Source organism: Streptomyces sp. NPDC021562, from assembly GCF_040640875.1.
Lineage (GTDB): Bacteria > Actinomycetota > Actinomycetes > Streptomycetales > Streptomycetaceae > Streptomyces.
This window is the reverse complement of record NZ_JBFACN010000005.1, coordinates 228,885-284,336: the sequence shown is the minus strand read 5'-3', so window position 1 is coordinate 284,336 and position 55,452 is coordinate 228,885. Positions and strand designations below refer to the sequence as shown.

The window sequence follows — 55,452 nt, the reverse complement described above, 5'->3', positions numbered from 1 at the left end:
TACGCCATGGCCGCAAGGCCGCTTGTCGCGCGGCAGCCGAACGAACGGTTGCAGGCGCTCATCCAGGAGGCGGGGTGCTCGAACGCCGGGCTCGCCCGCCGGGTCAACATGTGCGGCGCCGAGCACGGGCTCGACCTGCGGTACGACAAGACGTCCGTGGCGCGCTGGCTGCGCGGCCAGCAGCCGCGGGGCCGGGCGCCCGCGATCATCGCCGAGGCGCTGGGGCGCAAGCTGGGCCGTACGGTCACGATCGACGAGATCGGCATGGCCAACGGCAAGAACCTCGCGTCGGGCGTCGGTCTCCAGTTCTCGCCGACCGTCCTGGGGGCCATCGAGCAGGTCTGCGAGCTGTGGCGCAGTGACGTGGGGCGCCGGGACTTCCTGTCCGGTTCCTCGGTGGCCGCGTCGGCGCTGGTGGAGCCGAGCCGGGACTGGCTGATCTCGGCGCCGGACGCGCAGGTGGCGCGGCAGGCCGGCCCGCGGGTCGGGCAGTCGGACGTCGCGGCCGTGCGGGCGATGACGCAGGCGCTGACCGACCTGGACCACCAGTTCGGCAGCGGGCACGTGCGCCCGGTCGTCGTGCACTACCTCAACAGCGTCGTGTCCGGGCTGCTGGCCGGCTCCTACCGGGAGTCGGTCGGGCGGGAGTTGTTCGCCGCGGTGGCCCGGCTCACCGAACTGGCCGGGTACATGGCCGTGGACACCGGCCAGCCCGGTCTCGCCCAGCGGTACTACATCCAGTCGCTGCGGCTCGCGCAGGCCGCCGGGGACCGCGGCTACGGCGGCTATGTGCTCGCCGCCTCCATGAGCCACCTCGCCGCGCAGCTCGGCAACCCCCGGGAGATCGCCCAGTTGGCGCGGGCGGCGCAGGAAGGGGCGCGCGGCCGGGTGACGCCGCGCGCGGAGGCGATGTTCCACGCGGCCGAGGCCCGCGGGCACGCGCTGCTCGGCGACGCGCGGGCCGCGCAACTGGCGTCCGGACGGGCGGTGTCCGCGATGGAGGCGGCCGATCCGTCCTCCGGTGACGACCCGGCGTGGATCGCGCACTTCGACGAGGCCTACCTGGCCGACGAGTTGGCGCACTGCCACCGTGACCTGGGGCAGGCCGAGGCGGCGGCGCGGTGCGCCCGGCAGTCGCTGGACGGGCACCCGCCGACCCGGGCGCGGCGCCGCGCCATCGGCTATGTGCTCCTCGCCACAGCGCAGGTGCAGCAGCGCGAGATCGAGCAGGCCTGTGCCACCGGGACGAAGGCGGTCGAACTGCTGGAGACGGTCCGGTCCAACCGGGGCGCCGAGTACCTGGAGGACTTCCAGCAGCGCCTGGAGCCGTTCCGGGACGAACCGGTGGTAAGGGAGTTCGGCGCCCGCCTGGATCTGCAGGCGGCCGCATGAATTCATGCCCCGCGCATGCGTGAACGTGGGGGAAACCACACGTTGCCGCTCAAGAGACGGCATATACAGCGCAGCGCGGGGCGGTTTCGTCACTCCTGTCACCGGGAACAAGATCGCGCCTTTGGCTGCGTGGCACCTGGTGGAGGGGACCCGGTAGCGTGAGCCGACGATTCACAAGGTCCCCCATTAGTAGGAGTCCCGGTGACGCAGAGTGGACAGGGCGAGCCCGCGCGCGAAGGCATCGTGCTGCCCTCCGACGGCGGCGAGCCCTTGCTGCCGGGCATGACGGGCGGTTCGGCCCGCCCGGTGCAGCCGCCCGCCGCGCCCCCGGCGCCGGCCACCGCGCCCTCCGAGGGCCAGGAGTGGGGTCAGCCGTGGGGGCCCGGCCACCAGCAGGGCGCGCCCCGGCCCCAGCAGGACTGGCCGCAGGCGGCGGGCCAGGAGTGGAACTCCCCGGGCCCCGGCCCGCTCCCGCCGGAGGGGGCGTCGTACGGCGGCGGCTACGAGCAGTCGTACGGCGGCTACGGCGCACCGTCCCCGCAGCAGCCGTCCTACGGCGGCGCCCCGCTGCCCCCGGCCGCGGGACAGGCCCCCTACGGCGCCCCGCTGCCGCCCGCCGACGAGGGCGCCACCCAGTACATACCCCCGGTGCCGGCGGACGAGGGCGCGACCCGGTTCATACCCCCGGTGCCGGCCGGGCCGGTGGACGAGGGCGCCACGCAGTACCTGCCGCCGGTGGCGGCGGGCCCCGAGGGAGCCACCCAGCTGATCCCGCCGGTCGGTCCCGGGGCGCTGCCGCCGGAGAACCCGCACGAGCGGACCGCCTACCTCGGCCGGAGCGCGCCCGCGGCGCACTCCGACGCCGACGCCACGCAGTACATCGCGCCCTACCCGGCCGGTGGCCCCCAGGACGCGCAGGGTGCCGATCGCCGGCCGCCCGCCGAGTTCGACAACCTCTTCCGCAGCGGGCCGGGCGGCGAGCCCCCCGCCGCGTCCACCGCCCAGCTGCCCCGCTTCCAGCAGGGGCCCCAGCCCGCTTACACCCCGCCCCAGCCCCCGCCGTCGTACGACCGCTACGACGACGCCGGTGACGGCCGGGGTGGCCGGAGCCGGTCGAAGGTGCCCCTGATCGCGGCGATCGGGGTCGCCATCGTTGCCCTCGGGGTCGGCGCCGGTGCCCTGCTCAGCGGGGGCGGCGGCTCGGCCGGCGACAACAAGACGGTCGCCGCGTCCGCGTCGGCCGGTGCGGACTCCTCGCAGGCCGCGGCCGACCCCGCGAAGGCCCAGGCCGTCGCCCTGGACAAGCTGCTCGCGGACAGCGGCAGCAGCCGGGCCAGCGTGATCAGCGCCGTCGCCAGTGTGAAGCAGTGCCAGAACCTCGGCGGCTCCGCCTCCGACCTGCGCGACGCGGCCAGGCAGCGCACCGAGCTGATCACCCGGCTGTCGAAGCTGTCCGTCGACAAGCTGGCGAACAACGCGGAGCTGACCGCCTCCCTCACCAAGGCCTGGCAGGCCTCCGCGAACGCCGACAACCACTACGCGGCCTGGGCCGACCAGGCGGGCGGCAAGCACGGCTGCCACAAGGGCCAGGCCCGCGCCACCGGCCAGACCGCGGCCGGCAACCGCGAGAGCGGCACCGCCAGCTCCCAGAAGGCGAAGGCGGCGGCGCTGTGGAACAGCATCGCGAGCAAGTACGGGCTGACCCAGCGGCAGCCGACCCAGCTGTGACCCGGGCGCCGGTCAGCTGAGGTCGGCGTTCTCCAGGGTCCGCGTCATGTCGAGGGCGGTCCTGTTGGCCGACTGCAGCAGGCCGCCCCTGACCGTCTGGACGTTGACGTCGGCGTTGGCCAGCCGGGAGAAGCCGGCGGCGGCCAGCTTCCCCTGGTAGGGCCAGGTCAGGGTCGGGGTGAGGCCGCCGGTGGAGACCTTCAGGCCGTTGTTGAGGGCGCGGCGCACGCTGTCGGAGGTCACCGCGCCGTCGCCGGCCTTCGCCAGGGCGGCGGCGAGCACCTTGAAGGCGATCCAGGTGGTCTGCACCCCGGCGTCGGCCGGGTCGATCCGGTTGTCGCCGAAGGCCTCCTTGCTGATGACCTTCTTCATCTCGTCCCAGCGCGGGTCCGAGGCGACCGGGTACCAGCCGGTGATGTACGACCCCTCGTACGGGCCGGACGCACCGCCGGTGGAGTTGACGACCGTCTGGTCGACGCTGCCGATCTCGGCGGCCGTCTTCACCTTCGGGTAGTCCTGGCGGGCCCGCTGGAAGCTGTCCATGAAGGTGGCCGTGCGCCCCCCGAGCTCGGGCACCACACAGCCCGTCTTCGCCGCTTCCGAGGACGCGCTCTCCAGCGCCTGCTTCGACTGCTCGTCGTACGCGGTGAGGTCCTCGGCCGCGAGCTGGTCGATCGCCTTGCCGTGGCCGCCCGCCCGCAGGCCCGAGTCGAGCAGCTGGGGCAGCTGGTCGCCGGCGATGCTGTCGGGGCGGACCAGGGTGACCGGGCCGCAGGACGTGGCCAGCGCCTCCCCGAGCCCGGCCAGCAGGGTGAGCTGCCCGCCGTTGACGGGGTAGGAGACGGGGCTGGTGAACTCCTCGTTCGAGGCCCCGTAGCCGCCTATGTAGGGGATGGCCGCGCCTTCCAGCGGGGGGAAGTAGGAGTCCCCGAACTGGCTGTAGGAGCCGACCACCGCGACCACGTTCTCGTCGACCGCGCGCTGCGCGCAGCTCGCGGCGCCCACGCTGGTGTTGTGGTCGTTGCAGGTGAGCAGCTTGAGCTGGTGGCCGCCGAGGCCGCCCTGGGAGTTGAGCCAGCGCACGACGGCGGACGCCATGGCGGGCATGCCGGGTTTGTTGGTGGCGCCGGTCTCCTGCGGCGCCCAGGTCATCACCTTGATCGCGTCGTCCGCCGGACCGGCGAGACCTGGGACGGTCCCGCAACCGGCGGCGAGTGACGCACAGGCCGCCAGGGCCACCGCGGACAGGACGGTGGCTCTGCGGGGCCGGTGGGGCGAAGGAGGAAAGGTGCTGCGCTTGTGCCGACTGCCGGTCATGCTCACGCACGATTCCCCCACATCGAGAACCCGGGAGTGACCATCGGTCAACGAAGGGTGACACGCAGGTGAATTACGGGGGCCGGTGAAGGTCTGGTGACGAGGAACGTACGATCGATGACCGTGCAAGGTTCGGAGAACTCTTCCCGTCGCGGCCGTCGCTCCTCCACCATGGGCGACATGCCACTCAATGACATGCCGTGGTGGCGCTGGCGCAGCAATGTGCGTTCCGCGCTGCACATGCTCTCCGACCCGGACTTCCAGCGGAACGTCTGGCTGGCCGGCCAGGACGGGTACGGCGATGTGACCGACGCGGTCTACCGGCTGGTCGAGGACACCTGGCTGGACAACTGGTCCGCCGAGAAGTACGTCGGGACGATATTCCGGGACTCGCAGGAGGCGGCGCTCGTCGACACCGCCGTGCTGCGGGTGCTGCGGATCATGCACCAGGTGGGGCCGGACGCGCCGGTCTCCGCCTACCTCGACCACCAGGGGTGGCCGGACGCGGTCCGGGCGGCCCGGGACGCGCACCTGCGCCTGGCGGCGAGCGACGGCGACGACCCGGACGCACCGCCGCGCAGCCTCGAAGTGCTGCGGATCATGACGCGGGCGGCGTAGTCCCGCGCGGCGGCCGGTGTCCCGGGGGGGCGGGACGGCGGTCCGCGTGGCGGACAGGCGGTGTCGGGCGCGGCGGGGCATGAGATTCTGTGGTGCATGACCGATCAGCCCACCCGAGCCCAGGCCGCCCCGGCCGACCAGTACGTCCTCACCCTCTCCTGCCCCGACAAGCAGGGCATCGTGCACGCCGTGTCGAGCTACCTGTTCATGACCGGCTGCAACATCGAGGACAGCCAGCAGTTCGGGGACCACGACACCGGTCTGTTCTTCATGCGCGTGCACTTCTCGGCCGAGGCACCGGTGACGGTCGACAAACTGCGGGCGAGCTTCGCGGCGATCGGCGACTCCTTCCACATGGACTGGCAGATCAACCGGGCCGACGAGCGGATGCGTGTCGTCCTCATGGTCAGCAAGTTCGGGCACTGCCTGAACGACCTGCTCTTCCGCGCCCGGACCGGCGCGCTGCCGGTCGACATCGCCGCGGTGGTGTCCAACCACACGGACTTCCAGGAACTGGTGGAGTCCTACCACGTCCCCTTCCACCACATCCCGGTGACGAAGGAGACCAAGGCCGACGCCGAGGCGCGACTGCTCGAACTGGTCCGTGAGCAGGGCGTCGAGCTGGTCGTGCTGGCCCGTTACATGCAGGTCCTCTCGGACGACCTGTGCAAGCAGCTGAGCGGCCGGATCATCAACATCCACCACTCGTTCCTGCCGAGCTTCAAGGGCGCGAAGCCGTACCACCAGGCGCACGCGCGAGGCGTGAAGCTGATCGGCGCGACCGCGCACTACGTGACCGCCGACCTCGACGAGGGGCCGATCATCGAGCAGGAGGTCGAGCGGGTCGGGCACGACGTCACCCCGGACCAGCTGGTCGCGATCGGCCGCGACGTGGAGTGCCAGGCGCTGGCGCGAGCGGTGAAGTGGCACGCGGAGCGGCGCATCCTGCTGAACGGCCGCCGTACGGTCGTCTTCGCCTAGCGGGCAGGGCGGTTCTCGTCGCAGGGCGGCTGCGGGAGGTTCGTGGTCGCCCGCGCAGTTCCCCGCGCCCCTGAAGGGGCGCTGCCGCAACGCGCCCTGAAGGGGCGCGGGGAACTGCGCGACCAGCCCCCACCCACCCGCGGACTACATGCGGCTCAGGCTCGCCGCCGCGAACAGGACGTCTCTGATCGCCGTGCGGTCGCCCAGCTGGCCGGCGGCCGCCTCCTCCGGCGGCACGTGTCCCGCGGCCAGCTGGCAGAACTCCACGTCGTCCAGGGCCACATGGGCCACCTCGAACTTCGCGGAGCCCACCGCCCCCGGCGAGTCCAGCGGGATCAGCCACTCGCCGCCGCCGCTGCCCTCGATCTCCAGCCGCAGGCTCCGGCCGGGCTGTCCGGCGGGGACCAGGTGGGGTGTCGGACCGGGCGCCGCCAGCCCCGCCTGCCTGCGGGCCGCCAGGACGAGGGGCAGCATCCGTGCCGCGAGGTCGATCATCCTGTGCAGGTGCCGAGGGGCGGGCGGCCCGTAGGGGTAGTCCACGGCGTCCGCGATGTCCCCCGCGTGCACCCAGCACTCGAACGCCCGGTCCAGCATCGCGTCGTGCAGCGGCAGTTCGAAGTCGCCGTACGACACCCCGAGGCGCCCGGCGCCGCCGCCGGTGAAGGAGACGGTCTGCACGAGACGGTGGCTCTGCTCCCGCCAGGGCACCCGCAGCGCCCGGGTCGGCGGGAAGTACGACGCCTGCCAGAAGGCCTCGGTACGGGCCGCGGGGCCGGTCGCGTCGGCGTCGCCCAGCGGGTCCTCCAGGCCCAGCGCGGTCGCCACCAGACCGTCCACGGACAGCAGGTGCGCGATGACCCCGGCGACGGTCGTACGGCGGCTCGTCGGGGTCGAACCGTCGAACCAGCGCAGCCGTACCGGCGCGTGCCACTCCGCGTCGCCGATGTCCTGGAGCAGAGCGTCCAGGCGGGCGGTCTCGGCGTCGTAGGGCGCCGCCCACGCGGGGATCGGGATCCGGGCCGGCCGACGCTCCAGGCAGGCCTCCAGGACGCGGGTGCGCAGCCCGGGGTCGAGGTCCAGGCTCTCCGGTTGGTGCAGCAGCCCGACCGCCTCCCGCAGCCGCCGCGCCTCGTCCGCGCAGGCCCCGCAGCTCCCGAGGTGGGCCTCGACGGCGAGCGCCTCCGCCGCCGAACACGCGGCCAGCGCCCACGCCCCGAGCAGCGACTTCAGGACGTCGTGCGACAACTCCAGCGGTACGGGCGGCGGTTCGGGCGCCTCGGGCAACGCCTGCCCACCGTCCTCGACGGACGGCCGAGGCAGCGGTATGCGCGGCACGCGCCCCCGTTCGCCCCCGCCGGCGGGGGTCGGGTCGGCGCCCTCGTCGGGGGCGGGGTCGTTCGGGGGATCGAAGGGGGCGCTCATGCGTCGGCTCCGTAGCCCGGCGGGGTGGTGGTGTCGTGGGCGGTGGAGAGGAGTTGCAGGCCGAGGCGGAGCCGGCGGCGGGCCTCGTCCTCGGTGACGCCGAGGTCCGCCGCGGTCCCCCGGTAGTCGCGGCGCTGGAAGTAGGCGAGGTCGAGGGCGGCCCGCAGCGGGGTCGGCATGGAGTGCACGATGTAGTCCGCGCGGGCGGCGACGGACGCCCGCCGCACCCTGCGCTCCAGCTCCTCCGCGGCCTCGGTGCCGCCGCCACCGTCGGCCGGGAGCGCGGCGGTCTCGGTGGCCCGCAGGCGCTGCACGGCCAGCCGGTGCGTCAGCGCGGCGACCCACGAGCGCAGCGGCCCCTGCCTGGGGTCGTAGGCGTCGGGATGCTCCCAGACGTGGACGAAGACCTCGCGGGTTATGGAGTCGGCGGCGCTCTCGTCGCCGAGGACACGGTGGGCGAGGCCGTGCACGAGCGAGGCGAAGCGGTCGTAGAGCTCACCGAGGGCGGCGGCCTCGCCCCGTGCGAGCCGCTGCTGCATCTTGCGGTCCCAGCGGGGTGGTGTCTCCCTCTTCGCCATGCGGCCCCCTCCCCGTGCCCGTGTCCAGCGTGTCCGCACCGTCTCCTCGAATGTAGTCGGCACGTCCGGCGACGCACGCCCCTTTGTGCCAATGCGCGCCCCGTGCCGGACCTGGAGTGGTAGAGGCCGCCCGAGCGTCCCTGTTTCCGATCCACCGGGATCGACCGCGATCGACCGGGACCAATCGAGATCAGTCGAGATCGAACAAGATCGATAGAGATCGATGTAGATCTACAGTGACCGAAACAAGACCTTTCCTGACCGTCCCTCGTTTGTCATCCGGGGTTTCGGGGAACGGCCGCTGGGCAGCCGCGCGAAAAGAAGCGTAGGAACTGGCTCCGTTTCCGGGCGGTTCCGGAGATCCGGCGAGCGGAGGGCTGAGCCGTGGCTTTCAAGGTGACCGGCGAGGAACAGGGCGAGTGGGCCGTGCTCGCGGTGTCGGGCGAACTGGACCTGGTGACCTCGCCGGTCCTGCGCCAGCGGGTGCACGACGTGGTGGCCGAGGGCCACCACAGTCTGGTCCTCGACCTGTCCGACGTCTTCTTCTGCGACTCCAGCGGGGTCGGTGTCCTCATCGCCGCCCGGCGCCTGATCCGTTCCTGCCGGGGCCGGCTGCGGCTGATCCTGCCGGCCCGGGGCGCGAGTGACGGTTCTCACGTCAACCGGGTCCTCGGCGCCCTCGGCGTCCGGCGGCTGTTCGACGTGTACGCCGACACCGACAGCGCGGTCTCCGACGAGGAGGACCCCCTGTCCGCCTAGGGCGCAACACGCCTTGGGGGCTGCCCGGACAGTGCCACACAGGTGTCCCGGAATTACCCCGGTCTTGGCACAACGGACGTTTTCCCGCTCCCCGGCCGTCGCCCGCGTCGTACGCTCGCTGCGAGGAGAACCCCCACGTCACGTAAGGCGGCCCGAACAGACATGGTCAGCACCGAGTACGAGCGACGGATCGCCGCCCGGTTCGCAACCTTCGACCAGGACGGCAACGGCTGGATCGACCGCGAGGACTTCAACTCGGCGGCCAAGGCGCTCCTCGCCGAGTTCGGCGTCCCGGCCCGCTCCGACAAGGGCCAGGCCCTGTACGCCGGCGCCGAGGCCTTCTGGCAGGGCATGGCCGGCATGGCGGACCGGGACGGCGACCAGCGCATCACCCGCGAGGAGTTCGTGAGCGGCGCGGTCAAGCGGCTGCACGACAACCCCGACCGGTTCGCCGAGATCGCCCGCCCCTTCCTGCACGCGGCCCTGGCGCTCGCCGACACCGCGGGCGACGGCACGGTGACCGTCCCCGACACCGAGCGCGTCCTGCGCGCCCTCGGCGTGCCCCCGGAGACCGCGCGGACGGTCGCCGCGGGCCTCGACACCGACGGCGACGGCAGGGTCGCGGAGGCGGGGATCGTCCCGGCGTTCGCCCGCTACTTCACGATTCCGGAGTGACGGCCGCCGCGGAGGAGCCCGAGAACCGCTCGCGCAGCCGGTACTTGAGCACCTTGCGCAGCGTCTCGTTGCGCGGCAGGGCGTCCACCACCTCCAGCCGCTCCGGCAGCTTGTGCACCGACAGCCCTTCCGCGCGCAGGTAGGCCACCACCTCCGGGAGCGTCAGCACGGCCGCGCCGGGCGGCTGCTCGACCACCGCGCACACCAGCTCCCCGCGTTCGGCGTCGGGCAGCCCCACCACCGCCGCGTCGCCCACCGCCGGATGCGCGGCGAGCAGGTCCTCGATCTCCTTCGCCGAGATGTTCTCGCCCTTGCGGATGATCACGTCCTTGAGCCGCCCGGTGAGGACCAGGTGACCGCTGTCGGTCACCTGCCCGAGGTCGCCGGTCCGCAGGAACCCGTCCTCGTCGAAGGCCGCCGCGGTCTGCGCGGGATCCAGGTACCCCTGGCACACCGCCTCCCCGCGCAGCCGCACCTCGCCGCCCTCGGCGATCCGTATCTCCATCCCGGCCGGCGGCCGCCCCTCGGTCGTCGCCAGGTTCTCCGCCGTGTCGTCCGGCGCCCCCATCGTGATCATCGGCACCTCGGTCATGCCGTAGCCGTGCGTCAGCTGCACCCCCATCTCCCGCACCACCGCGTAGTACACCTCCGGCGGCTTGGGCGCCCCGCCGCCCGCGAGCAGCCGCAGCGAGGGAATCACCCTGGTCCCCGGCCGTTTGCGCTGCTCGGCCAGGAACATCGAGTAGAACGCCGTCGACCCGCCCGCCACCGTCACCCCGTGCCTGCGGTACTCCGGCAGCGCGTCCGGCAGCGCGAACTGCTCGAACAGCACCGCAGGAAAGCCGTACAGCAGCAGCATCACCGTGTAGTCGGGGCCCGCGATGTGCGCGTACGGGAAGGCCATGGAGCCCACGTCGTCCGCCGTGAGCCGCAGGGCGTGCGCGAGGCAGGAGCCGCCCGCGACGAGCGAACGGTCCGTGTGCAGGACGCCCTTGGGGTCGGAGGTGGTGCCCGAGGTCCAGTAGATCCACCGGACCGAGGTGCCCTCCGCGGGCGGGGCGGGCAGCACGGCCGGGTCGCCGTCCGGCAGCCCGTCGGCGTCGTACACCTCGAAGACGCCCTTCGCGCCCAGCCGCCGGGCCAGCTCCGTGTGGTCGAAGCCGCGCCACACGCCCGGTACGGCGAAGAACTCGGCCCGGGACTCGCGCAGCGCGAAGCCGACCTCGCGGTCCCGGTAGAAGGGGATGACCGGGGACTGCACGGCGCCGAGCCTGGCCAGCGCGAAGGACAGCACGGCCGTCTCGATCCGGGTGGGCAGCTGCCAGGCGACGACCGTGCCGGGGCGCACGCCCATGCCGTACAGGCCGGCCGCGACGCGTTCGGCACGCGCGCGCAGTGCGCCGAAGGACAGCGTCCGGTCGCCCTGGAGGAACACCGGGCGTTCCGGGGTGAGTTCGGCGCGGCGGGCGGCCAGGTCCCAGAGGGTGCGGGAGGCGCTCAGCTCGTGTGCGATGGCGTTCGTGTCGTCCATGGCCGGACCCCTGTCCTGTCCCTCTCCAGCTGACGAGTCGTCAGATCGTAGGTCCTGGCGCCTTGCCGGTCCAGGGGTGCGGGGCTAGCCTGCAATATCTGACGAGCCATCAGCTCCGTGGGGGTGCCTGCCGGTGGATCTGTCGTACACGCCCGAGGAGGAGGACTTCCGGGCGCGCCTTCGGGAGTGGCTCGCCAAGGTGCTCCCTGGTCTGCCGCCGAAGCCGCGCCCCGAGGACTGGCCGGGCCGCCGCGCCTACGACCTCGGCTGGCAGCGCACGCTCCACGACGCCGGGTACGCCGACGTCCACTGGGACGCCTCCCCGACCGTCCGGCTGATCTTCCTGGAGGAGACCGAGAGGGCCGGCGCGCCCTACGTGGGCGCCAACTTCGTGGGCCTGCTGCACGCGGGCCCGACCATCGCGGCCGAGGGCACCGCGGAGCAGCGGGCCCGCTGGCTGGCGCCGATCCTGCGCGGCGACGAGGTGTGGTGCCAGGGCTTCAGCGAACCGGACGCCGGCTCCGACCTGGCCGCGCTGCGCACGCGCGCGCGGCGCGACGGCGACGACTACGTGGTGAGCGGATCCAAGATCTGGACCTCGCACGCGGAGGTCGCCGACTGGTGCGAGCTGCTGGTGCGGACGGACCCCGGGGCGCCGAAGCACCGGGGCATCAGCTGGCTGGCCCTGCCCATGGACGCCCCGGGCGTCACCGTACGGCCGCTGCGCACGCTCGCCGGTTCCGACGAGTTCGCCGAGGTGTTCCTCGACGAGGTGCGGGTCCCCGTCGCCAACCGGGTGGGCGCCGAGAACGACGGCTGGCGCGTCACCATGGTGACCCTCTCCTTCGAGCGCGGCACCGCCTTCGTCGGCGAGGTCGTCGCCTGCCGCCGGGTGCTCGGCGACCTCGCGCGCGCGGCGCGTGCGAACGGCAGCTGGGACGACCCGGTGCTGCGCCGCCGCCTCGGCCGGCTGAACGCCGAGTTCCGGGCGCTGTGGCGGCTCACCCAGTGGAACGTCAGCGAGGCGGAGGGCCGGGGCGTGCCCGGCGTCGGCGGCTCGGTCTTCAAGCTGCGCTACTCGCACGCGCGCCAGGAGCTGTACGACGCGGCGGCCGCCGTGCTCGGCCCCGACGCGCTCGACCTGGACCGGCCGTGGGTCCTCGACCGGCTCTCCTCCCTCTCGTACACCATCGCCGCCGGGACCTCGCAGATCCAGCGGAACATCGTGGCCGAGCGGATCCTCGGACTGCCGAAGGGGCGGTGAACGGACGTGCGTTTCCGGCTGACCGGTGAGCAGAGGTCGTTGCGGGACGGCATGCGGGCGCTGCTCGGACGCCGGTTCGACGGCGCGGCGCTGCGGGCGGCCGTGGCCGCGCCGGGCCTGGACCGGGAGCTGTGGCGGGAGCTGGGCGCGGCCGGGTTCTTCGCGCTGCGGCTGCCGGAGGCGGCGGGTGGGGTCGGACTGGGGCTGCCGGAGGCCGTGTTGGTGTTCGAGGAAGCCGGACGGGCGTTGCTGACCGGCCCGTTGCTGGCCACCCACCTCGCGGCCGCCGACGTGCCGGGCGCGGCCGAGGGGGCGACCGTGGTGGCCCGCGTGGACGGCGGCCTGGTGGAGTGGCTGGCCGAGGCCGACGTTGTGACGGGGGGCGCGGGGGACGTGCCGGCGGCCGTACCGCTGCGCTCCGTCGACCCGTTGACGCCCCTGCACCGGGTGCCCGGTGGCGGAGCCCCGGATCCGGTGGCCGTGCTGCTGACCGCCGCCGAGCAGCTCGGCACGGCGGTGCGCGCGTGCGAGCTCGCCGTGCAGCACGCTCGCACACGCGTGCAGTTCGGGCAGCCGATCGGGGCCTTCCAGGCGGTCAAGCACCTGTGCTCGGAGATGCTGGTGCGGGCCGAGACCGCGCGTGCGGCCGTCTACGCGGCCGCCGTGACCGCCGACCCGCTGGACATCGCGGCGGCCCGGCTGCTCGCCGACGAGGCCGCCGTGGCCGGCTCCCGGGACTGTCTCCAGGTGCACGGCGGGATGGGCTTCACCTGGGAGACGGAGGTGCACCTCCTCCTGAAGCGGGCCTGGGTGCGGTCCCAGCGTGGCGGGGGTGTCACGGAGAGTGAGGAGAAGCTCGCGGCCGACCTGCTCGGGTGACCGTGCGGCAGGGCTCTGGTCTGCGGAATCGACGCCCAGGCGGTCAGGATGTCGCGGATTGTGGCACGACGGGATCACGGAGCGTTGATACCGGGTTGTGTCCAACGCGTGACTCGTCACGGCCTGGAGTCGGGTGTCCGCTCCGGTACCTTCTGTGGGATGCGAGCGGTTCCGAGGACGAGCCATGCCCGCGGCGCCGTCGAGGCGGCCCCGCGGCTCGTGGCGCGTGCCGCTGTTCGCAGGGCGGTAAGGGCTTGCGCCCCCGCCTGTTCGACTCCCCGCCGCGAGCGTCGCACAGTATGCCGTAGGCGTACTCCTTCGCGCTGGAATATGCCCGAAGCGCTTGTTGGGGTGACTGTACGTCAACCATGCTGTCTCGTAAGGGAATCACGTTCCGTGACCCTTGCTCTGGCCGTTGTTCTGGCCATGCAGAAAATGGCTACGATCGTGGCCCTCGTCGCCCTCGTCGTCGCGGTCCTCGTCGTGGCGTTGGCTCGGCGCGGGTTCATGTGTCCGCCGGTTCGGATGGTGTGAGCGGTGCAGGTGCTTCAAGTGCAGCTGGAGATCCGGCCCGACCCCGCGGAGGTGGGGCGGGCCAGAAGGTGGGCCCGCTCGCGCCTCGCCGGGTCCGGTATAGCGGTGGACGAGCCGCTCGCCGAGACGTTGATCCTGCTCGTCTCCGAGCTGGTCACCAACGCCGTCGTGCACACCGGCCGGCCCGCCGTGCTGCGGCTCTCGCTGCCGGGCGCGGACCGCGCGGCCGAGGAGGACCCGGCCACCGTGCGGCTGGAGGTCGCCGACGACAGCACCCGCGCGCCCGTGCCGAGGTGCGTCGACGGTGACGCGACCGGGGGCCGCGGCCTCGCCCTCGTCGACGGACTCGCCGACCGCTGGGGCTGGAGCCGGGAAGGCGCCGGCAAGCGCATCTGGTGCGAACTCGACCGGTGCTCGGAACCCCGGCAGGGTGCGGCGGTGGCGTACGGGGGCGGTCTGGCCTCCTTCGAGGGGCTGGCGTTCGAGGCGGTGTGATCCCCGTGTGCGGTGATGCGCCGGGGGTTGCATCCGTGCGCGCCCATGGTGAATCGGACCGCGACGGGCAAACCCCGAACGGGTGTTGACGCCCCGTGACCATTTGAACACGCTTGAGGTCTGCGATTCGCCGCGAGGGGACGGCGAGGGGTCCGGCCGCGGACGTCCTCGTCGAGTGTGGGTCGAGACGGACGGTGGCGTGCGGGGCCGGGCTCGGGGCGGGCCCGCGCGCGTGACCGTCCGGATTCCGGGGGGATGGGGGAGGGTCGGTGTCACGCCGGTTCCCGGCGTGACACCGACTCGGACTCCCGCTCGGGCCGCGCCGGGCTTCAGAGGACGGCCACGGGTGCGACGGGGCTGCCCGTCGCACCCACGAACGGCTCGGGCGTCGCCGACAGCAGGAACGCGTACCGGCCGGTTTCTCCACAGGCTGTGGACAACTCTTCGAGATTCCAGTTCTGGCCCTGGAGCATGCCCATCTCGACCAGGTCCAGGGCGTGCACGGGCAGCCAGAGGTCCTCGATCTCGGGCGGGAAGATCTCGAAGGTGAGGGTGTCGTTGGCGACGGCCGCCACGTCGCGTGCGTGGAACCACTGCGGGGTCCGCACCGAAAGGCCCGGCGACGGGTAGCCGTACCCGTGCTTGTCCCCGGCGAGGTACACCTGCACCTGCCCGGTCCGCACCAGCACGATGTCACCGGCGCGGACCGACGTCCCGGCCAGCTCCTCGGCGGCGTCCAGATCCTCCGGGGTGACCGCGTGGCCGCCCGCCAGCCGCTCGACGCCCCGCGCGCGTGCCACGTCCAGCAGCACCCCGCGCGAGACGATGTGCCGCGCCTTGTCGATCCCCGCGAACCCGGCCCCGCCGTGCGCGGTCACGGTGTCCGCCGGGCGGCCGTTGTACAGCCGCCCCGAGTGCGAGACATGGGTGAGCGCGTCCCAGTGGGTGCCCGCCTGCAGCCCCATCGTCACGGCGTCGTCGCTGCACGCGACCGTCCCCGGCCCGAACAGCTCCTGGTTGATCTGCACCATCGCGTGCAGCGGGTTGACCCGTCCGGGGATCATCCCGGTCTGCACGCCGTCCTCCCGCAGCGGCAGGGCCAGGGGGACCCGCCGGCCGGTGCGCACGGTCGCGGCCGCCTCCCGGACCACCTCGTCGGTGATCAGGTTCAGCGTGCCCAGCTCGTCGGCGGTGCCCCAGCGCCCCCAGTTGTTGACGCGCTTGGCGATGTCGTGGAACTCAGCCGGCAGTGACATCCGGTTCCTCCCCGGGGCTTGTGTCCGCACATCAGACGCGCCATAAAATCTAACGGTCCGTCAGAAACCGCGGGAAGGGGCCGGGCATGGGGAACTTCTTGGCAGGCAGGGTCGTCGCCGTGACGGGTGCCGGGCGCGGTATCGGACGGGCCGTGGCGCTGGCGGCGGCGGCCGAGGGGGCGAAGGTCGTCGTCAACGACTACGGCGTCTCGGTCGACGGCGCGTCGCCCACCAGCGAGGTCGCCGAGGCCGTCGTCAAGGAGATCGAGGCGGCGGGCGGCGAGGCGGTCGCCGTGGCCGACGACATCTCCACGATGGCGGGCGGCCGGCGGATCGTGGACGTGGCGCTGGCGTCGTACGGCCGGCTCGACGGGGTCGTGTGCGTGGCCGGGATCCTGCGCGAACGGATGCTGTTCAACATGACCGAGGAGGAGTGGGACCCGGTGGTCGCCACCCACCTCAAGGGCACGTTCACGGTGTTCCGGGCGGCGTCGGCGGTGATGCGGAAGCAGCGCGCGGGCACCCTGATCGGCTTCACCAGCGGCAACCACCAGGGTTCCGTCTCGCAGGCCAACTACAGCGCGGCCAAGGGCGGGATCATCTCGCTGGTGCGCAGCGCGGCGCTCGGCCTGCACAAGTACGGGGTGACCGCCAACGCGGTGGCACCCGTGGCGCGTACCCGGATGTCGGCGGGGGTGCCGATGGAACTCGCCGAGATCGGGGAGCCCGAGGACGTGGCCGCGTTCGTGGTCTACCTGCTCTCCGACGCCGCGCGGGACGCGGGGGTCACCGGGCAGGTCTACACGGTCGCCGGGCCGAAGATCGCGGTGTGGGCCCAGCCGAGCGAGGTGCGGGCCGCGTACGCCGAGGGGGGCTCCTGGACGCCGGAACGGATCGCCGAGGTGCTGCCGGGGAGCGTGGGGGTGGAGCCGATGCCGATGCTGGCCCGGGTGGCGGCGATGGAGGCCGCTGCGCGGGGCGGGGGGCGGCCGAACGCCTAGGGGGGTGGGGGTGCGGTGTGTGTGCGGGTGCGGCTCCGTCGTGGTTGCTCGCGCAGTTCCTCGCGCCCCTGGGTCGGCCGAATCGAACCATCTCTGGAGGTCACCGTGGAGTTCGGCTCAGTGCCTGAGGACGAGGTGTTCCGTGGGGAGGTCCGGGCCTGGCTCGGGGCGCACGTCGACGGCGGGGTGGACCGGCGCGGGTGGGAGCGGACGCTCGGGGCCGACGGGTGGATCGGGCTCGGGTGGGCGGAGGGCGGGTACGGGAACCGGACCGCCACGCTCACGCAACAGGTCGTCTGGGCCGAGGAGTACGCCCGGTCGGCCGCCCCGCCGCGCTCCGGGCACATCGGGGAGAACCTCCTCGCCCCGACGCTCCTCGCGCACGGCACGCCCGAGCAGAAGGCGCGGTTCCTGCCGCCCGTCGCCGCCGGCGAGGAGCTGTGGTGCCAGGGGTACAGCGAGCCCGGCGCCGGGTCGGACCTGGCCGGGGTGCGGACCGCGGCCGTACGGGAGGCGGACGGCTACCGCGTGTCCGGGCAGAAGATCTGGACCTCCCTCGCCCACGAGGCCGACTGGTGCTTCATGCTCGCGCGGACCGAGCCCGGCTCCCGCAGGCACCACGGGCTGAGCTTCCTGCTCGTGCCCATGGACCAGCCCGGCCGCGTCGAGGTCCGGCCCATCCGGCAGCTGACCGGCACCAGCGACTTCAACGAGGTCTTCTTCGACGGCGCGTACGCGCGCGCCGACCATGTCGTCGGCGGCGAGGGCAACGGCTGGCGCGTGGCGATGAGCCTGCTCGGCTTCGAGCGGGGGGTGTCGACGCTCGCCCAGCAGATCGGGTTCGCCGAGGAGCTGGACCGGGTGGTGCGCGACGCCGTGGCGAGCGGCGCCGCCGCCGATCCCGTCGTCCGCGCGCGGCTGGTGCGGCAGTGGGCCGAGTTGCGGGTGATGCGGTGGAACGCCCTGCGCACGCTGGGCGGTTCGGCCGCCGAGCCGGGCGCGCCCAGCGTGGCCAAGCTGCTGTGGGCCGGCTGGCACCAGCGGCTCGGTGAGCTCGCCGTGCTCGTGCGGGGCGCGGCCGCGAGCGTCGGGCCGGCCGACTGGTCGGCTGCCGCGCCCTACGAACTGGACGCCGCCCAGCACCTGTTCCTCTTCTCCCGGGCCGACACCATCTACGGCGGCTCGGACCAGGTCCAGCGCACGATCATCGCCGAGCGTGTGCTCGGTCTGCCGAGGGAACCGAAGGGGGTCGAGTCGTGATGCGCGGTGTGCTGTTCGACGGGAAACAGGTCCAGGTGGTCGACGACCTGGACGTCCGGGAGCCGGGGCCGGGTGAGGTGCTGGTGGCCGTGTCGGCGGCCGGGCTCTGCCACAGCGACCTGTCCGTGGTGGACGGGACCATACCCTTCCCCGTTCCCGTGGTGCTCGGCCACGAGGGCGCCGGAGTGGTGGAGGCGGTGGGCGCGGGGGTCGGCCATGTGTCGCCGGGCGACCATGTCGCGCTCTCCACGCTCGCCAACTGCGGGGCCTGCGCCGACTGCGACCGGGGGCGGCCGACCATGTGCCGCAAGGCCATCGGGCGCCCCCAGCAGCCGTTCACGCGCGGTGGCCGGGGCGTCCACCAGTTCGCCTGCAACTCCGCCTTCGCGGAACGCACCCTCGTCAGGGCCGTGCAGGCGGTGCGCATCCCGAAGGACATCCCGCTGACGTCCGCCGCGCTGATCGGCTGCGGGGTGCTGACCGGTGTGGGCGCGGTGCTCAACCGGGCCCGGGTGGAGCGCGGCGACACCGTGCTGGTCATCGGTACCGGCGGGATCGGGCTGAACGTCATCCAGGGCGCGCGGATCGCGGGCGCGCTGCGGATCGTGGCCGTGGACGCCAACCCGGCCAAGGAGGAGGTGGCCCGGCAGTTCGGCGCGACCGACTTCCTGACCTCGACGGACGGCGTGAAGGACCTGCTGCCGCACGGCGTCGACCACGCCTTCGAGTGCGTGGGCCGCGTCGAACTGGTCCGGCAGGCCGTCGACCTCCTCGACCGGCACGGCCAGGCGGTCCTCCTCGGCGTGCCCGCCGCCACCGCCGAGGCGTCCTTCGTCGTCGCCTCCCTGTTCCTGGACAAGTCCATCCTGGGCTGCCGTTACGGCTCCTCCCGTCCCCAGCACGACATCGCCCTGTACGCCGAGCTGTACCGGCAGGGCCGCCTGATGCTGGACGAACTGGTGACCGCGACCTACCCGGTGGAGGACTTCGAGAAGGCCCGCGCGGACGCGGAGGCGGGACGGGTGGCCCGGGGGGTGCTCACGTTCTGACGGTCCCCGTGGTCCCCGTGGTTCCCGAGGTCCCCGAGGCTCCCGTGCGGAAGGTACGGCGGTAGGCGGTCGGGGTGACGCCCAGTGCCGTCTGCAGGTGCTGGCGCATCGACTGGGCGGTGCCGAAGCCGGCGTCCCTGGCCACCTGGTCGACGGAGAGGTCGGTGGACTCCAGGAGGTGGCGGGCGCGTTCGACGCGCTGCTGGGTGAGCCACTGGCCGGGGCTGACGCCGGTCTCCTCGCGGAAGCGGCGGGTGAAGGTCCGTACCGACATGGCCTCCTGTTCGGCCATGTCGCGCAGCTGGATCGGTTCGTGCAGGCGGCCCAGGGCCCAGGCGCGGGCGGCCGTGGTGGTGGCCGCCTGGAGGTCGGGGACCGGGCGGTGGATGTACTGGGCCTGGCCGCCGTCCCGGTGCGGGGGTACGACGGTGCGGCGGGCCACCTCGTTGGCGACGGCGGTGCCGTGGTCGCGGCGGACCATGTGCAGGCACAGGTCGATGCCGGCGGCCACCCCGGCGGAGGTCAGCACGTCGCCGTCGTCGATGAACAGGACCTCCGGGTCGACCTCGATGCGGGGGAACAGCCGCTGGAGATGGTCCGCCTCGGCCCAGTGCGTGGTCGCCGGGCGGCCGTCCAGGTAGCCGGCGGCGGCCAGGACGTAGACGCCGGTGCAGATGGAGGCGAGCCGGGTGCCGGGGCGGATGTGGGCCAGGGCGGAGGCCAGTTCGGGGGTGAGGACGCCCTCCTCGAAGACCGGGCCCAGCTCGTACGAGGCCGGGACGATCACCGTGTCGGCGGTGGCCAGCACCTCGGGGCCGTGCGCCACGTGGATCGCGAAGTCGGCGTCGGTCTCGACCGGTCCCGGCGGCCGCACCGAGCAGGTCACGACCTCGTACAGGTGTCGGCCCCGGCGGTCCTTGGGGCGGCCGAAGATGCGGTGCGGGATGCCCAGCTCGAAGGGGAGCAGGCCGTCCAGGGCGAGGACGACCACACGGTGCGGGCGGAAACCGGGCGCCCCGGGCTCGTCACGCTCACTGTCCATGGCCCGATCCTAACGAATGCTGTCCTTCGGGCCACTCGATGGAGTGAATCCGCCGGCCGAAGCTTTATGGCGTGCCCCAGACAACCGAACCCGCAGCAGCCCTCCAGCACCCGACGCCGGCCCGCGCACCGCGCATCCACCGCGCCTGGTTCGTCGCCGCCGTCACCTTCGTCACGATCATCGGCGCCGCCGCCTTCCGCTCCCTGCCCGGCCTGCTCATCGACCCGCTGCACACGGAGTTCGGCTGGTCGCGCGGCACGATCGGGGCGGCCGTCTCCGTCAACCTCGCGCTGTACGGGCTCACCGCGCCCTTCGCGGCCGCCCTGATGGACCGTTTCGGCATACGGCGTGTGGTCGCCGTCGCCCTGACCGTGATCGCGCTCGGCTCGGGCCTGACCGTCTGGATGACGGCGGCCTGGCAGCTGCTGCTCTGCTGGGGCCTGCTGGTCGGGCTCGGCTCCGGGTCGATGGCCCTCGCCTTCGCGGCCACCGTCACCAACCGCTGGTTCACCGCCCGGCGCGGCCTGGTCACCGGCATCCTCACCGCCGCCTCCGCCTCGGGCCAGCTGATCTTCCTGCCGCTGCTGTCCTGGATGGTCGAGACGTACGACTGGCGTCCGGCCGCCGTCACCGTCGCCCTGGCCGCCCTCGCCGTCGTCCCCTTCGTCTGGCTGCTGCTGCGCGACCACCCGGCCGACGTGGGCCTCGCGCCGTACGGCGCCGACGCGTTCGTGCCCAAGCCGCCGCCGGTCACCGGCGCCGCCCGCCGGACGATCGGGGTGCTCCGCTCCGCCGTGCGCACCGGGCCCTTCTGGCTGCTCGCCGGCACCTTCGCGATCTGCGGCGCCTCCACCAACGGCCTGATCCAGACCCACTTCGTGCCCGCCGCCCACGACCACGGCCTGCCGGTCACCGCGGCGGCCTCGCTGCTCGCGGTCATCGGTGTGTTCGACGTCGTCGGCACCATCGCCTCCGGCTGGTTCACCGACCGCTTCGAACCCCGCCGCCTGCTCGCCGTCTACTACGCCCTGCGCGGCCTCTCGCTGCTCTTCCTGCCGATGCTGCTCGGCCCGTCGATCCACCCGCCGATGATCTTCTTCATCGTCTTCTACGGCCTGGACTGGGTCGCCACCGTCCCGCCCACCCTCGCCCTGTGCCGTGAGCAGTACGGCGAGGACAGCGCCATCGTCTTCGGCTGGGTCCTCGCCTCCCACCAGGTCGGCGCGGCCCTCGTCGCCTGGCTCGGCGGCGTCGCCCGCGACGTCTTCGGCACCTACGACATGGTCTGGTACGCCTCCGGCGCCCTGTGCGCGGCGGCGGCCCTGATGGCCCTGGTGATCCGCCGCCGACCGATGCCGTCCACGCCCGCTCTCGTCCTCTAGCTCTCCGGCTCCAGCCTGCCGAACCGTCCGCGGTGGAACAGCAGCGGTGCCTGGTCCGGGGCGCTTCCGTCGGCCGTGCCCAGGGCTCGTACCCGGCCGACCACGATCAGGTGGTCGCCACCCGTGTGGACGGCGTGGACCGCGCAGTCGATCCACGCCGTGGCGCCGGCCAGCCGGGGGGCGCCCGAGGCGGGGGCCGCGTCGTACGCCACGCCCGCGAACTTGTCCGTGCCGCTCCTCGCGAAGGCGCGGCACAGCTCGCCCTGGCCCGCGCCGAGCACGTTGACGCAGAAGGCGCCCGCGCGGGCGATGCGCGGCCAGGTGGCCGAGGTCCGGGCGACCATGAAGCAGACCAGGGGCGGGTCGAGGGAGAGGGAGGAGAAGGACTGGCAGGCGAAACCGGCGGGGGAGGACTCGCTTGCGGCGGCCGGCGCGGTGACGACGGTCACGCCGGTCGCGAAGTTCCCGAGCACCCGCCGGAACTCCGCCGGGTCGACCGGCGCCCGCTCGTCCGCCCGCACGCACCGCAACTCCGGGCGCGGCAAGGCCTCCACAGGACCCGGCGCGGGAACCGACCTCAGATAACGAACGGCAGCCGCGGCCGCCCCAGCATGTCCCATCACCCTCCCATTGAAAGTGACGGCGCGTCAGATGGGAAGGGCTGCGGCCGCCCGATGCGGCCGTCCTGCCGCCGTCACCGGCCCCTGAACTCGGGGCTTCTGCGCTCCGTGAAGGCGCGCAGGCCCTCCTGGGCGTCGTGGGTCGTCATGTTGAGCTCCTGGGCGGCGGCCTCGGCGGCGAAGGCGGCGGTCCGGTCGCTCTCCAGCGAGGCGTTGAGCAGCTGTTTCGTCAGAGCCAGGGTGCGGGTGGGGCCGGCGGCCAGGCGCTGCGCCCACTCCCGGGCCGTCTTCGCCAGCTCCTCGTCCGGTACGACCCGGTTGACCAGGCCCAGACGCTCGGCCTCCGGTGCCGTCAGCGCGTCGCCGAAGAACATCAGCTCCTTGGCGCGGTGCGGGCCGACCAGCCGGGGCAGCAGGTAGGCGCCGCCGCCGTCGGGGACCAGGGCGCGGCGGACGAACACCTCGATGAAACGGGCCGACTCGGCGGCCAGGACCAGGTCGCAGGCGAGCGCCAGGTGGGCGCCGAGGCCGGCGGCGGTGCCGTTGACGGCCGCGATCACCGGTTTCTCGCAGTCCAGGACGGCGGCGACCAGACGCTGGGCGCCGCGCCGGATGGTGCGGGCCACGTCCCCGGGGAGCGGCGCGGCGGACCCGGATCCGCGCAGGTCCGCGCCCGCGCAGAAGCCCCGGCCGGTGCCGGTGAGCACCACCGCCCCCAGCTCCGGATCGGCGGAGGCGTCCGACAGCAGCCGGATGACCTCCTCCCGCTCGGCGGGGGTCACGGCGTTGAGGGCCTCGGGACGGTCGAGGGTGACGTACGCGACCCGCTCCGCCCGCGCGTACCGGACGGTGTCCATCAGCGGCACACCGCCAGCGCGTCCAGCGCCACCGCGCCCTGGCCCTGTTCCAGCACCATCAGCGGGTTGACGTCGAGCTCGGCGAGCCGGTCGCCCAGTTCCAGGGCCATGCGCTGGACGCGCAGGATCACCTCGACGAGCGCGTCGACGTCGGCCGGCGGCCGTCCCCTGACCCCGTCCAGCAGGGCCCGCCCGCGCAGTTCGGCCAGCATGTCCCGGGCCTGGTCCTCGCCGAACGGCGGCACGCGCACGGCCGCGTCGTGCAGCACCTCCACCAGCACCCCGCCGAGTCCCACCGTCACGGTCGGCCCGAAGAGGTCGTCGTGGGTGACCCCGACGACCATCTCCACCCCCCGCTCCACCATCTGGCAGACCAGCACCCCGTCCAGGGCGACCCCCTCGTAGCGGGCGATGTCGGTCAGCTCCCGGTAGGCGTCCCGGACCTGGCTCGCCGAGGTCAGCCCGATCTTCACCAGGCCCAGCTCGGTCTTGTGCGCGAGCTGCCCGCCGGACGCCTTCATCACCACCGGGTAGCCGACCAGCCCGGCCGCGCGCACGGCCGCCGCCGCGCTGGTCACCAGCTGCTCGCGCGGCACCCGGATGCCGTAGGCGCGCAGCAGCTGCTTCGCCGCGTGCTCGCTCAGCTGCTGTCCGGGCCGCATCAGCGCGAGCGCCTTGCGGTAGGAGGGCGACGGGGTGCGCGGGGCCTCGTCGAAGGGGGAGCGGTAGTCGCTCACGAAGCGGTGGTGGTCGAGGTGGGCGCGGACGGCGGTCAGGCAGTTGCCGACCGTGCGGAAGGTGGCCACCCGGGAGGAGCGCAGGAGGACGTCGCGGTAGGCGGCCTCGGTGCCGACCGGCGAGCCCCACACCACGCAGACCAGTTTGTCGGTCGCCTCCGCCGCGTCCACCAGGTCCTGGACCAGCTTGTCGCTGAGCGGCGGGAAGGGGCCGGTGATCGGGCAGATCAGCACCCCGACCTCGGGGTCGGCGAGGATCGAGTCGATGATCTTGCGGCCGCGCCAGTCACCCACCGGATGACCGCCGTTGTCCACCGGGTTGGCCACGCTCAGGTACTCCGGTATCCACTGGTGCAGCTCGGCCTGCCGGGCCTCGGACAGCTCCGGCAGCCGCAGCCCCAGCCCGGACGCCAGGTCGGCGACGTGCGCGCCCGTGCCGCCCGAGATCGAGTAGACCACCACCCCGTCCGCGCGCGGCGCCCGCGCCCGCGCCAGCAGGGCCGCGGTGTCCTGGAGTTCGTCGAGACCGTCGACGCGGATCACGCCGTACTGCCGCAGCGCCGCGTCGACCACGTCGTCCGCGCCGGTCAGCTTGCCGGTGTGGGAGGCGGCGGTGCGGGCGCCCGTCTCGGTGCGGCCGACCTTCACCGCCACCACCGGCACCCGGCGGCGGGCCGCGCGGTCGGCGGCCAGCAGGAAGGCGCGGCCGTCCTTGAGGCCCTCGATGTAGCAGGCGATGGCGCCGACATCGGGGCGCTCGGCGAAGTAGGATATGAAGTCGGCGGTCTCCAGGTCGGCCTCGTTGCCGGTGGGCGCCCAGTGGGAGAGGCGGATGCCCAGCTCCTGTGCGGCGAAGACCGGGCGGCCCTGGTGGCCGGACTGGGTGATGAGGGCGATCGCGGGGCCCTCCAGGTCGTCGCGGAACCGCTCGAAGGCGTTCAGGTTCGTGTTCGGGCCGAGCAGCCGCAGTCCGGAGCGGCGTACGGCCGCCGCGAGGCGGGTCTGGGCGGCAGCGCCGGCCGCGCCGGTCTCCGCGAACCCTGAGGCGAAGGCGACCGCGAACCTGACCTTGGCCGCGGCCAGTTCCTCGATCACCGGGAGCGGGTCGGCGACTAGCAGGACGGCGAGATCGACCTGCTCGGGCAGGTCGGCGACGGTGGGGACACAGTCGATGCCGAAGACGGCCGGCCGGGTGGGGTGCACCGGGTGCACCCGGGCCCCGACCCGCCCGGCCCAGTCGAGGAGCTGCCGGGTGATACCGGTGTTGGGCCGGCCCTCGGTGTCCGAGGCGCCGATCACGGCGACCGACTCGGGCCGGAAGAACCGGTCGAGATCGGGTACGTCCGCGTACAGCGGCCGGCCGCTGACGTCCAGGTCGTCCTCGTCGGTGGTCCGGCCGTGGACGGCGGGCCCGGGGCGCTGCTCACCGCAGGCGATGGCCCGGGCCCGGCGGGAGTCGGTGGTGAGGGTGCCGTGGGTTGATCCAAGCATCGGTCCGCCCGCCTCTGTGTGACAGCACGATAAACTGACGCAGTGTCAGGTTACTGAACTGACACTGCGTCAGGAACCGCTCTGCACGCAAAGTCGAGCCCGAAAACGCTCTCCCGGTCACCCGAGGGCGGCCAGTACCTCCTTCGCCGCCCGCTCACCCGACCGCACCGCTCCGTCCATGTATCCCGTCCAGAACGTGGAGGTCTCCGTTCCGGCCCAGTGGATCCCGTCCACCGGCTTGCGCAGCGCGGCCCCGTACTCGGTCAGCACCCCGGGCGGTGCGTAGGCCACCGGGCCACCTCGCGAGAAGCCCTCATTGTCCCAGCGTTGGAGCACGAAGGAGGTGGGGTTTTTGGCCTTGTCGCCGAAGTAGTTGGCGTAGTCCGCCAGGACGGCGGCCCTGACCTCGGCCTCGCCCGCCGCGTCGTAGGCCCGCATCTCGTCGGCCTCGATGAAGCCCATCAGTGCCCCGTAGGAGGCGTCCGGCGGGGAGTTGTCGAAGGTCGAGCGGACCACGCCGGAGTCGCTGACGGCCTGCCCGTTGAGGCCGTCCGCCCGCCAGAAGGGGGTGTCGTACACGGCGACGGCCTTGCCGATCGAGCCCATCGGCATCCGCTGGGTGAGCTGGTCGCGGGCGGCCGGCAGCGGCGGGTCGTAGGTGATGCGGGCGGCCAGCGGGGGCGGCAGGGCGACGACGACCCGGGTCGCGGTGACCGTGATGCCGTCCGCCGTGACCACGTACGCGCCGCCCGCCCCGGTGATCGAGCGGACCGGGGCGCTCAGCACCACCCGGTCGCCGAGGGTCGCCGCCAGCTTGATCGGGACCTGCTGGGAACCGCCGACGAAGCGCGACTCCTGGGCGCCGCCCGCGGTGTCGGTGAGGCGTTCCAGGGTGCCGGCCGTGGACTCGTTGCCGGCGGCGGCGATGTAGTACAGGACGTAGAGGAGGGAGAGTTCGCGGGGCTGGGCCGAGAAGATCGACGTGCAGGCCACGTCCAGGAGGAACTTGGCCGAGGGGATGACCGCCTTCGCGTTCAGCCAGCTCTCGAAGGTCTGCTTGTCCCACTCGGCGGCCTTGGGCGCGGTCCAGGGCGCGTCCACCGGAACCTGCGCGGCCATGCTGTCCAGTTCGGACTGCACGATCGCCGCGTTGGCGAGCCCGGCCGCGTCCACCGGCGGGACCGAACCGAGCAGTCCGCCGGTGGCGTACGGGGTGCGCTTGCCGTCCTTGTACAGGAGGTTGTCGCCCGTGTTGTAGGTGGTGAAGGTCGCCACCCCCAGGGAGTCCGCGAGGGCCTTGATGCGGTCCTGGGTGGGGCCGATGAACTCGCCGCCGCCCTCGGTGTAACCCCCGCCCGGCAGCTTCAGGTTCACCACCCGGCCGCCGACCCGGTCCCGGGCCTCCAGGACGGCGACCGTCCGGCCGCCGGCCACCAGGTCGCGGGCCGCGGTGAGTCCGGCGATGCCGCCGCCGACGATCGCGACGTCGACGGTCCGGGAGGTCGCCGCGGCGGCCGGGCCCGCGGAGACCGCGGCGAGGCCCACCGCCCCGGCGGCGGCACCGCCGAGAAGGGAGCGGCGGGAGAGCTGTCTTTCACGTGCCACGTGCGTCCTCCGTACTGAGCGAGAGGGGTGAAGCCGGAAAGTTGAGCAGGGCTCACATTCTGGTATCGGGCACGGGCCTGGTGCTACCGCCGGTAACAAACAGCTCTCGTCGCCTGCGTCACACGAGCAACGAGGTGAGTGTGTAAGGAGGTTGAGGATCTCTACGCCGTCCGCAGGCGCTTGGCGAGCGCCTTCGCGATCTTCTCCGCGTCGAGGGCCATCTCGCGGAACATGCCGCTGATGGGGTTGGTGTAGCCGGTGAAGTAGAGGCCGGGCGCGTTCCCGGGGGTGCGGGAGCCGTGGGCGACCGGGCGGCCACGGTCGTCGAGGACGCCGAGGTGGCCGACCAGGCCCTCCAGGCCCCGGACGTACCCGGTCGCGGCGATCACCGCGTCGGGGGAGACGCGGGTGCCGTCGGCGAGGGCGACCTTGCCGTCCTCGAAGCCCTCGACGGCGGCCACGATCTCGACCCGGCCCCGCCGCACCGCGTCGATGAGGCCGACGTCCAGGACCGGGATGGAGCCCTGCTTGACCCGGCTGTAGAGGCCGGTGTCGGGGCGGGGCAGGCCGTGGGCGGCCAGGTCGGGCACGCTCACCTTGGCCATGGTGCGGGCGAGCCGGTCGACGAGGCGGGTGGGCAGCCGTCGTACCAGGATCGAGTTGTACTGGGCGGCCCAGCCGGCCGTGGAGCGGCGCACGATGTGCGGGACCGTGCGGACGGCCAGCCGTACCCGGGCGGCGCCGCCCTCCACCAGGTCGACGGCGATCTCGGCGCCGGTGTTGCCGATGCCGACGACCAGCACGTCCTGACCGGCGAACGGCCCGGCGTCGCGGTACTCCCCGGCGTGCAGGAACCGCCCCTGGTAGCCGTCCAGGCCGGGCCAGTCGGGGATGCGCGGGGTGTGGTTGAAGCCGGTGGCGACCACCACCGCGGAGCCCGTCAGCTCCCGGCCGCCGGACGCGTGCAGCAGCCAGCCGTCCCCGCCGGGCGAGCGCTCCACGCGGGACACCTCGACACCGGTGACGATCTCCAGTTCGTGGTGCTCGGCGTACTTCTCCAGATAGCGCACCACGTCGTGGCGGGAGACCCAGCGGCCGAAGCGGCGCGGCATGGGCAGCCCGGGCAGGGCGGACAGCCGGCGGGTGGTGTGCAGGTGGAGCCGGTCGTAGTGGCGGCGCCAGGACGCGCCGACGTTGTCGGACTTCTCCAGGACGACGGCACGGACGCCCCGGGCCCGCAGCGCGTACGCGACGGCGAGACCTCCGGGGCCGGCGCCGATGACGTAGACGGGCGAAACGGTGGGGGCAAACACGGCCATGAGCGGGAGCGTAACCACGCTTCACGTTGATGGGTCTCGGTCAAGACCGGAATTGGTTGCGGATTGATCACACCCGTGGAGAAGTGGGTGGGATGTGTGGCGTAGCCCACTTGGTCTGAACGGAAACGGAAGAGACGGGGGTGCGCTTTCGCCCCCGCCTCTCGGCTTTCCGGCTCACCTGACGTACCGTCAGATGCATGGACATCCCCGAGCCGGACGCCTTCACCCGCCCCTACTGGCAGGCGGCGGCCGAGGGCCGGCTCCTGCTGCGCCGCTGCCGCTCCTGCGGCCGGGCCCACCACTACCCCCGGGAGTTCTGCCCGCACTGCTGGAGCGAGGACGGCACCTGGGAGCAGGCGACGGGCCGCGCGACCCTCTACACCTGGTCCGTCGTCCACCGCAACGACCTCCCGCCCTTCGGCGACCGCGTCCCGTACGTGGCGGCCGTGGTCGACCTGGCGGAAGGGCCGCGCATGATGACCGAACTGGTCGACGCCTCCGAGCCGCGCCCCGGTCTGCCCCTGGAGGCCGCCTTCCGGCGCGGGGTGCCGGTGTTCCGCCCGGCGGCGGGCTGAAACCCGCTGGGCCACCACCTGCCCCACGGGTTTCAATGGGCGCATGGCCCTGATCGAGGAACAGCCCGCCGCCCGCCCGCCCGGCCCCGCACCGCACGGTCACGGCCTGCGGCTCGACCGCTGGGACCCGGACGTCGAAGCCCATGTGGAGAGCTGGCTGCGCGGCCGCACCGACCCGGACTTCCGCCGCTGGAACACCCCGCTCACGACGGAGAGCGACCTCGCCGGTGCCCGGGCCGCCATCGTCCGACAGCAGGCGCAGGCGGACGACGGGATCTGCGCGCCGTTCCGTATCGCGGACGAGGCGAGCGGTACGACCCTCGGCCACATCGGCATCAACCTGATCGACCGGGTCTTCCGGTCGGCCCGGGTCGGCTACTGGGTGCTCCCCGAGGCGCGCGGCCGCCGGGTCGCCACCCACGCCCTGGCCCTGGCCGCCCGCTGGGCCTTCACCGAACTGGAGCTGCACCGGCTGGAACTGGGGCACGCCCTCGGCCACGAGGCGTCCTGCCGGACAGCGCGGACCTGCGGCTTCCGGCACGAGGGGACGCTGCGCGACGCGATGTTCGAGGCGGGCAGGCAGGACGCCTTCCGCGACGTCCACCTGCACGCCCGCCTCGCGACGGACCCGGAAGCCGAAGGGCCCTAATTCGGATGCCCGGCAGGGCGGCCGGGCGGGATCATCGACCATGGAAGCCGAAACACGCACATCTGCCTGGCACTTCACCTCCGACATCGACGAATTCCTGGCCCACGCCCAGGACTTCCTCCACTCGCGGCCCGACCTGCACACCGTCCACCTGACGGTGACCGAGCAGCTGCGGCGGCGCGGACCGCGGGCCTACGGCGGCCGGCCGCCGTTCCTCGGCCGCCTGGTCCGGGCGGACGGCACCGTGGGCGCCACGCTGCTGCACACCCCGCCGTACGCCCTGAGCGCCACCCGGCTCACGGCCGACGAGGCCGAGGCGCTGGTCACCGCTCTCCTCGACCTCGGTCATCCCGTGACCGGCTTCGTCTCGGAGCGGGCCACGGCGGAGGCGTTCGCCGCGGCGTGGCAGCGCGGGACCGGGGTGTCCGGGCGCCTCAGCGGACGCGAACGGCTCTACCGGCTGGCCGAGTTGACCGAACCGTCGCCGCTGCCCGAGGGGCGGGCACGGGTCGCGGGCGAGACGGACCGGGAACTGCTGATCCGCTGGTACGACGCCTTCGTCGCCGACGCGGGCCTGCCCGAAGGCCGGGGTGGCGAGGACTGGGCCGACTTCCGGCTCTCCTACGGCGGCGTGACCCTGTGGGAGACTCCCGACGGCACCCCGGTGTCCATGGCCGGCGTCACCCCGACGGTCGCCGGACAGGCCCGGATCGCGCCCGTCTACACCCCGCCGGAACTGCGCGGCCGCGGTTACGCCGGGGCGGTGACGGCGCGGGTCAGCCGGGCGGCGCTGGCCGCGGGAGTGGGCGAGCTCCTCCTCTTCACGGACCTGGCCAACCCGACGAGCAACGCCCTGTACCAGCGCATCGGCTACCGGCAGGTCGCCGACTGGGCGGAGTACGCGTTCACGGAGCAGGCCCGCTGAGAGTCCGCGCTCACGGCCAGAGCAGTTCCCTGCGCCAGCCGCCGTCGGCCTCGGTGACGTACCGCAGGCGTACGTGGCGTCGGTCCGGGTCGCCCTGGAAGAACTCGACCTCCTGGGGGCGCAGCCGGTAGAGGGTCCAGGTCGGGGAGGGGGCGGACGGGTCGGCGCGGGCGCGTTCCCAGGCGGCCTCCGACTCCGTGCGGAGCTCCTCCAGCGAGGACAGGACACCGCTCTGGCGGCCGGTGAGCGCCGACGCCAGCGCGCCCGTCGAGCGGGCGTGCAGATCCGCCTGGCTCTCCCTGGCCGGTGCCGCGGAGACCGGGCCCCGGAGCCTGACCTGGCGGCCCAGCACCGGCCAGTAGAAGGCGAGGGCCGCGTACGGGTGGACGCTCAGCTGGTGGCCCTTGCGGCTGGTGACGTGCGACCCGAAGGACCAGCCGTGCGCGTCCGCGCCGTGCAGCATCACGATCCGTACGTCCGCCCGGCCCCGCTCGTCCGCCGTCGCCAGCGACACGGTGTGCGGCTCCGGCTGGCCGGCCGCCACCGCCTCCGCGAACCACGTGGTGAACAGCGGGAGCGGGGCGTCCGGCGCCGTCGCCGGGTCGAACGGCCGTAGCTCCGTGGTCTCGGGGGACCAGACGCGGAGCGACTTCAGGAGCGTGTGGAGATCCGTTGCTGCCATGTGCCGAGTATCACTCGGAAGCCTCCCGCAGCCGCGCCATCTGGGGCGTACCGCCGGTGCGCGTGCCCCGGCGCCGCACGTGCCGGACGCGGCCGGGCAAACCCCTGCGCACGGCTGTGCCCCGGACGCACACTGTCCGGCATGAGGGGACCGAGGACCGTGAAAGTGGCGGTACGCCACGTACGCGGCGATGCCGGGCGGCGCGGGCGGCGGACGGCCACCTGGGCCGCCCGTGACTTCCAGCTGGTGCGGCCGGCCGACGGCAGGGAACGCGTCGAGCTGGAGTGTCCCGTCTGCGCGGCCCCGGTCCTGGCCGAGGTGCGCGACCACGCCCGCACCCGGCGCGTCCGCGCGGGCTGGGGGGCGGCCTGCCTCCTCGCGCTCCTGCTCTGCGCCGTCTCGCTGGCCTGCGCCGTCCACGAGGGGAACCTGCCCGCGGGGCGGTCGACGCCCGCCCTGTTCCCGCTGGGCGTGGCCGCGGCCGCCGTCTGCCTCGTCCTGGCCCTGACCGCGTTCACGGCCCGCCGCACCCACACCGGCGTCACCCTCCTCCCCGACGGGCCCACCCCCCACCGCGCGCACCGCGTCGTCCGGGCCCGCGGCTAGCGTCCGGCCCCGGGCCTCGCTCTCAGTGCCGGGCGAACTGGAGGCCCGTCGGCTGGACCGTGTTCGGGCGTACCGGCAGTGCGGGGACGACGAGTTGTTCGCCGTAGATGTCGGTGAGGCGGATGGCGCTCCCGCAGCCGGTGCCGTGTTCGGAGAGGAAGTAGTTGTACCCGGTGCGGGCCAGCGCCAGCCAGCCGCCGCCGGTGCGCACTTCGAGCCGGGCCAGCGGGTTGCGGTGGCCGATCGCCTGGATGCCGCACCAGTACGGCGAGGAGCCGGTCTTGTAGCGGATCGAGACGGTGTCGGAGGTGGCCGGGCTGAGCAGGCTCCAGGTGACCGCGATCCGGCCCGCCGAGAGCGGCGCGAGTTTCGCGAACGCCTGCCTGCTGAGGTCGAGCTGGCCCACCGCGCAGGGCGCCGGGCACTCGTTGGTGATCCGTACCGTGATCGACGTGCCGCTCGCCGCCCGGACGGACACGAACGCCCCGCACGCCTTCGCCGTCTCGTAGTCGGCGGTGTTCATCGCCGCCGTCATCACGTCGGAGGAGGGGCCGTACGAGCAGGCGCCGTCGCCGTTGCTGTCGTAGGAGGTGGCGACCCCGTCGTAGGTGGTCCCGGGGCGGATCCGGCCGGGCGCGGCGGCGGTGGTGGTGGACGGGGTGCGGGCGGTGCCGGTCGAGGCCCGCCGGGCCGGGGAGGACGCCGCCGGGGCCGCGGACGCCGACGCGGACGGCGTGGCGGGTCTGCTCGCCGTCGGTTTCGGCGAGGCCGACGACGATGCCGGCGACGCGGGTGACGCCGACACCGACGCCGACGCCGGTTCCGGCGTGCCGGCCGCGGTGGCCGAGGAGGACGCGGACACGGCACGGTCCTGCCCGGTGCCGCCCGAGCCGCCCGGGCGGAAGGCCACGATCAGCGTCACCAGCAGGGCGACGCCGGCGACGGCGGTCACCGCGAGCAACGGGGCGCGGACCGGGCGCCGTGCGAGGCTCCGGTCCGGCTGCGGACGGCGGCGGTGTGAGGAGGAGGCCACGGAGTGATCCTTACGCGGTCGACGGTGCACGTTCTTCGAACGTGAGAGCTTCCGGTACGGCAGTGGCCGCCGGGGCCGGAAAGGTTGCCGCGGCACGCCGGATCTCCATACGGACGGGGGGCCGGTTCGGCTCACCCGCGCCCGAGCACCACCGTCCCCGAGGAGCAGAACCAGCCCCCCGTCCCCGACGCCACCCCCAGCTCCGGCAGCCCCCCGCCGGCCCGCCGCACCTGCCGGTCACCGCCCTCCCCGCGCAGCTGCCGTACCGCCTCCACCAGCAGGAACAGGCCGCGCATGCCGGGGTGCTGGGCCGAGAGCCCGCCCCCGTCGGTGTTCACGGGGAGCTCCCCGCCCGCCACCCGCAGCCGGCCCTTCGCCACGAACGCCCCGCCCTCGCCCTTCGCGCAGAACCCCAGGTCCTCCAGCGTCACCAGCGTCATGTAGGTGAACGCGTCGTAGATCTCCGCGAAGTCGACGTCGGCAGGCGTCACGCCCGCCCGCCTGAAGGCCAGTTCGCCGCTGACCGCCGCCGGGGACACGGTGAAGTCGGGCCACTCCGACATCGTCGCGTGGGACACGCACTCGCCCGTGCCGAGCACCCACACCGGCGCCGTACGGCAGTCCGGTACGTACTCCTCGGCCGCCAGCAGCACCGCCGCGCCGCCGTCCGAGCGGATGCAGCAGTGCAGCTTGGTGAAGGGGTCGGCGATCATCGGTCCGGACAGGACGTCGTCGACCGTGATCGGGTCCCGGAACATCGCCTCCGGGTTCAGCGCCGCGTTCGCCCGGGCCTGGACCGCCACCTCGGCCAACTGCTCGATGGTCGTACCGTGTTCGATCATGTGGCGGCGGGCGGCCATCGCGTACTTGGCGATGAGGGTGTGGCCGTAGGGGACCTCGAACTGGAGCGGGCCCCGGGCGCCGAAGGACAGGTCGCCGGTCCGGCGCCCCGCCCGGATGTCGGCGCGGGCCGTCGAGCCGTACACGAGCAGGACCGCGTTCGCGTGCCCCGCGGCGATCGCGTCCGCCGCGTGCGCCGCCATGACCTCCCAGGTGGAGCCCCCTACGGAGGTGGAGTCGGCCCAGGTCGGGCGCAGGCCCAGGTACTCGGCCACCTCCACCGGCGCGAGCGTGCCGAGTCCGGCGGACGCGAAGCCGTCCACCACCTCCCGGCCGAGGCCCGCGTCGGCCAGCGCCCGGCGGGCCGCCTGGGCGTGCAGGGCGTAGGGGGTGGCCTCGTCCACCCGGCCGCAGTCGGAGAGGGCCACACCGACCACGGCTACCTTGCGGGGTCCGGTCATGAATCTGACGGTACATCAGATCAGCCCGGCTGCGCCCCTGTGCATCTGCATCCGGCACCCCTAGCATGACGGGCCGTCAGATCGTCAGGAGGTCCGTCATGGACGCCCGTTTCACCGACGAGCAGGACGAGATCCGGCGCGCCCTGCGGGAACTGCTCCACAAGCGCTGCGGAACGGAGGACGTACGGGCCGCCGTCGACCGGGCACCCGGCCATGACCCCGGCCTGTGGACCGCCCTCGCCGAGCAGCTCGGCCTGCCCGGACTCGCGCTGCCCGAGGCGTACGGCGGTGTCGGCTGCGGCCTCAGGGAGGTCGCGCCGGCCGCAGAGGAGCTGGGGCGCGCCCTGGCGCCCTCCCCGTTCCTCGCCACCGCCGTCCTCGCGGCCCCGCTGCTCCTCGCCCTCGGCACCGGGGACCAGCGTGCCGAGTTGCTCCCGAGGATCACCGGCGGCGGCCTCACCGCCGCTCTCGCCGTCCCCGGCACCCGGCTGGCCGCCGCCCTCGCGCTCACCGGGCCGCTCGACGGGGACTGGGCCGGCGGCGGGCGGGCCGGCGGGGTCCAGGCGCGGCGCACCGACGGGGGCTGGCGGTTGTACGGGGAGGCCGACCAGGTGCTGGACGGGCACAGCGCGGGCCTCCTGCTCGTCCCCGCGCACGCCGGGGGGTACGCCCGGTCGCGGGTCCTGCTCTTCCTGGTGGCCGGGGACGCCCCCGGGGTCGTCCGGACACGGCGCACCGCCCTCGACCCGACCCGCGCCCAGGCGCGCGTCCAACTACGGGACGTGGCGGCGGACATGCTGGGCGACGAGGACACCGACGTCCACCCCGCCCTCGCCGCCGTCGGGGACGCGGCCGCCGTCGTGCTCGCGTGCGAGGCCGTGGGAGCGGCCGGCCGGATACTGGAGCGGACCGTGGAGTACGTGAAGCAGCGGGAGCAGTTCGGGCGGCCCGTCGGGTCCTTCCAGGCCGTCAAGCACCGGCTGGCCGACGTGTACGTGGCGGTGCGCGCGGCCGGGTCGGCGGCCTCCTACGCGGCCTCCCGCGCGGCCTCCTCGGCGGTCCGTGGGGAGCGGCTGGGCGGGCTCGCGCTCGCGCAGGCGCTGGAGGCGCTGCGGATCGCCGCGGGGGAGGGGATCCAGCTGCACGGCGGGATCGGTTTCACCTGGGAGCACGAGGCGCACATGTACTTCAAGCGGGCCGCCGGGGACGAGCTGCTCTTCGGGCCCGTGCACCGGCTGCGCGACCACGCGGCCGGGCGGGCCGGACTGTTCGAGGGAGCGGGGGTGGCGATGTGATCGGGGAACGGCTGGTGCAGAAGGTGTCCGCCACGCGGGGGTTCGCGAAGGTGGCGCCGCATGTGGTCCCGGCGCTGGACCGCGCCGTGCACCGGCTCAGCCGGGGCCGGGTGCTGCTCAGCGCGCAGATGCTGCCCGGGGTGATCCTCACCTCCACCGGGGCGCGCAGCGGGCAGCCCCGCCGGACGCCGCTCGCGTGCATGCCCGACGGCGACGGCTGGTACCTGGTCGGGTCCAACTTCGGGCGCGCCGGTCACCCGGCCTGGACGCACAACCTGCTCCGGCACCCCGAGGCCGAGATCAGCTGGAAGGGACGGGACATCCCCGTCACCGCCCGGCTGCTGACCGGCCAGGAGCGGGCGACGGCCTGGCAGGCCCTGCTGGCGTTCTGGCCCCCGTACGCCGCCTACCAGGCCCGGGTGGACCGCGAGATCAGGGTCTTCCGCCTCACCCGCAGAAGGCCCTAGCGGACGCGGGCCGGCGGAGCCGAGGGCACTGGGACCGGTGGAATCGGCGGATGCCAGGTCGTGCAGGCGGACGCGTGGGGTCACAGGGCGTGCTGGGCGAGGAGGAGGGTGCCGATGCCCAGCATGGCCGCGCCCGAGGTGCGGGTGACCGCGCGGGCCGCGCCGGGGCGGGCGGTGAGCAGGCGGCGGGCCAGGGCGCCGACGGTCAGGTAGACGGCGGCGCAGCAGGCCATGTGCAGGGCGCCGAGCACGGCCGTCTGGACGGCGACCGGGGCGTGGGCCCCCTCGGTCACCAGGAACTGCGGGAGCACGGAGAGGTAGAGCAGCAGCCCCTTGGGATTGAGCCCACTGATCGCCACCCCCCGCCAGAAGCCCCCGAGGTCCCGCTCGCCGTCCGCCCCGCCCCCCGCCTCCTGCGGCACCGCCGGGTGGCGCAGTACGCCCCAGCCCAGCCACAGCAGGTAGCCGGCGCCCGCCGCCGTGAGCGCGGTCAGGAGCCGCGGTGAACCCGCCACCAGCACCGCGAGCCCCGCGACCGCCAGCACCGTGTGCAGCGCGTACCCCGCCACCAGCCCCGCCACCGCCCGCGCGACCGAGCGGCCGCGCACGCCCGCGGCGATCACGTACGCCCAGTCGGCGCCGGGCACGCAGACCAGCAGCAGGTCGACGGCGAGGAAGGAGAGCAGGGGTGCGGTGTCCATGCAGGGGACATTAGGCGCGTTCGGCCCGAAAGTGTTGTCGAAGTTTGCGTCTGACCAGCGGTTCTCAGGGAGAATCTGCCCCATGGACGACGTGGACCGGAAAATCCTTGCCGAGCTCCAGCAGGACGGCCGGCTGACCGTGACGGAGCTGGCCGGACGGGTGCGGCTGAGTGTCTCGCCCTGCCACCGCCGGCTGCGCGAGCTGGAGCGGTCGGGGGCGATCAGCGGCTACCGGGCGGTGGTGGACCCGGCCGCGGTGGGACTGACCTTCGAGGCGCTGGTCTTCGTGTCGATGCGGCAGGAGGACCGGGACACGGTCGCCGACTTCGAGCGGGCGCTCGCCGAGATCCCCCATGTACTGGACGCGCAGCGGCTGTTCGGTGAACCGGACTACCTGCTGCGGGTGGCCACCGCCGACCTCGCCGCCTTCCAGCGGCTCTACGACGAACGGCTCGCGACCCTGCCGGGGGTGCAGCGCCTCACCTCGACCCTGGTGATGAAGCACGTGGTACGCGACCGGCCGCTGCCCGCGTAGGGCGACAGGCGGTGGTTCACCGCTGTGTGTGAACCACCGCCTGCCAGACAGGACTCCGCGCGGGTGTTACTTCGTGGGCTTCTTCCCGGTCACGCCCAGGTGCACCAACAGCGCCAGGTTCGGCTTGAGTTCGGCCTGCTTCACACCCCAGCTCTGGAAACCCTTCTGGTGCGAGGCGACGGCCGCGAGCATCGCGACCAGCGAACCGGCCACCGCGGCCGGGTTCACGTCCTTGTCGACCCGCCCCTTGGACTGCAACTCCGCGACGGAGTCAGCCAGGGAGTTGTTCACCGAGTTCAGGATCTTCATACGGATCTTGTAGAACCGTTTGTCCCCTTCGGCGGCCCCGAGGTCGACCACGCGCAGGATCGCCTCGTTCTTGCGCCAGAACTCCAGGAACCCGTCGACGAGTTCCTGCGCGGTCGCCCAGCCGGCCTTGCCGACCCAGGAGCGCCCCGCCAGCAGTTCCGTCAACTGGCCGCCCTCGGTGGCCATCTGCTCGGCGATCTCCAGGACGGCGCCTTCGACGTCCGGGAAGTACTGGTAAAAGGTCGCGGGCGAAGTCCCCGCCCTCCGGGCGACATCGATGACCTTGACGTCCCGGTAAGGGGAGGAGCTGAGCATCTCGCTGAGGCAGTCGAGCAGCTTCTGCCGGGTCGCCTGCCCACGCCGACCGGCCACGCGGCCGTCGACGGTACGCACTTGTCCTGTCATGCCGTCAGCTTACCGAGGGGTGATCGGAGCGCGATTCGGCCGACTGCAAATGGGGTGCGCGGGTGTATGGGGGCCTGTCCGGAAGGAAAACGGACGGGAATGCCCCGGTCACTCCGGGTGGGTGCGGCTGGTCTGCGCGGCGCGGGCCGGACGGTTACTTTGACGACATGGCCGAAAACAGGGCAGCCGAATTCCCGGAGGGCGTGCCGTGCTGGGTGGACGTGCAGCTTCCCGACGTCGAGGCGGGCAAGCGGTTCTACGGTGACCTCTTCGGGTGGACGTTCGCGGACGCCGGGAACGGTTCCGCGTGGGCCCGGCTGGCCGGTGCGGACGTGGCACGGCTCGCGCGGAAGCGGGACGGCCGGATGCCCACCGTCTGGACGGTCTACTTCGCCACCCCCGACGCGGCGGGCCTGTGCCGGCGCATCCTGGTGGCCGGCGGACAGGTCGTGACGGCCCCGGCCCCCGTCCGCGAGCTCGGCACCGCCGCGCTGGTCACCGATTCACAGGGGGCCGTCTTCGGTGTCTGGCAGGCGGCCGCCCACGCCGGTTTCGGCCTGCGGCACGCCCCGGGCAGCTTCGCCTGGGCGCAGCTCTACACCACCGACACCGGCGCCGCCGACACCTTCTACGCCCAGGTCTTCCACGACGCCCTCTTCGGCGCGGGCGCCGACCCGGACTTCGGCCGCGCCCCGGTGACCGAGGTGTTCGCGGCCGGGATGCCGGCCCAGTTCGTCGTGCACTTCCGCACCGGGGACGTGGAGGCCGCGGCCGAGGCGGTCCGGCGGCTCGGCGGCCGGGTCCAGGCGCCGCCCTTCGAGACGTCGTACGGGAAAGTGGCCGTCGTGACCGACAATCAGGGGGCGTCCTTCGCGCTGCTGCAACGCTGAGGCCACCGGAAGGCGGCTTTCGGTGGGCAAATGTCTCACTTTGTCATGAGACACCCCGACTGGTCACCGGGTTCGCAACCTGTGGCCGGGCCAGGAAGAATCGGGGTGCGTGCCGCCATGGCGGTGCGGTGGTGAGACGCTGCACGGGGTCGCGTACATATGTGGGTGACGGGGCCCGTACGGGGAGGTGGCAGGCAAGTGGTGGATCAGCTGACGCAGCACGATCCGCGGCGGATCGGGCCGTTCGAGGTGCTGGGACGGCTGGGGGCCGGCGGCATGGGGCTGGTCTATCTGGCGCGCTCGGCGTCCGGCCGGCGCGTGGCGATCAAGACGGTCCGGACCGAGCTCGCCGAGGACCAGCTGTTCCGGGTCCGCTTCACCCGCGAGGTGGAGGCGGCCCGCGCGGTCTCCGGTTTCTACACGGCGGCCGTCGTCGACGCCGATCCGCGCGCCGCCGTGCCGTGGCTCGCCACCGCCTACGTGCCGGCGCCCTCGCTCGAAGAGATAGTGAACGACTGCGGGCCGCTGCCGGCCCAGGCCGTGCGCTGGCTCGCCGCGGGCGTCGCCGAGGCGCTCCAGTCGATCCACGGCGCCGGACTGGTCCACCGCGACCTCAAGCCCTCCAACGTCCTCGTGGTGGAGGACGGCCCGCGAGTGATCGACTTCGGTATCGCCTCCGGTGTCTCCAACACCCGCCTGACCATGACGAACGTCGCCGTCGGCACCCCCGCCTACATGTCCCCGGAGCAGGCCAAGGACTCCCGCAGCGTCACCGGCGCCAGCGACGTCTTCTCGCTCGGCTCCATGCTGGTCTTCGCCGCCACCGGCCACCCGCCCTTCCACGGCGCCAACCCGGTCGAGACCGTCTTCATGCTGCTGCGCGAGGGCCCGGACCTCGAAGGCCTCCCGGACGAGCTGCGCCCGCTCATCGAGTCCTGCATGCAGATGGAGGCCGCCGCCCGCCCCAACCCGGCCGACCTCCAGGCCCAGCTGGCGCCCCACCTGTTCGGCTCCGGCTCCGACGACAGCGGTACGGCGTCGGCCTGGCTGCCCGAGAAGGCGGTCGCGCTGATCGAGTCCCGCCGCGGCGGCCGCCCCGCCGTGAAACCCTCCGCGCACCCGTCCGGCGCCCGCAGCGGCGGCCGTCCGGCCCTCCCGCCGCCACCGTCGTACGACCCGGCGGTCCCCGCGCCCGTGCCGGTCGGCGCACCCGACGCCGGCCCGGTCCGGCTGGCCGGCGCCCAGGTCCCCATCGGACCGGGCCCGCGCGTCGCCGACGCCCGTGCCGCCGCCGTCAAGGCGCCCCCGCCCGAGGCCGGTCTGGTGGCCAGCTGGTCCCGCCCCGGCCCCGGCGTCAACGGCGTCGACCCCGTCGTCCCGCCCGTGCCCGTCCAGCCCCCGGAGACGGCGTCCGGCTGGCGGCCCTGGCGGTTCCGGATGTCCAACGACGTCTGGGGCACCCCCTCCGTCGACGGCGACCTCGTCTACGTCACCTCCTTCGAGGTGCACGCCCTCGACGTCGCCACCGGCCGCCGCCGCTTCAAGACCCGGGACGTCGCCTGGTCCATGGCGGTCGCCGACGGCCGTATCCACGCCTCCGACGGCCCCACCCTGTTCGCCCTGGAGGCCCGTGAGGGCGGCGACCTGTGGCGGCTGTCCACCGACGCCTGGGTGTACTCCCTCAAGGCCGACCGCGGCACCCTGGTCACCGGCACCCGGGGCGGCGGGGTCCAGGCCTGGGAGGCCTCCAACGGGCAGAAGCTCTGGGAGCTGTCCGGCGCCCAGACCGACTTCGAGACCCCCGAGTCCGGGCCCTCCCTGTACGACGGCACGGTCTTCGTCTGGCAGGACGCGAGGCTGCGCGCGCTGGACGCCCGTACCGGCGACGAACGCTGGTCGTACCCCATCGGCGACGCGGCCTCCTGCGGCGGCGTCCCGGTCCGGCTCACCCACGCCGACGACGGCTTCGTGTACGCCTGCGCGGGCACCCGTGTCATCGCCGTCGACACCGCCACGGGGCGGGTGCGCTGGCACTTCGAGGCACCGGCGGTGTTCCTCTCCCCGCCGACGTTCGTGCCGGGACCGGCGGTCACCGGCGGGGGCATCTACCTCGCCGACTACCTCGGCACCGTCTACGCCCTCGACGCCACCGACGGGCGCGACCGCTGGCGCATCGCCACCGAGGCCCGTGCGTCGATCGAGCCGGTGCTGGTGGCCGCCGGCCACGTGCACGTCGGCAGCGGCAAGGGGCTGTACACGCTGGACGCGGTCACCGGGACGCCCAAGTGGCGCTTCCAGGCGGGCGGCGACGTGGTGGGTGCCCCGGCGGTGGCCGAGGGGCGGATCCACTTCGGCTCCACCGACCACCTCCTGTACACCCTGAAGGCCGACGACGGGCGGTTGCGCTGGAAGCTGGCCACCGGGGGCGAGATCACCGGGTCGCCGGTGGTGCGCGACGGGGTCGTGTACGCGTGCAGCAAGGACAGGTGCGTGTACGCGTTGGACGCGGAGAAGGGGACGGGGACGGCACGCACGGCGTGAGGGGGTGCCTCCGGTCGGGGGCGGCTGCGGGTGCGCGGGGGCTGATCGCGCAGTTCCCCGCCCCTGAAGGGGGCGCACTGCAGCTGCCCTGCTTTCAGGGGCGCGGGGAACTGCGCGACCAGCCACGACTCACCCGCGGCCGCCCGACGGCACAGAGCCGCTCCCCTTTGGGCGGCCCTGGCGCTCACCGGATGTGCGGGGCGCTGCGCGACCGCCCCCCGAACAGCTCCGCCTGCCGCTCGTCCGGCAGGTTCCCCAGCGTGATGAGGTGCGGCGCCGCCGCGAACCCCCGCTCCCGTGCCGCCCCCTTCGCCGCCCACAGCGCCCGCACGCTCCCCTGCACCCCTTCCGTCGGATACCCGGCGATCACGGTCGCGCACCGCACGGCGGCGTCCAACGCCCCTCCGGCGCCCGTCACTTCGGACACCAGCCCCACCTCGTACGCCCGCCGCGCGGAGACCCGCTCGGCGTTGCCCATCAGCACCATCCGCGCCACCTCCCCGTACGGCATCCGCTGGGCCATCAGCACCGACTCGTACGCGCTGACCATGCCGTAGGAGGTGTGCGGGTCGAAGAAGGTCGCCGTCTCGTCGGCGATCACGAAGTCGCACTCGCCCAGCAGGTAGAAGGCGCCCCCGCAGGCCATCCCGGCGACCGCCGCGACCACCGGCTTCCACAGGTCGTTCGTCTTCGGCCCGATCGCGAGCAGCGGATCGTCCTGGCTGTACGGCGACGAGGGCTGCGGCACCACCGCGTCCCGGTCGAGACCGGTGCTGAAGGCCCGGCCCCCCGCCCCGGTGAGGACGACGGCCCGTACCGCGTCGTCGAAGCGCAAGGTCCGCCAGGTGACGGTCAGTTCGGCGGCGGTCGGCAGGTCGATGGCGTTGAGCCTCCCGGGGCGGTCCAGGGTGACGACGGCGACCCCGGTCTCCTTGTCGGTCGCGACGCGCAGGGTCACGGCCGCTCCAGGACCCACTGCGGCAGACCGTCCGCGAAGACCGCCTGCACCCGGGCGCCGATCCGGATCCGGTCCGGGGAGACCGAGTTGAGAGGCGCTCCGGCCCCGCTGACCACGTTGCCCACCAGCCGCACCCGGGGCGCGTCGTCCAGCTCGACCACCACGACGTTGTACGGCGCCTGCGCGGCGTAGTCCGGCAGCAGCGGCGGGTGCGGGACGACGTACGACCAGATCCGGCCGCGGCCGCTCGTCGGCCGCCACTCGCTCGCGAAGGACCGGCAGTGCGGGCAGCACGGGCGGGGCGGGAACCGGGGTTCGTGGCAGTCGGCGCAGGCCTGGACGCGCAGTTCGCCGCGCGCCGCGTACTCCCAGAAGGGGGCGCCGTCGGTGTCGGTGACCGGTCGCAGCATCTCAGCTCCGGTTGGTGAGGAGGAGGGCGGAGGTCGGGACCCCTTCACCGGCGGTGACCAGGCAGCTGACGGCGCCGGGGACCTGCGCGGTACTGGTGCCGCGCAGCTGCTTCACGCCCTCGGTGATGAGGTTGAAACCGTGCACGTAGGCCTCGCTGAGGCCGCCGCCGCCGGTGTTGAGCGGCAGCCGGCCGCCGATCTCCAGGGCGCCCCCCTCCGTGAACGCCCCGCCCTCTCCCCGCCCGCAGAACCCGTACCCCTCCAGGGAGAGCGGGACGAGGGCGGTGAACGCGTCGTAGATCTGGGCGACGTCCACGTCCTCGGGGGTGAGGTCGGCGTGCTTCCACAGGTGCCGGGCGGCGGTCCAGGCGGGGCCGGTGAGGGGGTCGTCGTTCCAGTAGTTGACCATGCCGTGGTGCTGGGCGGGCAGGCCCTGGGCGGCGGCGTGGACGTAGACGGGGACCTTGGCGCAGTCCCGCGCCCGCTCCCGGGAGACGACCACGCAGGCCAGCGCGCCGTCCGTCTCCAGGCAGTTGTCGAAGAGGCACAGGGGCTCGCTGATCCAGCGGGAGGTCATGTACATCTCGCGGGTGAGCGGGCGGTCGTACATGATCGCGGCGGGGTTCTGGTTGGCGCGGTTGCGGCAGGCGAGGGCGACGTTGAAGAGGTGGTCGCGGGTGGCGCCGTACTCGTGCAGGTAGCGGCGGGTGAGCATGGCTATCTCGTCGGCGGGCCGGAGCAGGCCGAAGGGCCGGGTCCACTGGGCCGGGGTGGGGAGCTGGACGGTGGTGTTGGTCCAGGGGCGGGGGCCCGAGCCGCGCTTGCGGGACCGCCAGGCGACCCCGACCGTCGCCTGCCCGCTCGCGATCGCGGCGGCGAGGTGCGCGACCGTGGCGCAGGAGCCGCCGCCCCCGTACCCCACCTTGCCGAAGTAGGTCAGGTCGCCGAAGCCGACCGCCTTCGCCAGCTCCACCTCGTCCGTCTCCTCCATGGTGAAGGAGGCGAGGGCGTCGACCTCGCCGGGGTCGATGCCGGCGTCGTCGAGGGCGGCGAGGACGGCCCGGCAGGCGAGGGTCCGCTCGTCCTCGTCGAGCCGTTTGGCGAAGCGGGTCTGCCCGATCCCGACGATGGCGGTGGCGTCCTTGATGTCCCTGAGACCGGCCATGTGCCCGCACCTCCACGGCTGTCGCGGCTTGCTGACAGGCCGTCAGGCTACCGCTAATCTGACGGACAGTCAGCTATGCGTACGGGAGGCCGTGGTGCGCGGTGACATGGAGTGGGGGACCGTTCCGGGACTGGTGCGGTCGGCGGCGCGGCGGTACGGGGACGCCGAGGCGGTGGTGGACGGCCGGACCCGGATCGGCTACGCCGAGCTGGGCGCCCGGGTGGAACGGGCGGCGGCCGCCTGCATGGCCGCGGGCGTCGGGACGGGCGACCGGGTGGGCGTCTGGGCGCCGAACTCCCTGGAGTGGATCGTCGCGGCGCTGGGCGCGGTGTCGGCGGGCGGGGTGCTGGTCCCGCTGAACACCCGCTTCAAGGGCGCCGAGGCGGCGGACGTGCTGCGCCGGAGCGGGGCCCGGCTGCTGTTCGTGACGGGCACCTTCCTCGGCACCTCGTACGTGGCGTCGCTGCGCAGGGCGGCGGGGGAGGGGGCCGGGCCCGGTCCGCTGCCCGGCCTGCCGGAGCTGCGGGACGTGGTGGTGCTGGCGGAGGACGCGCCCGCCGACTTCCGCACCTGGAAGGACTTCCTGGCGGCCGGGGAGGGCGTCGGGGCCGGCGAGGTGGCGGCCAGGTCGGCCGGGCTGGACGGCGACTGCCTCTCCGACATCGTCTTCACCTCGGGGACCACCGGCCGCCCCAAGGGCGCGATGATCACGCATGCGCAGACCCTGCGCGCCTACGAGGTGTGGGCGGACCTGGCAGGGCTGCGCGCCGACGACCGCTACCTCATCGTCAACCCCTTCTTCCACACCTTCGGCTACAAGGCGGGCGTGATCGCCTGCCTGATGCGCGGCGCCACGATGATCCCGCAGCCGGTGTTCGACGTGGCGGCGGTCCTGGCGAACGTGGCGACGGAGCGGGTGTCGGTGCTCCCCGGGCCGCCGACCCTGCACCAGTCCCTCCTGGACCACCCGGCGCGCGACACCCACGACCTGTCCGCGCTGCGGCTGGTGGTGACGGGAGCGGCCGTTGTACCCCTGCGGCTCGTCGAGCGCCTGCGCGGGGAACTCGGCGTCGAGACGGTCCTCACCGCCTACGGCCTCTCGGAGGCGAGCGGGATCGTCACCATGTGCCGCCGGGGCGACGACCCGGCGGTGATCGCGTCGACCTCCGGCCGGGCCATACCCGGGACCGAGGTACGGGTGGACGAGGCCGGGGAGGTGCTGGTCCGCGGCTTCAACGTGATGCGCGGCTACTACGAGGACCCGGCGGCCACGGCCGCCACCCTGACCCCGGACGGCTGGCTGCGCACGGGGGACGTCGGGGTCCTGGACGCGGCGGGCAACCTCCGCATCACCGACCGCCTGAAGGACATGTTCATCGTCGGCGGCTTCAACGCCTACCCGGCGGAGATAGAGCAACTGCTCGCCCTGCACCCGGACGTCGCCGACGTGGCGGTGATCGGCGTACCCGACGCCCGCCTCGGCGAGGTCGGCAAGGCCTTCGTGGTCCGCCGCCCGGACGCCCCCCTGACCGCCGACGACCTGATCGCCTGGGCCCGCCGCGAGATGGCGAACTACAAGGTGCCGAGATCGGTCGACTTCGTCCACGACCTGCCGCGCAACGCGAGCGGCAAGGTGCTCAAGGGCGAACTGAGGGGCCGGCCCGTCACCGGCACCGGATGACGCGAGGCGCGCCTCCCCCACGGCACACCTCGGCCGCGGCGGCTCCCCCTCCGCGCCGCCGCGGCCGTCCCCGTCCGGGTGTGGTCCTTCGTCAGGCCTTCTGGTCCGTGGCGTGCGAGTTGTCCGGCGTGACGGTGGTGTCCGCGTCCGCCGCGAGGACGGTGCCGTTCAGCGGCTCGCTGGTGGCGTGGCTGTTCAGCGTCGTGACGTTCAGCGGCTCGCTGGTGGCGTGACTGTTCAGCGTGGTGATCTCGGCGTCCTCGGCGGTCGCCGCGCCGGCCTCGGCGGTCTTCGTCTCGTCGCTCATCGTTCGCTCCCCTGGATGTTTCTGACGCTGTGGGCAGGAACGCCCGCCCGGCGACTCCCCCGTAGGGCCGCCGGGCGGACGCGTCCGGGCCGCTACACCTTAAGGGCGCGACCTCCGGCCGAACCGTCTGCCCCCCGACGCGACGGATCGACACGACGAGAGTGCCGTCACGCGATAAACGAATGATGAACGCCCCGGCGGGCCGGACCCCGGCCCGCCGGCGAAGACCCCGCTCAGGCGACGGCGCCCGCCTTGAGCAGGGCCCTGACCTCCTCGGCCTCGGCCGCCCCGAGCCCCTCGAAGATGGCCAGGGCGTCGCGCCAGCAGACCGTCGCCCGGCCGGACTGCCCGATCCGGCTCAGGGCCTGGCCGAGCACCGTCAGCACGTTGCCGCGCCGCCATTCCCCGCCGATGCCGCGCAGCAGGGTGAGGGCGGACTCGGCGTTGGTCGCGGCCTGGGCCGGCTGCTCGGCCGCCAGGTCGAGTTCGGCGAGCCGGAACAGGGACATCCCCTCCCACAGCCGCATCCGGCAGTCCCGGAACACCTCGAGCGCCTCCTGGAGACGCTCGGCGGCCTGCTCGTACTGCCCGGCCTTGGTGAGCGCGAGACCCAGTGCGTAGCGGCCGTTGGCGCCCTTCAGGGCGTGCCCCATGGCGTCGTACATCTCCGTCCCCTGCTGGGCGAGCCGGACCGCGCTCGCGGTCTGCCCCATGGACAGCCGGATCCGGGAGAGGTTGCAGAGCGCGCTGGCCTCACCGGGCTCGTCCCCGCAGGCGCGGAAACTGTCGATGGCGCGGGTGAGGTGGGCCTCGCCGTCCTCCAGCCGGTTGTGGTAGATCGCGATGATGCCGAGCATGTTCGACGCCCAGCAGCCGGGCAGTGGGTCGTCCGCCAGGGCCGACAGCCGGACCGCCTCGCTCGCCTGCTCGTTCGCCAGCTCGAAACGGCCGATCAGATGGTGGCCGTTGGCCAGCGTGACCAGGGCGCGGCCCTCCGCCCGCACGTCCGCCGCGGCACGCGCCGCGTCCCGCACGCAGGTGGCCGTCGTCTCGTACTCCCGGGAGTTCAGCCCCGACTCCGTCAGGTCGACGGCCGCCCACAGCAGGTCCACGGCCCGCCGCAGCAGCCCCGGCGCCGTCGACTGGCGGACGCAGGCCAGCAGGCACATCGCCTCCGCGTAGAGCCAGTCCTGCGCCCGGTGGCGGTCCTGGAAGGCCAGCCCCGGGTACGCGGTGGCCTCCAGGTGGTCCACCAGCCGGTCGCCGGGCCGGTCGCTCGCGTACACCCCGGCCACCGTCGCCAGGTAGAAGTCCAGCAGGCGGGACGTCGCCGCCTCGCGCTCGCCCGGTGGCTGCTCGTCGCGTTCCGCGCATGCGCGGGCGTAGAGCCGGACCAGGTCGTGGAAGCGGTAGCGGCCCGGTGCCGCCGACTCCAGCAGGGAGGTGTCGACCAGGGCCTCCAGGAGGTCCTCGGTGTCCTCCGCCGGGAGGTCGAGGACCGCCGCCGCCGCGGCCAGGGAGATGTCCGGGCCGTCGGCCAGGCCGAGCAGCCGGAAGGCGCGGGCCTGGGCCGGTTCCAGTTGGCCGTAGCCCAGCTCGAAGGTCGCCTTCACCGCGAGGTCACCGGCCTGGAGCTCGTCGAGCCGGCGGCGTTCGTCGGCGAGCTTCGCCGCCAGCACCGACACCGTCCAGGTGCGGCGCGACGCGAGGCGCGACGCCGCGATCCGGATCGCGAGCGGGAGGAACCCGCAGGCCGCCACGACGTCCAGGGCCGCCTCGCGCTCCGCGGCCACCCGCTCCTCGCCGACGATCCTCGTGAAGAGCTGGAGCGCCTCCTCGGGGGACATCACGTCCAGGTCGACCAGGTGCGCCCCGGCCAGGTCGACCATCCGGACCCGGGAGGTGACCAGGGCCGCGCAGCCCTCCGTACCGGGCAGCAGCGGGCGTACCTGGGCCGCGTCCCTCGCGTTGTCCAGCAGGACGAGCACCCGGCGGCCGTCCAGGACCGAGCGGTACAGCGCCGCCCGGTCGTCGAGGGAGTCGGGGATGGCGGAGCCCGGCGTGCCGAGGGCGCGCAGGAAGGAGCCGAGGACCGTCTCCGGGTCCGCCGCCTGTGCCCCGGCGCCCTGGAGGTCGACATACAGCTGGCCGTCCGGGAAGGCCGCCCGCGCCTGGTGGGCCACGTGCACGGCGAGGGTGGTCTTGCCGACGCCCCCGATGCCCGCCAGCGCGGACACGGCCATCACCCGGCCCTCCGCCGAGGCCAGCACCTCGCTCAGCTCGGCGACGAAGGCGGAGCGCCCGGTGAAGTCGGGCACGGTCGCCGGGAGCTGGGCGGGGCGCACCGCGGCGGCGGGCGGCTCGGCCGCGGGGGCGGAGGGCTCCGCGAGGGCCGGGTCGGCCTGGAGGATCCGCTGCTGCAGCTCGCGCAGGCCGGGCCGCGGGTCCACGCCGAGTTCCTCGGCGAGCAGACGGCGGGTGTCGGCGTACACGGCGAGCGCCTCGGCCTGCCGGCCGCTGCGGTACAGGGCGAGCATGAGGAGTTCGCGGAGCCGCTCGCGGAGCGGGTGCGCGGCGGTCAGCGCCGTCAGCTCCGACACCGCCTCCGCGTGGCAGCCCTGCTCCAGGTCCATCTCCAGCCGCGACTCCAGCAGTTGCAGGCGCCACTCCTCCAGGCGGGCCCGCTGGGCGTCGGCGTACGGGCCGGGGACGCCCGCCAGCGGTTCGCCGTCCCACCGGGCCAGCGCCCGGTTCAGGACGTCCCGGGCCCGGCGCAGGTCCCCGGCGCTCTTCGCCTTCTCCGCCTCCGCCGCCAGGTCCTGCACGGTGGCCAGGTCCAGGGCGCCCTCGCCGAGCCCGCGCACCGCGTACCCGCCGGACTCGCTGACCAGGACCCCGGGGTCCAGGACCTTGCGCAGCCGGGAGGCGTACGTGCGGACCGCCGCCAGCGCCTGCGAGGGCGGCTCGGGACCCCACAGCGCGTCGATCAGCTCGGCCGCGGTCGCCGTCCGGCCCTCGCGCAGCAACAGGGCGGCGAGCAGTGCGCGTTGCTGCGGGGAGCCGGTGTTGAGCGGCTCCTCCGCCCGCCAGGCGCGCACCGGACCGAGCACGCTGAAGCGCAACGCCGCCGCCTCCGCCGCGGAGGAGGGGCGCCGCTGCTCCGGTACCCGCGGTCCACCGTCCATGCCCGTCCCCCCAGAGACCCGACTCACCCCGTCAGTTTGCCTTGTTCAGCCGGGTTGCGTCAGCCGGGCGAGACGCCGATCACAGGGCGACACGCGGTGGTCCACAGAGTGTTCACATGACGACGGCCCCCGTGAGCGGGCCGGTTTCCCGACGGAACGGTTCTTCCCGGAGCGGCCAGTTCGCCGTCGCGTACAGCTGACGAACCGTCATCACGACAGCTGACGGTTCGTCAGATCGGCGCTACCGTGAGCGCCATGGACAGTGACGACATCCAGGACGGCACCCTCCCGCTGATCATCTCCGTCGACGACCACACCGTGGAGCCGCCGGACGTCTGGCAGTCCCGCCTCCCGAAGAAGTACCTGGACACCGGGCCGCGCATCGTCCGTGCCCCGCTGCGGGAGATGAGCTTCCTCGGCGGCCGGTTCAAGCCCGTGATGGGCGCGCCGGGCGAGGACGGCCCGGTCGGCGACTGGTGGATCTACGAGGACCTGCACCGCCCCCTCACCCGCCTCGACACCGCCGTCGGCTACTCCCGCGACGAGATCAAGCTCGAAGTGATCACGTACGACCAGATGCGCGCGGGCTCCTACGACGTGCAGCAGCGGCTCGCCGACATGGACGTCAACCACGTCCAGTCCGCCCTCTGCTTCCCCACCTTCCCGCGCTTCTGCGGGCAGACCTTCACCGAGGCCGCCGACCGCGAGCTGGCGCTGCTGTGCGTGCGGGCCTACAACGACTGGATGGTGGAGGAGTGGTGCGGCCCGCTCGCCCAGGGCCGCCTGATACCCCTGATCCTCATCCCGCTCTGGGACGCCGAACTGGCGGCCGCCGAGGTCCGCCGCAACGCGGCCCGCGGGGTGCGCGCCGTCGCCTTCTCCGAGATACCCCCGCACCTCGGGCTGCCCTCCGTCCACACCGACGCCTGGGACCCCTTCCTCGCCGCCTGCGACGAGACCGGCACGGTCGTCGCCATGCACATCGGCTCCAGCAGCCGGATGCCCTCCACCTCCGAGGACGCACCGCCCGCCGTCGGCTCCACCATCACCTTCGCCAACTGCTGCTTCTCGATGGTCGACTGGCTGATGAGCGGCAAGTTCGAACGCTTCCCCCACCTGAAGGTGATGTACGCCGAGGGCCAGATCGGGTGGATCCCCTACATCCTGGAACGCGCCGACGTGGTCTGGGAGGAGAACCGGGCCTGGGGTGGGGTCGCCGACAAGGTCACCCGGCCGCCTTCCGAACTCTTCGCCGACCACGTCTACGGCTGCTTCTTCGACGACGCCTTCGGCCTGAGGAACCTCGACGCGATCGGCCTCGGCAACGTCCTGTACGAGACCGACTACCCGCACTCCGACTCCACCTGGCCGAAGTCGAGGGAGGTCGGCGAGGCGCAGATGGGTCACCTCGCACCGGAGGTGGTGGAGCGGATCGTCCGCGGCAACGCCATCGACCTGCTGGGACTGACCCCGGAGGGTCTGTGGGGCGGTCCGCGGTGACCGACTACGGCATCCAGCTCCCGGTCCAGTCCCAGTCCACGATGTACGCGGAGCGCTGGGAGGCCGGGGCGGGCGCCGCCGACCTCGTCGAGATCGCGCGGGCCGTGGACCGGGCCGGCTTCGCCTACCTCGCCGTCTGCGACCACGTGGCGATCCCGCGCCGGCTGGCCCCGGCGATGAGCACGGTCTGGTACGACCCCGTCGCCACCCTCGCCCACCTCGCCGCCGTGACCGAGCGGGTCCGCCTGCTCAGCCATGTCGCCGTCGTCGCGCTGCGCCATCCCCTGCTCTCCGCCAAGCAGTACGCGACCCTCGACCACCTCTCCGGCGGCCGGCTGATCCTCGGGGTCGGGGCCGGGCACGTACGGGAGGAGTTCGAGGTGCTCGGGGTGGACTTCCGGCGGCGGGGCGCGGTGCTCGACGAGACGATCGACGCGCTGCGGGCGGCGCTGGGGGCGGACGAGTTCCCGGTCCACCACGGGAAGTTCTACGACTTCGAGGAACTCGGCCAGCGACCCCGCCCCGCCCAGCGGCGGATACCGGTGTGGGTCGGCGGGTCCTCGCCGGCGGCCGTGCGGCGGGCCGCGCTCAAGGGCGACGGCTGGCTGCCGCAGGGCGACCCGAGGGACCGCCTCCCGGCCCAGATCGACCGGCTGCGGCGGCTGCGCGAGGACGCCGGAGCGACAGGGCCGCTGACGGTCGGCGCGATCACCGAGCCGCTGTACGTCGGCACGCCCGGCTGGGACGTCGGCCGCCGCACCCTCAGCGGCGCCCCCGAGGCCCTCGCCGAGTCGCTGCGGGCGTACGGCGCGATGGGCGTGGACCAGATCCAGGTGCGGTTCCGCAGCCGGGGCCGCACCGAACTCGTCGACCAGATCACCGCGTTCGGGGCCGAGGTCGCGCCCCACCTGACCTGAGGAGTGCGTGGCATGGGCAAGCTGGACGGGCGGGTCGTCATCGTCACCGGGGCGGCGCGCGGACAGGGTGAGCAGGAGGCGCGGCTCTTCGTGGCGGAGGGCGCGCGGGTGGTCGTGGCCGACGTGCTGGACGACCAGGGTGAGGCGCTCGCCAAGGAGATCGGGGCCGCCTACGTCCACCTCGACGTCGGCGTGGAGCAGGAGTGGGGGGCCGCCGTCGCCGCCGCGAAGAAGGCGTACGGCCGCCTCGACGGGCTGGTGAACAACGCGGGCATCCTGCGCTTCAACGCCCTCGTGGACACGCCCTTGGACGAGTTCATGCAGGTCGTGCAGGTCAACCAGGTCGGCTGCTTCCTCGGCATGAAGACGGTGGCGCCGGAGCTGGCCGACGGCGGGACCATCGTCAACACCGCGTCGTACACCGCGCTGACCGGGATGGCGGCGGTGGGCACGTACGCGGCGACCAAACACGCGGTGCTCGGCCTCACCCGGGTCGCCGCCCTGGAACTCGCCGACCGGGGGATCCGCGTCAACGCGATCTGCCCCGGCGCCATCGACACCCCGATGTCCAACCCGGCGCGGCTGGACCCGGACGCGGACCCGGCGGAGATGAGCCGCGCCCTGGACGAGCTGTACCGCAAGCTCGTGCCGCTGGGGCGGATCGGGCGGCCCGAGGAGGTGGCCCGGCTGGCGCTGTTCCTGACCTCGGACGACTCGTCGTACATCACCGGGCAGCCGTTCGTGATCGACGGGGGATGGCTGGCCGGGGTCAGCGTCATCTGACGTACCGTCAGCTATTGACCTTTCTGACGCGACGTCAGAAAGTCGTAGGACTCATAGGGACCACCTGAACTGGGGACGGTGAACCGCCTTGGAATTCGGGCTCTTTGTACAGGGATACGTGGGCAAGCGAGCCGAGACCGACCCGCTGGCCGAGCACAAGGCACTGATGGAGGAGACCGAGTACGTCATCCAGGCGGACAAGTCCGGCTTCAAGTACGCCTGGGCCTCCGAACACCACTTCCTGGAGGAGTACTCGCACCTGTCCGCGAACGACGTGTACCTGGGGTACCTGGCCCACGCCACCGAGCGGATCCACCTCGGCTCCGGGATCTTCAACCCCCTCGCCCAGGTCAACCACCCCGTGAAGGTCGCCGAGAAGGTCGCCATGCTCGACCACCTCACCGGCAACCGCTTCGAGTTCGGCAGCGGACGCGGCGCCGGCTCCCACGAGATCCTCGGGTTCATACCGGGCGTCACCGACATGAACTACACCAAGGAGATCTGGGAGGAGACGATCGCCGAGTTCCCCAAGATGTGGCTCCAGGACGAGTACCCCGGCTTCCAGGGCAAGCACTGGCAGCTGCCGCCGCGCAAGGTGCTGCCCAAGCCGTACGGGAAGTCCCACCCGGCGATGTGGTACGCGGCCGGGTCCCCGCCGTCGTACGCCATGGCCGCGAGGAAGGGGCTGGGGGTGCTCGGGTTCAGCATCCAGAAGGTCTCCGACATGGAGTGGGTGCTGGAGCAGTACAAGACGGCGATCGTGAACGCCGAGCCGGTGGGGGACTTCGTCAACGACAACGTGATGGTGACGACGACCGCGATCTGCGCGCCCACGCACGACGAGGCGATCCGGATCGCGGCGTCCGGCGGGCTGCACTACCTGCCCTCGCTGGTGTTCCGGTACCACGACACGTTCCCGCGGCCCGAGGGGTTCCCGGAGTGGCCGGAGACGCTGCCCGAGTACACCCCGGAGTTCGTGGAGCTGCTGGTCGAGGAGGAGTTGCTGATCTGCGGCGACCCCGACGAGGTGCTGCGGCAGTGCAAGCGGTGGGAGCAGGCCGGGGCCGACCAGTTGAGCTTCGGGCTGCCGGTGGGGGTGCCGAAGGAGGAGACGTTGCAGACGATCCGGCTGATCGGGGAGCACGTGATCCCGAAGATCGACACGGATCCGGTGCACCGGACGACCCGATTCCGGGGTGCCGCGTAGTCGCCGTCGCGGGGTGCGGGTGCGTTGTGGCTGGTCGCGCCCACGCGGCGGAGCCGCACATCGATACAGCCCCGCGCCCCTAAGTAGGCATGCCTCACGGACTCAAGGAGTCACCCCATGCTCGATCACGTCATCAAAGGGGCGACGGTTGTCGACGGCACCGGCGCGCCCGCTTTCGTCGCCGACGTCGGTATCCGCGACGGCCGGATCGCCACCGTGGGCACGGTCGCCGAGGAATCCCGTAGCAGTGAGGACGCCGCCGGGCTCGTCCTCGCCCCCGGCTTCGTCGATCCCCACACGCACTACGACGCGCAGCTGTTCTGGGACCCGTACGCCACCCCCTCCCTCAACCACGGGGTGACCACCGTCGCCGCCGGGAACTGCGGCTTCACCCTCGCACCCCTCAACCCCGCCCGCCCCGGCGACGCCGACTACACCCGGCGCATGATGTCCAAGGTCGAGGGCATGTCCCTGGTCGCGCTGGAGGAAGGGGCGCCCTGGAGCTGGAACTCCTTCGGGGAGTACCTGGACGCGCTCGACGGGCGGATCGCCGTCAACGCCGGTTTCATGGTGGGGCACTGTGCGCTGCGGCGGTACGTGATGGGTCCCGACGCGGTCGGCGGGCAGCCCAGCGCGGAGCAACTGGCCGAGATCGTGCGGCTGGCGCACGAGGCGATGGACGCGGGAGCGTGGGGTTTCTCCACCACCCAGTCCAGCACCCACTCGGACGGGGACGGGCAGCCCGTCGCCTCCCGGCATGCCCGCCCCGCCGAACTGCTGGCCCTCGCCAAGGCGGTGGGCGAGCACGAGGGGACGCAGATCGAGGCGATCGTCGCCGGGTGCCTGGACCAGTTCAGCGACGCCGAGATCGAGTTGTTCGCCGAGATGAGCGCGGTGGCCGGGCGGCCCCTGAACTGGAACGTGCTGACGGTGGACGCGGCCGTGCCGGAACGGGTGCCCCGGCAGCTCCGGGCCGGCGAGCGGGCACGGAAGGCGGGCGGCCGGGTGGTGGCGCTGACCATGCCCATCCTCACGCCGATGAACATGTCGCTGGGGACCTTCTGCGCGCTGAACCTCATCCCCGGCTGGGGCCCGATCCTGGGGCTGCCGGTCCCGGCACGGATCGAGAAGCTGCGGGATCCCGCGGTGCGGGCGGAGATGCTGGCGCGGGCCGGGTCCAAGGAGGCCGGGGTGTTCCGGCGGCTCGCGAACTTCGGGCGGTACGTCATCGGGGACACCTACAGCGAGGCGAACGCCGGGCTCACCGGCCGGGTGGTGGGGGACATCGCCCGGGAGCGCGGCCAGGAACCCTTCCACACCCTGGTGGAGATCTGCGCCGCCGACGACCTGCGGACCGTCCTGTGGCCCATGCCCACCGACAACGACCCCGCCTCCTGGGCGCTGCGCGCCGAGACCTGGCAGCACGAGGACGTCCTGCTCGGCGGGTCCGACGCCGGGGCCCACCTGGACCGGATGTGCGGGGCGCCGTACACCACCCGGTTCCTCGGGGACTGCCTGCGCGGCCGGAAGCTGCTCGGTCTCGAACAGGCCGTGAAGATGCTGACCGACGACCCCGCCCGGCTCTTCGGGCTGCGCGAACGCGGGCGGATCGCGGAGGGCTGGCACGCGGACCTGGTGCTCTTCGACCCGGAGCGGATCGCCGCGGGACAGGCCACCCTGGTGCACGACCTGCCGGGGGACAGCCCGCGCCTGGACTCCAGGGCGATCGGGGTGCGGGCGGTGTGGGTCAACGGCGTCGAGGCCATCCGCGACGACGTGGTGAGCGGTGCCGTACCGGGGAAGGTGCTGCGGTCCGGACGGGACACCAGGACGGTGAGCACCCGGTGAGCACGGCGGCCGAGGGGCAGCGGCTGTTCGTCGGGGGCGCCTGGGTCGAGCCGGACGCCGGGCACTACCCGGTCGTCGACCCGGCGACCGAGGAGACCGTCGGCTGGGCTCCCGAGGCCTCCGAGGAGCAGGTGCTGGCGGCCTGCGCGGCGGCCCGGGAGGCGTTCGGGGCGTGGTCGCGGACGCCGGCGGGGGAGCGGGCGGCGGTGCTGGGCCGGGCCGCCGACATCGTCCGGGGGCGGCTGGGGCCGTACACGGAGCTGGCGCGGGCGGAGACCGGGGCGACCACCGGGACGGCGCGGGCGATGCAGGTGGGGGTGGCCGCGGCCCGGTTCCGGCGGTACGCCACCGTGGAGCCCGCCGAGTGGGCGATCGCACCGCAGATCAACGAGGCCGGGCCGATGGGGAAGGCCGGGGTGATGGGCGCGCTGGCCGTACGGCAGCCGGTCGGCGTGGTCAGCTGCATCACGTCGTACAACAACCCGTGGGCCAATCCGGCGGGCAAGGTCGCGCCGGCGCTGGCGATGGGCAACACGGTGGTGGTGAAACCGGCCCCGCAGGACCCCCTGTCCGTCTACCGGATGGCGGAGGCGCTGGAGGCGGCGGGCGCCCCGCCGGGCGTGCTGAACGTGGTCTCCGGGCGGTCCACCGGGGTCGGCGAGGCGGCCGTCGCCTCCCCGGACGTCGACATGGTCAGCTTCACCGGGTCCACGGCCGTCGGGCAGCGCATCGCCGAGGTGTGCGGGCGGGACATGAAACGGCAGCTGATGGAGCTGGGCGGCAAG

51 protein-coding genes (1 of these 51 cut by a window edge) are annotated in these 55,452 nt (G+C 73.5%); 30 read left to right on the top strand and 21 right to left on the bottom strand.

The genetic code is table 11. The annotated features are described in order from the left end of the window. The first annotated feature begins 6 nt into the window (after positions 1-6). Both AB0G52_RS10255 and AB0G52_RS10250 read left to right on the top strand, forming a co-directional pair. Complete coding sequence (locus AB0G52_RS10255) at positions 7-1,392, top strand: transcriptional regulator (RefSeq protein ID WP_132891634.1); 1,386 nt, start codon at positions 7-9, stop codon at positions 1,390-1,392. Between the two features lie 201 nt (positions 1,393-1,593). Next, positions 1,594-3,120, top strand: a complete 1,527-nt coding sequence (locus AB0G52_RS10250; protein ID WP_361335578.1) for a hypothetical protein — start codon at positions 1,594-1,596, stop codon at positions 3,118-3,120. Between the two features lie 12 nt (positions 3,121-3,132). On the opposite strand, the gene AB0G52_RS10245 is transcribed toward AB0G52_RS10250, so the two are convergent. Continuing rightward, positions 3,133-4,437 (bottom strand): ABC transporter substrate-binding protein, encoded by a 1,305-nt coding sequence (locus tag AB0G52_RS10245; protein ID WP_132891632.1) that lies wholly within the window; start codon positions 4,435-4,437, stop codon positions 3,133-3,135. 117 nt (positions 4,438-4,554) lie between these two features. Between AB0G52_RS10245 and AB0G52_RS10240 the strand changes: the two genes are divergently transcribed. After that, a complete protein-coding gene (locus tag AB0G52_RS10240; protein ID WP_132891631.1) occupies positions 4,555-5,055 on the top strand; it encodes a hypothetical protein in 501 nt (166 codons plus the stop codon). 96 nt (positions 5,056-5,151) lie between these two features. Further along, the gene (purU, locus tag AB0G52_RS10235; protein WP_132891630.1) at positions 5,152-6,036 is read left to right on the top strand and encodes a formyltetrahydrofolate deformylase; all 885 of its coding nucleotides are present in this window, start codon (positions 5,152-5,154) and stop codon (positions 6,034-6,036) included. Between the two features lie 144 nt (positions 6,037-6,180). Here purU and AB0G52_RS10230 read toward each other — a convergent pair whose 3' ends face one another. Both AB0G52_RS10230 and AB0G52_RS10225 read right to left on the bottom strand, forming a co-directional pair. Beyond that, on the bottom strand, positions 6,181-7,458 hold the full coding sequence (locus AB0G52_RS10230) for a maleylpyruvate isomerase N-terminal domain-containing protein (protein WP_132891629.1): 1,278 nt from the start codon (positions 7,456-7,458) through the stop codon (positions 6,181-6,183). Continuing rightward, positions 7,455-8,036, bottom strand: coding sequence for a sigma-70 family RNA polymerase sigma factor (locus AB0G52_RS10225; RefSeq protein WP_132891628.1), 582 nt, complete (start codon positions 8,034-8,036; stop codon positions 7,455-7,457). Before AB0G52_RS10225 ends, AB0G52_RS10230 begins: the two co-directional genes overlap by 4 nt. A gap of 384 nt (positions 8,037-8,420) precedes the next feature. Here AB0G52_RS10225 and AB0G52_RS10220 point away from each other — a divergent pair, with 384 nt between their 5' ends. Both AB0G52_RS10220 and AB0G52_RS10215 read left to right on the top strand, forming a co-directional pair. Then, positions 8,421-8,795 carry an STAS domain-containing protein gene (locus AB0G52_RS10220; protein WP_132891627.1) on the top strand — a complete coding sequence of 125 codons (375 nt, stop codon included), beginning with the start codon at positions 8,421-8,423 and terminating at the stop codon, positions 8,793-8,795. A gap of 162 nt (positions 8,796-8,957) precedes the next feature. Beyond that, on the top strand, positions 8,958-9,470 hold the full coding sequence (locus AB0G52_RS10215) for an EF-hand domain-containing protein (protein WP_132891626.1): 513 nt from the start codon (positions 8,958-8,960) through the stop codon (positions 9,468-9,470). On the opposite strand, the gene AB0G52_RS10210 is transcribed toward AB0G52_RS10215, so the two are convergent. Beyond that, positions 9,454-11,001 carry an AMP-binding protein gene (locus AB0G52_RS10210; protein ID WP_361335571.1) on the bottom strand — a complete coding sequence of 516 codons (1,548 nt, stop codon included), beginning with the start codon at positions 10,999-11,001 and terminating at the stop codon, positions 9,454-9,456. The genes AB0G52_RS10215 and AB0G52_RS10210 overlap by 17 nt on opposite strands. 133 nt (positions 11,002-11,134) lie before the next feature. On the opposite strand from AB0G52_RS10210, the gene AB0G52_RS10205 reads away from it, so the two are divergent. The 4 genes from AB0G52_RS10205 to AB0G52_RS10190 all read left to right on the top strand — a co-directional run bounded on the left by AB0G52_RS10205 (position 11,135) and on the right by AB0G52_RS10190 (position 14,173). Then, entirely contained in the window at positions 11,135-12,265 is a 1,131-nt protein-coding gene (locus AB0G52_RS10205) for an acyl-CoA dehydrogenase family protein (RefSeq protein ID WP_132891624.1), read from the top strand. A 6-nt stretch (positions 12,266-12,271) separates the two neighbouring features. Further along, positions 12,272-13,144, top strand: coding sequence for an acyl-CoA dehydrogenase family protein (locus AB0G52_RS10200; RefSeq protein ID WP_132891623.1), 873 nt, complete (start codon positions 12,272-12,274; stop codon positions 13,142-13,144). Between the two features lie 396 nt (positions 13,145-13,540). Beyond that, positions 13,541-13,678, top strand: a complete 138-nt coding sequence (locus AB0G52_RS10195) for a hypothetical protein (RefSeq protein WP_165939481.1) — start codon at positions 13,541-13,543, stop codon at positions 13,676-13,678. An 18-nt stretch (positions 13,679-13,696) separates the two neighbouring features. Further along, positions 13,697-14,173 (top strand): ATP-binding protein, encoded by a 477-nt coding sequence (locus AB0G52_RS10190; RefSeq protein ID WP_132891695.1) that lies wholly within the window; start codon positions 13,697-13,699, stop codon positions 14,171-14,173. Between the two features lie 329 nt (positions 14,174-14,502). On the opposite strand, the gene AB0G52_RS10185 is transcribed toward AB0G52_RS10190, so the two are convergent. Beyond that, on the bottom strand, positions 14,503-15,429 hold the full coding sequence (locus tag AB0G52_RS10185; protein WP_361335566.1) for a cyclase family protein: 927 nt from the start codon (positions 15,427-15,429) through the stop codon (positions 14,503-14,505). 86 nt (positions 15,430-15,515) lie between these two features. Between AB0G52_RS10185 and AB0G52_RS10180 the strand changes: the two genes are divergently transcribed. The 3 genes from AB0G52_RS10180 (at position 15,516) to AB0G52_RS10170 (ending at position 18,739) form a co-directional block, all read left to right on the top strand. Then, positions 15,516-16,430 (top strand): SDR family NAD(P)-dependent oxidoreductase, encoded by a 915-nt coding sequence (locus tag AB0G52_RS10180; protein WP_132891621.1) that lies wholly within the window; start codon positions 15,516-15,518, stop codon positions 16,428-16,430. Positions 16,431-16,535: 105 nt separating this feature from the next. Continuing rightward, positions 16,536-17,690, top strand: a complete 1,155-nt coding sequence (locus AB0G52_RS10175) for an acyl-CoA dehydrogenase family protein (RefSeq protein WP_361335563.1) — start codon at positions 16,536-16,538, stop codon at positions 17,688-17,690. Next, positions 17,690-18,739, top strand: a complete 1,050-nt coding sequence (locus AB0G52_RS10170) for a Zn-dependent alcohol dehydrogenase (protein ID WP_132891619.1) — start codon at positions 17,690-17,692, stop codon at positions 18,737-18,739. The genes AB0G52_RS10175 and AB0G52_RS10170 overlap by 1 nt, the downstream gene beginning before the upstream one ends. Here the strand turns inward: AB0G52_RS10170 and AB0G52_RS10165 are convergent. Beyond that, positions 18,729-19,781: a helix-turn-helix domain-containing protein gene (locus AB0G52_RS10165; protein WP_361335560.1), complete on the bottom strand. Its 1,053-nt coding sequence runs from the start codon at positions 19,779-19,781 to the stop codon at positions 18,729-18,731. The two genes, AB0G52_RS10170 and AB0G52_RS10165, sit on opposite strands and share 11 nt — an antisense overlap. 71 nt (positions 19,782-19,852) lie before the next feature. Here AB0G52_RS10165 and AB0G52_RS10160 point away from each other — a divergent pair, with 71 nt between their 5' ends. After that, positions 19,853-21,163, top strand: coding sequence for an MFS transporter (locus tag AB0G52_RS10160; RefSeq protein WP_361335557.1), 1,311 nt, complete (start codon positions 19,853-19,855; stop codon positions 21,161-21,163). Here the strand turns inward: AB0G52_RS10160 and AB0G52_RS10155 are convergent. The 5 genes from AB0G52_RS10155 to AB0G52_RS10135 form a co-directional block, all read right to left on the bottom strand. After that, a complete protein-coding gene (locus AB0G52_RS10155) occupies positions 21,160-21,783 on the bottom strand; it encodes a flavin reductase family protein (protein ID WP_132891694.1) in 624 nt (207 codons plus the stop codon). The genes AB0G52_RS10160 and AB0G52_RS10155 overlap by 4 nt on opposite strands. 74 nt (positions 21,784-21,857) lie before the next feature. Then, positions 21,858-22,640: an enoyl-CoA hydratase-related protein gene (locus AB0G52_RS10150; RefSeq protein ID WP_132891616.1), complete on the bottom strand. Its 783-nt coding sequence runs from the start codon at positions 22,638-22,640 to the stop codon at positions 21,858-21,860. Beyond that, complete coding sequence (locus AB0G52_RS10145; protein ID WP_361335554.1) at positions 22,640-24,868, bottom strand: acetate--CoA ligase family protein; 2,229 nt, start codon at positions 24,866-24,868, stop codon at positions 22,640-22,642. The genes AB0G52_RS10150 and AB0G52_RS10145 overlap by 1 nt, the downstream gene beginning before the upstream one ends. Before the next feature lie 117 nt (positions 24,869-24,985). Then, complete coding sequence (locus AB0G52_RS10140) at positions 24,986-26,473, bottom strand: FAD-dependent oxidoreductase (protein WP_361335551.1); 1,488 nt, start codon at positions 26,471-26,473, stop codon at positions 24,986-24,988. A 161-nt stretch (positions 26,474-26,634) separates the two neighbouring features. After that, positions 26,635-27,792, bottom strand: coding sequence for an NAD(P)/FAD-dependent oxidoreductase (locus tag AB0G52_RS10135; protein ID WP_361335548.1), 1,158 nt, complete (start codon positions 27,790-27,792; stop codon positions 26,635-26,637). 197 nt (positions 27,793-27,989) lie between these two features. Here AB0G52_RS10135 and AB0G52_RS10130 point away from each other — a divergent pair, with 197 nt between their 5' ends. Genes AB0G52_RS10130 through AB0G52_RS10120 form a run of 3 tightly spaced genes read left to right on the top strand, consistent with a single transcriptional unit; the run spans position 27,990 to position 29,941 of the window. Next, the gene (locus tag AB0G52_RS10130; RefSeq protein ID WP_361335545.1) at positions 27,990-28,367 is read left to right on the top strand and encodes a Zn-ribbon domain-containing OB-fold protein; all 378 of its coding nucleotides are present in this window, start codon (positions 27,990-27,992) and stop codon (positions 28,365-28,367) included. 43 nt (positions 28,368-28,410) lie between these two features. After that, a complete protein-coding gene (locus tag AB0G52_RS10125) occupies positions 28,411-29,016 on the top strand; it encodes a GNAT family protein (protein ID WP_361335542.1) in 606 nt (201 codons plus the stop codon). 40 nt (positions 29,017-29,056) lie between these two features. Further along, positions 29,057-29,941, top strand: a complete 885-nt coding sequence (locus AB0G52_RS10120; RefSeq protein WP_361335539.1) for a GNAT family N-acetyltransferase — start codon at positions 29,057-29,059, stop codon at positions 29,939-29,941. Between the two features lie 10 nt (positions 29,942-29,951). Here AB0G52_RS10120 and AB0G52_RS10115 read toward each other — a convergent pair whose 3' ends face one another. Beyond that, on the bottom strand, positions 29,952-30,623 hold the full coding sequence (locus AB0G52_RS10115; RefSeq protein WP_361335536.1) for a pyridoxal 5'-phosphate synthase: 672 nt from the start codon (positions 30,621-30,623) through the stop codon (positions 29,952-29,954). A gap of 141 nt (positions 30,624-30,764) precedes the next feature. On the opposite strand from AB0G52_RS10115, the gene AB0G52_RS10110 reads away from it, so the two are divergent. Continuing rightward, positions 30,765-31,229, top strand: coding sequence for a hypothetical protein (locus AB0G52_RS10110; protein ID WP_361335533.1), 465 nt, complete (start codon positions 30,765-30,767; stop codon positions 31,227-31,229). A gap of 22 nt (positions 31,230-31,251) precedes the next feature. Here AB0G52_RS10110 and AB0G52_RS10105 read toward each other — a convergent pair whose 3' ends face one another. After that, positions 31,252-32,262: an expansin EXLX1 family cellulose-binding protein gene (locus tag AB0G52_RS10105; protein ID WP_132891607.1), complete on the bottom strand. Its 1,011-nt coding sequence runs from the start codon at positions 32,260-32,262 to the stop codon at positions 31,252-31,254. Between the two features lie 131 nt (positions 32,263-32,393). Continuing rightward, positions 32,394-33,563, bottom strand: coding sequence for an acetyl-CoA acetyltransferase (locus AB0G52_RS10100; protein WP_361335530.1), 1,170 nt, complete (start codon positions 33,561-33,563; stop codon positions 32,394-32,396). Between the two features lie 98 nt (positions 33,564-33,661). Here AB0G52_RS10100 and AB0G52_RS10095 point away from each other — a divergent pair, with 98 nt between their 5' ends. Then, positions 33,662-34,858, top strand: coding sequence for an acyl-CoA dehydrogenase family protein (locus tag AB0G52_RS10095; protein WP_361335527.1), 1,197 nt, complete (start codon positions 33,662-33,664; stop codon positions 34,856-34,858). Next, positions 34,855-35,325, top strand: a complete 471-nt coding sequence (locus AB0G52_RS10090) for a nitroreductase family deazaflavin-dependent oxidoreductase (RefSeq protein WP_361335524.1) — start codon at positions 34,855-34,857, stop codon at positions 35,323-35,325. Before AB0G52_RS10095 ends, AB0G52_RS10090 begins: the two co-directional genes overlap by 4 nt. Before the next feature lie 80 nt (positions 35,326-35,405). Here the strand turns inward: AB0G52_RS10090 and AB0G52_RS10085 are convergent, their stop codons facing one another. Next, a complete protein-coding gene (locus AB0G52_RS10085) occupies positions 35,406-36,026 on the bottom strand; it encodes a LysE family translocator (RefSeq protein ID WP_361335521.1) in 621 nt (206 codons plus the stop codon). An 82-nt stretch (positions 36,027-36,108) separates the two neighbouring features. On the opposite strand from AB0G52_RS10085, the gene AB0G52_RS10080 reads away from it, so the two are divergent. Further along, entirely contained in the window at positions 36,109-36,561 is a 453-nt protein-coding gene (locus AB0G52_RS10080) for an Lrp/AsnC family transcriptional regulator (RefSeq protein WP_093501654.1), read from the top strand. A 66-nt stretch (positions 36,562-36,627) separates the two neighbouring features. On the opposite strand, the gene AB0G52_RS10075 is transcribed toward AB0G52_RS10080, so the two are convergent. Then, positions 36,628-37,275, bottom strand: a complete 648-nt coding sequence (locus tag AB0G52_RS10075) for a TetR family transcriptional regulator (RefSeq protein WP_358974076.1) — start codon at positions 37,273-37,275, stop codon at positions 36,628-36,630. A gap of 167 nt (positions 37,276-37,442) precedes the next feature. Here AB0G52_RS10075 and AB0G52_RS10070 point away from each other — a divergent pair, with 167 nt between their 5' ends. Together AB0G52_RS10070 and AB0G52_RS10065 are read left to right on the top strand one after the other, a co-directional pair. Continuing rightward, a complete protein-coding gene (locus AB0G52_RS10070) occupies positions 37,443-38,165 on the top strand; it encodes a VOC family protein (protein WP_361335517.1) in 723 nt (240 codons plus the stop codon). Between the two features lie 198 nt (positions 38,166-38,363). Further along, complete coding sequence (locus AB0G52_RS10065) at positions 38,364-40,706, top strand: PQQ-binding-like beta-propeller repeat protein (RefSeq protein ID WP_361335514.1); 2,343 nt, start codon at positions 38,364-38,366, stop codon at positions 40,704-40,706. 184 nt (positions 40,707-40,890) lie between these two features. Here the strand turns inward: AB0G52_RS10065 and AB0G52_RS10060 are convergent, their stop codons facing one another. The 3 genes from AB0G52_RS10060 to AB0G52_RS10050 are packed head-to-tail and all read right to left on the bottom strand — an operon-like array spanning position 40,891 to position 43,239. Next, positions 40,891-41,664, bottom strand: a complete 774-nt coding sequence (locus AB0G52_RS10060) for an enoyl-CoA hydratase/isomerase family protein (RefSeq protein ID WP_361335511.1) — start codon at positions 41,662-41,664, stop codon at positions 40,891-40,893. Next, positions 41,661-42,074, bottom strand: coding sequence for an OB-fold domain-containing protein (locus AB0G52_RS10055; RefSeq protein ID WP_132891599.1), 414 nt, complete (start codon positions 42,072-42,074; stop codon positions 41,661-41,663). Before AB0G52_RS10055 ends, AB0G52_RS10060 begins: the two co-directional genes overlap by 4 nt. A 1-nt stretch (position 42,075) precedes the next feature. Further along, the gene (locus tag AB0G52_RS10050) at positions 42,076-43,239 is read right to left on the bottom strand and encodes a lipid-transfer protein (protein WP_361335508.1); all 1,164 of its coding nucleotides are present in this window, start codon (positions 43,237-43,239) and stop codon (positions 42,076-42,078) included. A gap of 94 nt (positions 43,240-43,333) precedes the next feature. Here AB0G52_RS10050 and AB0G52_RS10045 point away from each other — a divergent pair, with 94 nt between their 5' ends. Next, entirely contained in the window at positions 43,334-44,920 is a 1,587-nt protein-coding gene (locus tag AB0G52_RS10045) for a FadD3 family acyl-CoA ligase (RefSeq protein ID WP_361335505.1), read from the top strand. Between the two features lie 91 nt (positions 44,921-45,011). Here AB0G52_RS10045 and AB0G52_RS10040 read toward each other — a convergent pair whose 3' ends face one another. Further along, positions 45,012-45,227, bottom strand: coding sequence for a hypothetical protein (locus tag AB0G52_RS10040; protein WP_132891597.1), 216 nt, complete (start codon positions 45,225-45,227; stop codon positions 45,012-45,014). Positions 45,228-45,460: 233 nt separating this feature from the next. Next, positions 45,461-48,412, bottom strand: a complete 2,952-nt coding sequence (locus tag AB0G52_RS10035; protein ID WP_361335501.1) for a BTAD domain-containing putative transcriptional regulator — start codon at positions 48,410-48,412, stop codon at positions 45,461-45,463. Between the two features lie 255 nt (positions 48,413-48,667). Between AB0G52_RS10035 and AB0G52_RS10030 the strand changes: the two genes are divergently transcribed. The 6 genes from AB0G52_RS10030 to AB0G52_RS10005 all read left to right on the top strand — a co-directional run. After that, positions 48,668-49,912, top strand: coding sequence for an amidohydrolase family protein (locus tag AB0G52_RS10030; protein ID WP_361335498.1), 1,245 nt, complete (start codon positions 48,668-48,670; stop codon positions 49,910-49,912). Then, complete coding sequence (locus AB0G52_RS10025; protein WP_361335495.1) at positions 49,894-50,829, top strand: LLM class F420-dependent oxidoreductase; 936 nt, start codon at positions 49,894-49,896, stop codon at positions 50,827-50,829. The genes AB0G52_RS10030 and AB0G52_RS10025 overlap by 19 nt, the downstream gene beginning before the upstream one ends. Positions 50,830-50,841: 12 nt before the next feature. Further along, positions 50,842-51,612 carry an SDR family oxidoreductase gene (locus tag AB0G52_RS10020; RefSeq protein ID WP_132891594.1) on the top strand — a complete coding sequence of 257 codons (771 nt, stop codon included), beginning with the start codon at positions 50,842-50,844 and terminating at the stop codon, positions 51,610-51,612. 88 nt (positions 51,613-51,700) lie between these two features. Then, the gene (locus tag AB0G52_RS10015; protein WP_132891593.1) at positions 51,701-52,819 is read left to right on the top strand and encodes an LLM class flavin-dependent oxidoreductase; all 1,119 of its coding nucleotides are present in this window, start codon (positions 51,701-51,703) and stop codon (positions 52,817-52,819) included. Between the two features lie 117 nt (positions 52,820-52,936). Beyond that, entirely contained in the window at positions 52,937-54,667 is a 1,731-nt protein-coding gene (locus AB0G52_RS10010; RefSeq protein ID WP_361335492.1) for a D-aminoacylase, read from the top strand. Next, on the top strand, positions 54,664-55,452 hold the 5' portion of the coding sequence (locus AB0G52_RS10005) for an aldehyde dehydrogenase family protein (protein ID WP_361335489.1). 672 nt of this gene lie beyond the right edge of the window; only the first 789 of its 1,461 coding nucleotides appear in the window; the start codon lies at positions 54,664-54,666; its stop codon lies off the right edge, out of view. The genes AB0G52_RS10010 and AB0G52_RS10005 overlap by 4 nt, the downstream gene beginning before the upstream one ends.

What these genes read in the sequence shown, in the direction of transcription:
- AB0G52_RS10110 (WP_361335533.1), top strand. Translation starts at nt 30,765, where the DNA reads ATGAGGGGACCGAGGACCGTGAAAGTGGCGGTACGCCACGTACGCGGC.
- AB0G52_RS10055 (WP_132891599.1), bottom strand. Translation starts at nt 42,074, where the DNA reads ATGCTGCGACCGGTCACCGACACCGACGGCGCCCCCTTCTGGGAGTAC.
- AB0G52_RS10150 (WP_132891616.1), bottom strand. Translation starts at nt 22,640, where the DNA reads ATGGACACCGTCCGGTACGCGCGGGCGGAGCGGGTCGCGTACGTCACC.
- AB0G52_RS10180 (WP_132891621.1), top strand. Translation starts at nt 15,516, where the DNA reads ATGGGGAACTTCTTGGCAGGCAGGGTCGTCGCCGTGACGGGTGCCGGG.
- AB0G52_RS10050 (WP_361335508.1), bottom strand. Translation starts at nt 43,239, where the DNA reads ATGGCCGGTCTCAGGGACATCAAGGACGCCACCGCCATCGTCGGGATC.
- AB0G52_RS10010 (WP_361335492.1), top strand. Translation starts at nt 52,937, where the DNA reads ATGCTCGATCACGTCATCAAAGGGGCGACGGTTGTCGACGGCACCGGC.
- AB0G52_RS10020 (WP_132891594.1), top strand. Translation starts at nt 50,842, where the DNA reads ATGGGCAAGCTGGACGGGCGGGTCGTCATCGTCACCGGGGCGGCGCGC.
- AB0G52_RS10095 (WP_361335527.1), top strand. Translation starts at nt 33,662, where the DNA reads ATGGACGCCCGTTTCACCGACGAGCAGGACGAGATCCGGCGCGCCCTG.
- AB0G52_RS10185 (WP_361335566.1), bottom strand. Translation starts at nt 15,429, where the DNA reads ATGTCACTGCCGGCTGAGTTCCACGACATCGCCAAGCGCGTCAACAAC.
- AB0G52_RS10040 (WP_132891597.1), bottom strand. Translation starts at nt 45,227, where the DNA reads ATGAGCGACGAGACGAAGACCGCCGAGGCCGGCGCGGCGACCGCCGAG.
- AB0G52_RS10215 (WP_132891626.1), top strand. Translation starts at nt 8,958, where the DNA reads ATGGTCAGCACCGAGTACGAGCGACGGATCGCCGCCCGGTTCGCAACC.
- AB0G52_RS10230 (WP_132891629.1), bottom strand. Translation starts at nt 7,458, where the DNA reads ATGAGCGCCCCCTTCGATCCCCCGAACGACCCCGCCCCCGACGAGGGC.
- AB0G52_RS10245 (WP_132891632.1), bottom strand. Translation starts at nt 4,437, where the DNA reads ATGACCGGCAGTCGGCACAAGCGCAGCACCTTTCCTCCTTCGCCCCAC.
- AB0G52_RS10225 (WP_132891628.1), bottom strand. Translation starts at nt 8,036, where the DNA reads ATGGCGAAGAGGGAGACACCACCCCGCTGGGACCGCAAGATGCAGCAG.
- AB0G52_RS10135 (WP_361335548.1), bottom strand. Translation starts at nt 27,792, where the DNA reads ATGGCCGTGTTTGCCCCCACCGTTTCGCCCGTCTACGTCATCGGCGCC.
- AB0G52_RS10030 (WP_361335498.1), top strand. Translation starts at nt 48,668, where the DNA reads ATGGACAGTGACGACATCCAGGACGGCACCCTCCCGCTGATCATCTCC.
- AB0G52_RS10170 (WP_132891619.1), top strand. Translation starts at nt 17,690, where the DNA reads ATGCGCGGTGTGCTGTTCGACGGGAAACAGGTCCAGGTGGTCGACGAC.
- AB0G52_RS10100 (WP_361335530.1), bottom strand. Translation starts at nt 33,563, where the DNA reads ATGACCGGACCCCGCAAGGTAGCCGTGGTCGGTGTGGCCCTCTCCGAC.
- AB0G52_RS10240 (WP_132891631.1), top strand. Translation starts at nt 4,555, where the DNA reads ATGACCGTGCAAGGTTCGGAGAACTCTTCCCGTCGCGGCCGTCGCTCC.
- AB0G52_RS10035 (WP_361335501.1), bottom strand. Translation starts at nt 48,412, where the DNA reads ATGGACGGTGGACCGCGGGTACCGGAGCAGCGGCGCCCCTCCTCCGCG.
- AB0G52_RS10210 (WP_361335571.1), bottom strand. Translation starts at nt 11,001, where the DNA reads ATGGACGACACGAACGCCATCGCACACGAGCTGAGCGCCTCCCGCACC.
- purU (WP_132891630.1), top strand. Translation starts at nt 5,152, where the DNA reads ATGACCGATCAGCCCACCCGAGCCCAGGCCGCCCCGGCCGACCAGTAC.
- AB0G52_RS10080 (WP_093501654.1), top strand. Translation starts at nt 36,109, where the DNA reads ATGGACGACGTGGACCGGAAAATCCTTGCCGAGCTCCAGCAGGACGGC.
- AB0G52_RS10165 (WP_361335560.1), bottom strand. Translation starts at nt 19,781, where the DNA reads ATGGACAGTGAGCGTGACGAGCCCGGGGCGCCCGGTTTCCGCCCGCAC.
- AB0G52_RS10070 (WP_361335517.1), top strand. Translation starts at nt 37,443, where the DNA reads ATGGCCGAAAACAGGGCAGCCGAATTCCCGGAGGGCGTGCCGTGCTGG.
- AB0G52_RS10075 (WP_358974076.1), bottom strand. Translation starts at nt 37,275, where the DNA reads ATGACAGGACAAGTGCGTACCGTCGACGGCCGCGTGGCCGGTCGGCGT.
- AB0G52_RS10085 (WP_361335521.1), bottom strand. Translation starts at nt 36,026, where the DNA reads ATGGACACCGCACCCCTGCTCTCCTTCCTCGCCGTCGACCTGCTGCTG.
- AB0G52_RS10155 (WP_132891694.1), bottom strand. Translation starts at nt 21,783, where the DNA reads ATGGGACATGCTGGGGCGGCCGCGGCTGCCGTTCGTTATCTGAGGTCG.
- AB0G52_RS10145 (WP_361335554.1), bottom strand. Translation starts at nt 24,868, where the DNA reads ATGCTTGGATCAACCCACGGCACCCTCACCACCGACTCCCGCCGGGCC.
- AB0G52_RS10115 (WP_361335536.1), bottom strand. Translation starts at nt 30,623, where the DNA reads ATGGCAGCAACGGATCTCCACACGCTCCTGAAGTCGCTCCGCGTCTGG.
- AB0G52_RS10120 (WP_361335539.1), top strand. Translation starts at nt 29,057, where the DNA reads ATGGAAGCCGAAACACGCACATCTGCCTGGCACTTCACCTCCGACATC.
- AB0G52_RS10255 (WP_132891634.1), top strand. Translation starts at nt 7, where the DNA reads ATGGCCGCAAGGCCGCTTGTCGCGCGGCAGCCGAACGAACGGTTGCAG.
- AB0G52_RS10130 (WP_361335545.1), top strand. Translation starts at nt 27,990, where the DNA reads ATGGACATCCCCGAGCCGGACGCCTTCACCCGCCCCTACTGGCAGGCG.
- AB0G52_RS10125 (WP_361335542.1), top strand. Translation starts at nt 28,411, where the DNA reads ATGGCCCTGATCGAGGAACAGCCCGCCGCCCGCCCGCCCGGCCCCGCA.